Raw genomic sequence first — 55,473 nt, 5'->3', positions numbered from 1 at the left:
ACTCACGGCCAGCGCACGGTCGGCGGCATCGAGGACAGGATGGAGGCGACGTTGCCGCCCGTCTTCAGGCCGAAGATCGTGCCCCGGTCGTAGAGCAGGTTGAACTCCACGTAGCGGCCCCGCCGCACCTGCTGCTCGTGGCGGTCCGCCTCGGTCCAGGGCGTGCCGAGATTGTCGCGCACGATCTTCGGGTAGGCCTCCAGGAAGGCCCGGCCCACGTCCCGGGTGTAGGCGAGGTCCGCCTGCGGCGTCCCGCTCCAGAGATAATCGTAGAAGATCCCGCCGATGCCCCGCGGCTCGTTCCGGTGCTTGAGGTGGAAATACGCGTCGCACCACGCCTTGTACCGGGCGTGATCGATGCCGTGCGCCGCGCAGGCCCGCTCCAGGCAGGCGTGGAAATGGCGGCTGTCCGGATCGTCCTGGTTGCGGCGCCGCTCCAGGACCGGGGTGAGATCGGCGCCGCCGCCGAACCACGCCCGCGTCGTCGCGACGAACCGGGTGTTCATGTGCACCGTCGGCACGTGCGGGTTCCAGGGATGGGCGATCAGCGAGATGCCGGTGGCGAAGAAGCGCGGATCCTCGGCGGCGCCGGGCATCTGGGCGCGGAATTCCGGCGCGAACTCGCCGTGCACGGTGGAGATGTGCACCCCCGCCTTCTCGAAGACGCGGCCCCGCAGCATCGCCATGACGCCGCCACCGCCCGGCAGGCCGGTATGGTCGGTCCGGTTCCACGGCGTCTTCTCGAACGTCCCCGGCCCCGCGGGCGCGTCGGGGTGGAACGGGCCGGTCGCTTCCGCCTCGAGGGTCTCCAAGGCGGCGACGATCCGGTCGCGCAGCGTCTCGAACCACGCCGCGGCCTCGGACTTCATGGCCGTCACGTCGGCCTCGGAGGGAGGCGCAGCCAGGGCTGCGCGCGCGTCGTCCGGCATCGTCATGAGACAGGCTTTTCCACCCTGCCGGGCGCACGTCAATGCGGTCGCGACCCCGCATGACCGCGCAGGGCGCCGGCGCCGGCATCCCGGCCGACGACCGGGGCCCTAGGCGGTCGCCGGGCGCTCGCCGACGGGCTTGAGCAGCCCCGTGGCGGCCGCCACCAGCTCCCCGGACTCGTCGCGGATCTCGGCCTCGCAGAAGATCACCGACCGCCCGGCCCGGGTGACCCGCCCCTCGGCGATCAGGACGCCGCGCCCGGGGGCGAGGAAGCGGGTCTGCATGTCGAGGGTCACCACGGGGCGCCCCGCCCGCAGCCGGGCCGCCGTGCCGAGGGCGACGTCGAGCAGGGTGCAGAGGGCGCCGCCATGGGCGATGCCGAGGTTGTTGGCGTGCTCCGGCCGCAGGGCCAGGCGCAGGCGCGTCCGGCCCGCGCGCACGTCGAGCGCCTCGATCCCGCAGTAATCCACGAACGGGATGGTGGCGCCGAAGACGGTGCCCGGTTCCGATTGCTGGTCCACGTCGATCGCCCCGGCTCCTGCCCCGCCCGGATCCTTACCGTCCGGCCGCGCCCGAGGCCATGACCGGACCGCCGCAGATCACGCGACAGTCCGGTCGAAACGTTCGTTCCGCCTCGACCGGCTCACGGGACATCGCGGCGGGCCGCCGCGTGAAGTTTCGCGCCTCTCATCAGACCGGAGACGGATCTTCGCAGAGGAAGCCGGCCACGAGATCGAGGCAGTAGGCATAATCAGCGCCCGTCCGCGTAGCCCGGTCACATCCAACCTCGGCTCCGGGGTGTCGGTTTGCTCGACCGTCGATTTCAGCTCGACCCACGCCTTGAATAATATGCGTGTTCATGACGGGGGCATTGTGTAGGGAAATGCTCGACGACGACTTGATTTTGCTGCACAGACGTTAGAACCGTCTCACCACGGTCGGATAGAGGGAATCATCGATGGACGACAACGCCACTGAGCAGCAGCAGACCTTCATCGAGCAGGCGTCAGACATCGTGTCGGCGTATGTCTCGAACAATTCCGTGCCGATCAGCGAGTTGCCCGGTCTGCTCGCCGGCGTTCACGCCGCGCTGACGAAGCTGTCCGCCCCCGCGGCGACCGTCACCGAGTCGGCCGACAAGCCGACCCCGGCCCAGATCCGCAAGTCGGTGACGCCGGACGCCCTGATCTCGTTCATCGATGGCAAGCCGTACAAGACGCTGAAGCGGCACCTGTCCCGCAACGGCCTGACGATCGAGCAGTATCGCGAGCGCTTCGGCCTGCCGCGCGACTATCCGTCGACGGCCGCGAGCTACTCGGCCCAGCGCTCGGAACTTGCCCGCAGCCTCGGCCTCGGCCAGCAGCGCCGCAAGTCCGCCGCCCCGGCGCCGGCCCCCGAGCCCGTCGCGGAGGTGGCCGAGAAGCCGAAGCGCGCGAGCCGCTCCCGCAAGGCCAAAGAGACGGCCTGACACCGGCCTGAGCCCGGCGCGCGGCTCGCGCGCCGGTCCGTTACGCGAAGTCGGCGCGATCGTCGGCCACGTCCCCCGCGGCGATCTCCGTCTCCGCCTTGTGCCGTTCCTCCGCCTCGGCTTCCCCGGTCGCCCCAGGTCGCGGCACCGGCCGCTCGGCCTCCGGCGGCGCCTCGCCGGCCTCTCCATCGGGAGATTGCCCCGTCACCCGACCCGCCATGCCGCGCGCTCCCCGATCCGTCTCCGGGAGAGCAAAGACCGGATGGAGATCCGCGTTCCCCACGATGGTCGCGCCCGTTTGATCGGGTCGCCCGGAGGAGAAATCCGGGCTGCGGGCGTTGTCGGAGCGGGCGCGCCCGGCGCGCCTCCGCAACAGGGCCGGAGCGCACGATGATCGACACACAGAGCCGGGCGGAGACGCGCCGCGACCTGCTCGCGGCCTCGCTCCTCGGGAGCCTGCCGCTCCTCCTGGCGCGGGCCGGGCGGGCGAGCCCGCTCGATCCCGAGCAGACGATCATCCGCGCGCCCGAGGACCTGCCCTGGATCCCGTCGAAGGACTACCCCGAGCGCAGCGTCGACCGGTGCGCGCTCACCGGCGACACCAACGGCACCGGCCTCTACTACACGCTGATCCGCTGGTGGCCGGGCTACATGAGCGCCCCCCACACCTACACGTCGGACCGGTACTGCCTGGTCCTGTCGGGGACATGGTGGTGCAACAGCGGCGCGGATTTCGACCCGGCGGCCTGCCTGCCCGTGAAGGCCGGCAGCTTCGTGCGCCGGGTGGCGGGCACGCCGCATTACGACGGTGTCGTGCGCGACGGGCGAGAGCCCGCGGTGATCGCCATCTGCGGGATGGCGCCGGTCAACTACCGGCTCGTCGACCCGGCGCAGCCGGGCTGGCGCCGCGTCTGAGGAGGATCCGGGGGCGACGGGGCGGGGTGCGGCGCGTTGAACGGCCGGACGTGCCGATCGGGAGCAGGATGTGGGCAATCGCTACGGGCTGGAGATCCGCGCCGCGGCGGGCGCCGACGCCGCGGGGCTCGCGGCCCTGCTGGACGAGGCGGGGATCGACGTCGGCGCCGCGGACCTCGCGGCCCGGCTCGAAGCCCTGCTCCGGGACGGCGGCACCGCCCTCGTCGCCGTGGAGTGGGGACCACCGAGCGGCCTCATCACCGTCGCCCCTGTCCGGACGCTCGACGCGCCGCGGCCCTTCGGCCTGATCACGAGCCTCGCGGTCGCCGCCGAGTCCCGCCGCCGGGGCATCGGCCGGGTCCTGCTGAAGGCGGCCGGCCGGGCGGCGCGGCAGGCGGGCTGCGACCGGCTGCTCCTGGCCGCGGGGCCGGACCAGGAGGCGCTGCGCGCCTTCTGCGCCGCCGCCGGCTTCGCCGATGCCGGGACGATGCTCGCGCGGCCGCTTCTGAAGCGGGGAGCCGGGGAGAGCTGAGATCCGCGACATCCTGGCCGCACCCGACCGGGCCCACCGAGCGTTGACTCCGGAGAGTGGAGCCCCCCGATGACGCTGCGATCCGAGACCCCGCCACCTCCCGCGAACCTGCCCTCCGACCCGCCGCCGGATTCCGAGGCGCCGACCGCCGCGCAGCTCAAGGGCGACATCGACAGCGGCCGCACCGCCGACAAGACCCCGCACATGGATGTCGGCGCGGCCCCGCTCGGCACCTGCGAGGAGGCCGGCGGGACGCCGCCGACGCCCCGGGAGGTCCGGATCGCCCGGCAGAACGAGCGGGCGCCCTCGGAACGGGTGGCCAAGGGTTACCCGCACCAGCGGCAGCCCTGGGTCCTGCCGCTCTATGCCGGCTTCATCGTCGCGGCGGCCGTGGGGCTCGGCCTCATGCTCTGGCTGACGCGCTGACCGGGACCGCCGGGGCACAACCGGGCGGGTGCCATCCTGGCGCAGGACGGCACGGTCGCGGCGGAGGCGGTTTAAAGGTCGATTCACGTCGATGCGGTTAGCGTGACCTTACTGCAGTCTTGCGTAACCGATCCTCCATGCCCCCATCCGTCGATGCTCCGCCGGACCTGTCCGGGCTCCTCGAACTGTCACGCATCGAGAATCTCGATCTCAAGCCGGTGATCCTCCGGGTTCAGACGGACCTGTTCGTCCGGGCCGCGGCCCGGGACCGGACCGAGATCGAGATCTTCGAATCCCTGGCCTGCGGGCTGATCCCGACGGTGGACGAGGAGACGGCCCGGGTCGTGGCCCGCAAGCTGGCCCCCTGCCCCGAGACGCCGCCGGCCGTGCTGGAGGCGCTCGCCCTGCGCGGCGGCGGCGCCCGCGACGCGGTGGTGGAGCTGGCCCCGACCCTGAGCCACCGCCTGATCGAGGCGGCCCTGGCCGAGGGGTCGGACATCGCCGCCCGCATCGCCGCCCGGGCCGGGTTGAGCCGCGAGGCGGTGGACGAACTCTCCCGCGAAGGCCGCCCCGAGATCGACCGCGCGCTGGCGGCCAATCTCGGCCACACCCTGCGGGGCGCGGCCCTGTCGCGGCTCGTGGATCGCGGCCGCGGCGCCCCCGACCTCGCCCGGCTTCTCCTGGTCCGGCCCGACGTGTCGGCGGCCGACCTCGTGCCCCTGTACCTCCACGCCGATCCGATGCGCCGCACGGTGATCGGCCGGACCGTCGAGGCGACCGCGGCCCTGCGCCCCTGCCCGCCGCCGCCCCGCGGCCTCGGCGAGACCCTGACCGGCCTGTCCGCGGCCCGCGACGTGCCGGCCTTCATGGCGGCGCTGGCCGACGGCCTCGGCCTGCCCCGCGATTTCCTGACCGTGGTCGCCGACGCGAGCGCCCGCTACGACCTGCTGACCCTCGGCCTGCGGGCCGCCGGCCTGCACGAGGAGGAGGCGGTCTACATCTTCCTGACCCTCAACCAGGGTGTGGCGCGCTCGGCCGAGCGCGTGGCCGACCTCGTCCGGCTGTTCCGGACCGTGAGCCGGCCGGCCTCCCGGGACCTGATCGCCGCGATTCTCGACAGGCCGCTCGCCGAGCGCGGGCGGAGCGAGGCCCACCAGCCGCTGCACGAGAGCCGGCCTGACCGGCCGGCCGTCAGCGCGGCTCGGCCTGCGGATCGCTCTTCGGATCGGCGCCCCGCCAAGCGGGCTGCCGGTCGGTCTCCTGCAGGGTGTCGCTCGAYGGCGGCGTCTCCGCYGCGCGGCGGCTCAGCTCCGCCATCAGGCCGCGGGCCAGCGCGGCGCGCACCGCCCGCTCCCGGGTCTCCGGCGGGACCGCCTCGAGGGCGGCTGGCAGGACCGCCGGGGCGCTGGGAACCGCGCCGGCGAGCCGTCTCGCCTCGGCGGCCGGGTCGGCGCCGGTGCGAAGCATGGCGAAGTAAGAGAGCACGCCGATCACCAGCGCGGCGCGCAGCAGGACGGTCATAGACGGTTCCTCCGCTCGAGATCGCACGAAGCATTCGACGGATTTCGTGAACCGGGCCTCTACCAACCCGAGCTTTCCTGCACGATGGTGAACGAAGCTTGTCCGCAATCGGCCGGTTACCTCGCGGAAAGCATCCCGACCATTCGGAGAAGTCACGCAACACTCGTTTAAGCCGGCTCTGCGACCGTCCGGTAGTCGTTCGAAGTCGAACCGGAGGCGCGACGGATGCGGGAACGCAGCCAGCGCGACGCGTGCCAACCTTGACCATCAAGACTGTTCTGACGTCGCTGATCGACGACCGGCTCGCGGGTCTCGTCCACGAATCCGTGGCCGACAACCCGGCCGTCCGCGCGCGCCACCAGCGCTTCCTGGTGTCGCGGCTGGCGACCGGCGCCGTGATGATGGCCGGGCTGCCGCCCTACCTGCTGTGGCGCGGGGTGCCGTCGGGCTTCGAGGTCCTGGCGATCGCGAGCCTGCTGCTGCCGGTCTTCGCCGCCGTCCTCCTCGCCCGCACCGGATCGCTCTGGGTCGCCCACGCGGTCTCGTCGGCGGGCCTGACCGGCCTCGTCGTCGCCCTGGCGGGGGTCACCGGCGGCGTCACCTCGCCCGCCGCGGTCTGGCTCGTGGCGATCCCCCTGGAGGCGCTGGTCTCCGGCTCGCTCCGCGCGACGATCGCGGCCGCCGCGATGGCGGTCCTCGGCGTGCTGGCCGTGGTGGCCCTCGGCGCCTGGGCCGGCGCCCTGCCGGTCATGGACATCTCGGCCGCGCTCGCCCTGCCGGCCTTCGCGATCACGGCGATCGGACACGTCGCCGCCCAGGCCCTGGAGCACATGCGCAACGAGGGCGTCTGGCGCGAGCGGCTGCGCGACAACGAGGCCCGCGACCGGCTGCTGCTCTCGGCGATCGACGACCTCGTGACCTGGCACGACCGGAACGGCCGCGTGCTGGAGGCCTCGGTCTCGGCCGTGCGGCTCCTGGGCAGCGACCCGGCCCGGCTGCGCGGACACGGCCTGCTGGAGCGCGTCCACGTCGCCGACCGGCCGGCCTTCCTCAAGGCGGTGAGCGACGTCGCCGCGACCGGGCGGCCCGCGACCCTGCCCCTGCGCCTGCACGTCGAGCCGGAGACCGGCCGCGCCGACGGCGCGAGCCTGATCCACGCCGAGATGCGCGCCCACCGGATCGAGCACGGCCCGCACGACGCCGCCATGGCGGTGGTGGCGGTCACCCGCGACATGACCGAGCATCACCGGCACGCCTTGGAGCTGGAGCGCGCCCGCGCCGAGGCCGAGCGCGCCGACGCGATCAAGGGCCGGTTCCTGGCGAACGTCACCCACGAGCTGCGCACGCCGCTCAACGCGATCATCGGCTTCTCGGAGGTTCTGGCCGGCGAAGGCGCCGTCAGCCTCGGCCCGGTTCAGGCGCGGGAATATGCCGGGATCATCGGCGCCTCCGGCCACCACCTGCTCGGCGTCGTCAACACGCTGCTCGACATGAGCCGGATCCAGAGCGGCAACTTCGACTGCGCGCCGGAAGCCTTCGACGTGGCGGCCCTGCTCCGGGCCTGCTGCGACCTGATGCGCCTGAAGGCCGACGCCGCCGGCGTCGTCCTCACCGCCGCCCCGTCGGGGCCGGTGGAGATCACGGCCGATCCCGCCGCCTGCCGGCAGGTCCTGATCAACCTCATCTCGAACGCCGTGAAGTTCACCCCCTCGGGCGGCCGCATCGACCTGTCCCTGCGGCGCGGCGCCGGCAGCCTGGACATCGTCGTGGCCGATACCGGCGTCGGCATCGGCGCGGACGACCTGCCCAAGCTCGGCACCCCGTTCTTCCAGGCCGGGAGCGGCGACTACAAGCGCCAGCACGAAGGCACCGGCCTCGGCCTCTCGGTGGTCCAGGGCCTCGTCGGCCTCCACGGCGGCTCCCTGCTGATCGAGAGCGCCCCGCAGGCCGGGACCGTGGTGACCGTCACCCTGCCCCTGGTCTGCCAGGCCCCGGCGACCGCCCACGGCCCGGCCCCGATCCGCACGGCCGTGCGGGGCGCCCCGGCGCCCCGCCGCGTGGTCCGCCTGCCGCTCGGCCTGTTCGACGCGGAGCCGAGTCTCGCCGCGGTCCCGGCCGACCCGGTCCTGCGCCGCACTGGCTGAGCCGAAGATCCCCCGGAAGGAGACATGATGTCAGGCTACCGCGAGATCACCGTACCGGGCGAACCCGGCCGCGCGCGCCGGTCCGCGCCGCGCCGCGCCGCGGTCCAGGGCGACTGGCGCGCCGTGCTGGTCGGCGCGCTGAAGGCGACGGGCGCTACCTGCCGGACCAGCCCGGGCGCCGTTCTCGGCAGCCTCGTTGCCCTGGGTGCGGCGGGCTTCGTCTGCGTCAACGCCCTCGGCTACCAGACCGGGCGCCACCCGGCGCCGATCCTGCCGAAGCTCGCTCAGAAGGCGCCCGCCCCGCGCGAGGCGGCGCCGGCCGCCAAGGAACCCGCCCGGGAACCTACTCGAGAACCCGCGCGGGAGGCGGTCCGGGATGGGGCCCGCGATGGGGCCCGGGATCCGGTGCGCGTGGTCGAGGCCGACCGCGCGCCCGCGCCCGCCAAGCCGGCGGCCCGGGACGCGATCGGCGAGCTGATCCGGTCCGAGGAGACCACCGCCTCGGTCACCCCGAAGGCGTCGCCGGCCCGGGCGGCCGCCAAGCCGGCCCCGAAGGAGACGAAGGACGCCAAGGCGGCCAAGCCCGAGAAGGACGGCGACCCGGTGCTGCGCGCCCAGAAGGCGCTGTCGAAGCTCGGCTACGCGGTGAAGCCCGACGGCGCGATGGGTCCCGGCACCCGCGCGGCGATCGAGAAGTTCGAGCGCAGCGCCAAGCTGCCGGTGACCGGCGAGGCGACGGGCCGGACCCTGCGCGAACTGGTGGCGCGGGCGGGCCACGGCTAGCGGGACCGGGCGGCACCCGCCCCGCCGTGGCGGTGCGGGTGCCGGTCACCGTGAGCGCGGGGAGATCCGGCTCTCAGTACTGCGTGCCGGTGAACCGGCAGATGGTCTTGCAGCGCGGACCGCCATTGGCCTGCCAGGACTTCGCGTGGCCGATCGATCCGGTCATGTCCTGCGTGGGATTACCGCCGGGCCGATGCACGACGATGTTGCAGGGATCGCTCGGGGTGCGCTGGTAGCGCGGGCAGGACGGGGTGTCGCGGTTGCCCAGTATATCCATGAGCGTCTCCGGACGGGCGTGGGCCGACGGCACAACACCGCACAGGCAGGCGACGATCAGCGTCGCGCGCGAGGTCATTCTCCGCATCGGAGTGCTCCTTAAATCATCGTGATTTGCGAATTCAGGCGCCCTTTGCTCAGTTAATCAGCAAATAATACTGTAGATGTGCGCTGTCGCACACCGATCAATTCTTTTTTAATCCCGAAAAATACCGAATTCTTTGACGGAATATTCTGCGCCGTCAGCCGTGCCCGCACGGCGGAGCGGCATCGCGCGCCGGAGGTTGCCCGGACCGGCGCTTTCGCGCATGGCGAAGGGCAAGGCGGAGGGTGTGCCGCTGAGGATCCGCCGGCCGGTCCGGCGTGCGGCACGGGCCGCGGCGAACCGAGCTTCACAGGGCCACAGACGCATGCGCCTGCGCTCCGATTTCTGGGTTTCGGCCCATCTGCGGCGCCTGGACGTCGCGGGCATCCCGGCCGTTCTGCGCCGGCGCGGTGCCGCGGAGGCCGGCGCGATCTTCGTGAAGGTCGATCGCCTCGACGGCAGCGCCGACCTCTACGGACCTGCGCCGCAGGCCCTGTTCGAGGCCGAGGAGAGCGGCGACCGCCGCTTCGCCGCGATCGTCACCGGCGGCAGCCCCCTCGACGTGGAGGAGCGCCTGACCAAGGAGATCCGGTTCGATTCCGATCTCTGGATCGTCGAGATCGACGACCGCCAGGGGCGGCATTGTTTGGATCTGGCGGAGTGAGACCGTTTCCGGCTGAAGACTTCGCCACCGTCCTCGCGAGCGCGGCGAAGCCATCCAGCGGCGCCACGCCGGCCGGCGTCGCGCTACCCTGGGTCACTTCGCTCCGCTCGCGACGACGGAGCGAAGCGAAGGCAGCGCCCGTCAGCCCTCGATGATCCGCTCGTCGAGCTTGCGGTCGACGGTCTCGACGGTGCGGTCGATCTCGGCGTTCGGCTCGCCGAGCTGGTGCGAGATCAGCTTCACCAGCAGGTCGACCCGCTCGATGTAGGGGGCGCCGTTCGCGACGGCGCGGGCGGCCGAGGACGGCTTCAGCAGGCTCTCGGCGGCCTTGGCGTATTTCTCGAACGGCACCTGGTCGGCGGGATCGGCGCCGAGCTTCCGGGCGATCCCGTCGACGTGGTCGTAGATCGCCCGCGAGCGCGCCAGATCGCCGTGGACGGCGTCGTGGATCGATTGCGGCTCACCCGGGGTGATGCAGCGGTAATTGCCGGTGAGCAGCATCGACCACTTGGCGAGCGGCACGAACAGCGAGTCGAACACCTTGAGCTTCACCGGCACGTCGTGCCCGTCGAGGCGCACCGCGTCGATGTCGGCCTCCAGCTCGCGGAGCAGCCGGTTATGGGCCTCGTCCGCGAAGGTCGCGGCCTTGAAGTTCGTCGGCAGGCCGACGTGGAGGACGTTCGCCTCCTCCTCCGGCGGCCGGAAGGCCTGCGGGTCGGGGGAGCAGAGCGACACCAGCCCCGGCTCGAACCGGTCCCACACGCCGGCATTGGTGTAGGCGTCCTCGAGGTCCATGGCGGCGAGCGCCGGGATCCGCTTGAGGTAGGGCAGCGGCGGCATGTTCATGATCGACAGGCACGGCAGCTTCGCCGCCGCGATCTTGATCATCAGGACGCGGATCGTGTGGTTGTTGTACTGCGGCTCCTGCATGGCGAGGCCGACGAGGTCGTAGCGCGAGACGTCGACGTCTTCCGGCGGCATCGCGTCGACCTTGCCGGGCAGGTCGCGCGAGTGGATCGCCCGGTGCTCCTTCTCGTCGCGCAGCTTGATGCGGACCTCGGTCCCCTCGCGGTTGATCAAGTCCGCGGTCTTCCGGCGGCACACCAGGGTCACGTTGTGACCGGCCATCAGGAGCTTTGTGCCCAGGAGCGAGCCGTAGGAGGCTCCCAGGATCAGGATGTTCTTGGCCACGTCGTTCCTCCCCAGCATTGAAGACTGCTGTGTGTTGTCTGGCTGCTGGGAACGGCGCGTCCACGTCACGGCCCCAATCGCACCGCCGATGGATGGCAGCCGGGCGGGCGGAAGGCAAGCCTTCTGGTATACCTAATCCCAAACCCTTTGTGACGCCCCGTGGGTGACAGGCGGGGCGATCCCTATCGTCCGCGCCCGGGATCTCCACAGGGTCGCACCCTCGGGCCGCGCGGTGGACCGGTCTCGCCGGCATCCGGGCTCGCCCGCGACGCTCCGGAGCGGCGACGGGGTGCATCCGGTGGGGCGCCTCGAGGCCGTGGGCGACGACTGCCCTGCCTAGCCCCAGAGATCCGGCGTGGGCGGGTGCATGAGGCTGCCCTCGTAGCGCAGCGGCGGATCGCGGTCGCGGGCGAGCAGCAGCGGCCCGTCGAGATCGACGAACGCCGCGTCGTTGGCGAGGAGCGCCGCCGGCGCCATGCCCAGCGAGGTGCCGAGCATGCAGCCGACCATGATCGAGAGCCCCCGCGCCCGCGCCTCGCGGGCGAGCAGCACCGCCTCGGTCAGGCCGCCGGTCTTGTCGAGCTTGATGTTGATCGCGTCGTAGCGCCCGGCCAGCGCGTCGAGGCCGGCCCGGTCGTGGAGGCTCTCGTCGGCGCAGACCGGCACCGGATGGGGGATCTCGGCGAGCAGGGCATCGGCGTCGGCCGGCAGCGGCTGCTCGATCAGCGCGACGCCCGCCTTCAGGCAGGCTTCCAGATTGGCTTCCACGTTCTCGGGCCGCCACGCCTCGTTGGCGTCGACGATCAGCCGGGCCTCCGGCGCGCCGGCCCGCACGGCGGCGATGCGCTCCGGGTCGCCGTCCCCGCCGAGCTTGACCTTCAGCAGCGGCCGGTACGCGGCCTTCCGGGCCGCTTCCCCCATGCTCTCCGGCGTGCCGAGGCTCAGGGTGTAGGCGGTGATCGCCGGCCGCGGCTCGGCGAGACCTGCGATTTGCCAAGCCGGACGGCCCTCGAGCTTCGCCGCGAGGTCGAACAGCGCGCAGTCGAGGGCGTTGCGCGCCGCCCCGGCCTTCACGCGGGTCATCAGCTCCTCGCGGCCGATCCCGGCCGCGATCGCCGCCGCCTGCCCCTCGATCAGGGCGCTGACGCTCTCGACGCTCTCGCCGTAGCGCGGATAGGGCACGCACTCGCCGCGCCCGACCGTGTCGCCGTCCGCGATCGTCGCCACCACGACGGCGATCTCGGTGCGGCTGCCGCGCGAGATCGTGAAGGCGCCGGCGATCGGGAAGCGCTCGACGGCGAGGGTCAGGCGGCGGGACATGTCAGACGGTCTCCGGTTGAAGCCTGCGATCGATGCCACCCGTCATCACCAGCACAGCGAAGTGACCCGGGCCAGCGCGCGGCCGCTCGGCATGGCGCGGCTGGATGGCTTCGCTCCGCGCGCGAGGACGGCGCCGGAGCCGGCCGGTGGGAGCGGTATCAGAGCGCCGGGAAATCGGCGACGATCCGGTCGACCAGCCCGTCGACGCCGAAGCGCACCGGGTCGGTGGCGGGCAGGCCGTGCTCGGACCCGAGCGTGTCGAGGAGGGCCCGGGCCTCGCCCTCGGCGAGCGCCTGGGTGTTCACCGCGATGCCGACCGGCCGGATCGCCGGGTTGGTCAGGCTGCCGAGCTGCACGGTGAGGTCGATCACCTGCCGGATCGTCGGCAGGGGATGCTTCACGCCGCGCATATTGGTGCGGGTCGGCTCGTGGCAGACCACGAAGGCGTCGGGCTGGGCGCCGTGCAGCAGGCCGAGGCTCACGCCCGCGAAGGACGGGTGGTAGAGCGAGCCCTGGCCCTCGATCAGGTCCCAGTGGTTCGGGGCGGCCTCGGGCGAGATCGTCTCGACGGCGCCGGAGATGAAGTCGGCGACGACGGCGTCGATGGCCACGCCCCGGCCGGAGATGAACACGCCGGTCTGGCCGGTGGCGCGGAAATCGGCGTCGAGGCCGCGCGCGCGCATGCCGCGCTCCAGGGCCAGCACGGTGTACTTCTTGCCGACCGAGCAGTCGGTGCCGACGGTGAGCAGTCGGCGGCCCGCCCGCTTGGTGCCCTTGCCGGTGGGGAAGCGCTCGTCGGTGTGGCGGACGTCGTGGAGCTGGCGGCCGCGCCGCGCGGCGGCCTCCGCGATGGCCGGGACCGCGCCGAGCTTGACGTGCAGGCCGCTCGCCACGTCGAGCCCGGCCTCGATCGCCGCGACGATCTCCTTCACCCAGTGGTCCGGCAGCACGCCGCCGGCGTTGACGACGCCGATCACCAGGGTCCGGCAGCCCTTCGCCAGGGCCTCGGGCAGGGTCATGTCGGGGATGCCGAGATCGGCGGCGCAGCCGGGCAGGCGCATCTGGCCGACGCACCATTCGGGGCGCCAGTCCTTGATCCCGTAGGCGGTCTTGGCCGCCAGCGTGTCGGGCACGTCGCCCAGGAACATCAGGTAGGGCGTGGCGATCTGCATCGGTCGAGCAACCTTCTCCGGGAGGCCGGCGGACCGTCTATGCGGGATCGCGGGCGCCCGGCGCAATGCACGAGGCCGGCCAGGACGGTGGACGCGGCCGCAGCCCCGACATGCCAGGCTTGCACGCCGTCATCGCGGGCGCAGCCAAGCGACCGAGCGATTCGCTACGGTCAGAGATCGCGCGCCGCCCCGGGTTGCCTCGCCGCGCTCGCAAAGACGAGCCGCCGCCTCACCCCGGCGACCCGTGACACCCCCGCTCAGGCGGCGCGTCGTCGCGCGACCTGGGCCTCGTTCGCCACGGCCTCGACCGGTGCGAGCACGCCGGTCGCCCGGACCATCCCCTCGGCGCCGGCCAGCGCGCCCGCGCGCAGCTCGAGGCCGAGGAAGCGCGCGCGCTCGAACGGGCCCGGCAGGGTCAGGCCCTCCGCGAGGGCGCGGTCGAAGCCGAAGCGGGCGTAGTAGGGGGCGTCGCCGACCAGCAGCACGGCGCCGTGGCCGAGGGATTCCGCCCGGCCGAGGGCCGCCTGCATCATCACCGAGCCGAGCCCCTGGCCCTGGATCGCCGGATCGACGGCGAGCGGGCCGAGCAGCAGCGCCGGGCGGGCGAGCCCGGCCTCGATGTGCCACAGCCGCAGGGTGCCGACGAGCCGACCGGCCCGGGTCGCCGCGAAGGCGAGGCCGCGGGCCGGCAGGCGGCCCTCGCGCAGGCGCTCCGAGGTCTTGGCGCGTCGGTTGCCGGGAAAGCACGCGTCGAGCAGGCGCTCGCGCGCCGGGACGTCGTGGCAATGCTCCGCGCGGATCTCGATCATGGCTGTGCCCTCCCCGGGCCGGAAAGCGGGAGAAGCGACGGTGTGACGGACGGCCGAGCGCCTTCCGTCAGTGCGGCAGCGGGAGATCAATCCCGGCAGCCGAGGACTGCCGGGATCTTCTGCAGCAGGTCAGATGACGATCTGCTGAAGGGGCGGGAAGCCGTTGAAGGCCACCGCCGCGTAGGTGGTGGTGTAGGCGCCCGCGCCCTCGATCAGCACCTTGTCGCCGATCGAGAGCGAGACCGGCAGCGGGTAGAGCTGCCGCTCGTAGAGCACGTCCACCGAGTCGCAGGTCGGGCCGGCGATGACGCAGGGCTCGGTCGCGTCCCCGTCCCGCGCGGTGCGGATCGGGTAGCGGATCGCCTCGTCCATGGTCTCGGCCAGCCCGCCGAACTTGCCGATGTCGAGGTAGACCCATCGGACCTCGTCGGCATCCGCGGACTTGCGCGACACGAGAACAACCTCCGCCTCGATCAGGCCGGCATTGCCGACCATGCCGCGGCCCGGCTCGATGATCGTCTCGGGGATCTGGTTGCCGAAATGCTTGGTCAGACCCCGGAAGATCGCCTCGCCGTAGCTCTCCACGCCCGGCACCGCCTTGAGGTACTTGGTCGGGAAGCCGCCGCCGAGATTGACCATCGACAGGCCGAGGCCGCGCTCCGCGCACTCGCGGAAGATCGCCGCCGCGGAGCCGAGCGCCCCGTCCCAGGCCTCGGTGTTGCCCTGCTGCGAGCCGACATGGAACGAGATGCCGTAGGCCTCCAGCCCCTGGCGGTGGGCGTGCTCCAGCACGTCCGCGGCCATCTCGGGCACGCAGCCGAACTTGCGGGAGAGCGGCCAGTCGGCGCCCGCGCCGTCGCACAGGATGCGGCAGAACACCCGCACCTCGCCGGCCGGCACGTCCACGGCCTCGGCGGCCCGGGCGATCTTCTCGACCTCGGCCTGGCAGTCGACCGCGAACAGGCGGATGCCGAGCTTCAGGGCGCGGCCGATGCACCGCTCCTTCTTGATGGTGTTGCCGAAGGAGATCCGGTCGGCGGTGGCGCCGGCGGCCAGCGCCATCTCCATCTCGGCCACCGAGGCGGTGTCGAAGCACGAGCCCATCTCGGCGAGCAGGCGCAGCACCTCGGGGGCCGGGTTCGCCTTCACGGCGTAGAACACCCGGGTGTCCGGCAGGGACCGCGCGAAGGCGGTGTAGTTGTCGCGCACGACGTCGAGGTCGAGGACCATCACGGGGCCCTCGTCCTGGCCGAGATCGCGGCGCACGCGCAGGAAGTCACGGATGCGGTCGGTCATGGTCGTCTCCCGGCACGGGTTCGCGTGCGCCCTTCGCGGGGCGCGCTGTCGAAGATGACGACCCAACGGGTCGTCGGCGTCAGGGGGCGATGCGTCGCGCGGACCCACGCGCTTTGGAGACGCGTGCGTCGGTGCGGGCGCAGAGCACCCGGAAGCTGCCGTGGATTGGAAGGGAGGACCCCCACCGCACGCCGGGCAAAGAGAAACAAGCCTCTTCGGTGCCGGCCTGTGGAGGGCCGACGAGACCAAAAAAGCCCGTTCGTCGTTGCTTTAAGCTGCGTCCCCCGTGGAGAGCGGGGTTCGCCGGTTTCGCCTCCGGCTGCCGGTTGTTGTCGGGGTCCGGTGTCGCCACCTGGATGCCGGCCGTAGGGATCCACCCTTGCGACCATCGATCCTTTAAGACCCCTGGCGGCTGTCCGGCAGTTGACCGGATGCCCACCAACCGACACGCGGCCACAGGCACGTGCGAAATTGGGCACGGCGCATATACGGAGACGGGACCCGCGCGACAAGGGGAAACCGCCCCGGAACGCCCGCTTTTCCGCCCGCAATCCACACCCCGCGCGCGCCGTTGCAAAAACGCCGCATATCGACGGCGCGCGACGGGCCGTGCGGGCTTCCCAAGCGGGGCGGAAGCGGGCATCTGACCGGAGGGGCAGAGGACTCAGGCGAGCGAGCGATGGCCGGGCCGATCAGATCCACCGCGACGGCGCGGGCGTGAGCGCCCCTCTGTGAGCGCTCCCTTGCGCAGCCCGGTCGGCGACGGGCTCCCCGAGCCGACGATCCGCACCGCCACGCTCGCCGATCTCGACGCCCTGGTCGCCCTGGAGCACGCCGCCTTCGCCACCGACCGGGCCGAGCGTCGGGCCATCCGCCACGCGATCCTGTCGCCCACGATGGACGTGCTGGCGGCGCTGATCGACGCGCCGGACGCCGATCCGACCCCCATCCTCGTCGGCGCCGCGGTGCTGGAGCGGCGGCGCAGCAGCCGGATCGCCCGCCTCGCCTCGATCGCGGTAGCGCCGAACCGCGGCGGCCTCGGCCTCGGCGGCAAACTCCTCGACGCCGCGGAGGCCCGCGCCCGTGCCCAGGGCTGCGACCGGCTCCGTCTGGAGGTGCGCGCCGATAACGGCGCCGGCATCCGCCTCTACGAGCGCCGGGGCTATACCCGCTTCGCCGTGCGGCCCGACTATTATGAAGACGGCATGGAGGCGTGGCGCTACGAGCGCGCGCTGTAGGCGCCGGGTCGCCGCCGTGCGGGCAGCCATGCGGCTGCAACCCTGACGCCGGCCTCCAGGACCGGCCGAACCGGCCGTCCTCGCGACCCTTGCCGTGACCGGGTGCGGAGCGCGGCGACCCAGCTCACAGAACGCCCGCAGGACGATGCCGCCCCGGATCCCCTCGCCGCCCCCACGGACGGCGCCGGCAGGCCGGCCGCGGCTTGCCGGATCCGTCCCCACCGCTCCCCGAACGGCGGCAACCCCGCCGGACAATGGGAGACAGAACCGACGTTGCCGCGTGTAAAACCGGCTTATTACCGCATTATCGCAACACACCCATATATCAGACTGTAATTCTCAAGCAAAATTCGCGACATATCGCGAAATAAATCGGAATAACATATCCGGCGACCCATCGATTGCCTCAGAAAATCTGGCGTTTTAAGGAAAGATCATCGCAGATACCGGGATCTCACCCCATGACTCGCTGGCTGGGACGCTTCTCGATCCGGACGCTGCTGTGCCTCGTGATCGTCATCATGGCCTGCATGGCGCTGGGCAACGCGATCAGGACATCGGTCGACGCGCGGGCGCAGGCGACGGCCGCGGCCAGGGCCGTGACCTTGACGCGGGCGAGCCAGGGGCTGCTCAGGGCGATCCTGCCGCTGCGGCTCGAGCGCGGATCGACCCTCGCCCTCGGCGGTGACGCGCCCGCGGATGCGAAGACCCTGTCGACCGTCGCGCGCAGTCGGCAGGCGCTGGTCGAGAATTACCGCCGCGCACAGGCCAGCCTGAACGAGCTGGCCGAGCCGGCGGTCGGCGCGACGCTCGATCGCCTGACCGCGGCCGCGGACGCGATGGCGGCCCTGCGCCCCCGCATCGACGAGGCGCTCGGGCTGCCGAAGGCGCGGCGCGACCCGGCGCTGCGGGACGCCGCGATGGCCGCCTTCCAGGAGTTGATCGAGGCTCTGACGGCGACGCTGAAGGCGGTCGACGCGGCCATTCCCCGGAGCGACGCGGTCCTGCAGCGCTATCTCGCCCTGAAGCAGGCGGCCTGGGACACGCGCGTCGCCAGCGGCAACGTCGCGGTGCGGGTGCAGGCGTCCCTGGTCGCCGGGGCCGCGTGGTCCCTGCCCGAGACGATCGCGGCGGCGACGGAGCGGGCCGAGTTGCTGTCCGCGTGGCGGCGCACGACCGAGGCCGCGACCGACGTGTCGGAGACCGTGCGGCTCGCCTTCGAGCGGGCGAGGGCCACCAATTTCGAGGGCGAGACCAAGGCCATCGCGCAGGCGGTCTTCGACGCGCTCAGCGCGCACACGGCCCCGGGCCACACATTCGCGGAGCTGCGCGACCGCAACACCGGGAACCAGCGCTTCCTCGTCGCCCTCTGCGACGCGGCCCTCGACGCGATGGTGGCGCGCGCCGAGACCCTCTCCGACGCGGCCCGGAGCGACGTCGCGCGCAGCGTGGCGGCGTTGCTGGCGGTGATCCTGCTGGTATCCCTCGGCCTGTGGACCCTGTTCGGCGGCGTGCTGCGCCCGCTCCGGGCGCTGACGGCGACGATGCAGGCGCTGGCGGGCGGCGACACCGCCGTCGCGGTCCCGGGGCGCAGCTACCGCAACGAGATCGGCGCGATGGCGCGGGCCGTCCAGGTGTTCAAGGACAACCTGATCCGCAGCCGCCGGATCGAAGCCGAGGCCGCCGAGGCGCGGCAGGCGGCGGAGGCGCGGCGCAGGTCCGACCTGCGGGCGATGGCCGAGCGTTTCGAGCAGACGGTCGGCGGCATCATCGGTCAGGTCTCGGGCTCGGCCACCGCCCTGCAGGCCACGGCCCAGACCATGACTTCCGCCGCGACCCGGACCGCCAGCCAATCCAGCGCCGTGGCGGCCGCCACCGAGGAGGCCGCCGCCAACGTCAGCACCGTGGCGGCCGCGGCCGAGGAACTCGGCACCTCGGTGGAGGAGATCGGCCGGCAGGTGAACGGATCGACCGAGCTCGCCCAGCGGGCGGTCTCGGAGGCGGGGCAGACGGGCGCGCTGGTCCGGGACCTGAGCGGCGCGGTCGCGCGGATCGGCGACGTGGTCGGGCTGATCGCGGCGATCGCCGGGCAAACCAATCTGCTGGCGCTCAACGCCACGATCGAGGCGGCCCGCGCCGGCGAGGCCGGCCGGGGCTTCGCGGTCGTGGCCGGCGAGGTGAAGGACCTGGCCGCGCAGACCGCCAAGGCCACCGAGGAGATCGCCGGGCAGATCGCCGGCATCCAGGGGGCGACCGGCCAGGCCGTCGCGGCGATCGAGGCGATCACCGGGCGGATCCAGGAGATCAGCGGCGTGGCGACCGCGATCGCCGCGGCGGTGGAGGAGCAGGGGGCCGCCACCAAGGAGATCGTCCGCAACGTCGGACAGGCGGCCGTCGGCACCGGCGCGGTGACCAGCACCATCAGCGGCGTCGCCGGGGCCGCCGGAGAGACCGGCCGGGCGGCCGGCGACGTGCTCGCGGCGGCCTCCGCGCTGTCGCGCCAGTCCGAACATCTCGCGGCCGAAGTCGCCCGCTTCCTCGACACCGTCCGCGCCGCCTGACCGGACGATGCCGGGCACCCCGCGGGTCGCCGCCCCGATCTCGCCCGTTTAGGGGAGTCTTACGGCTCGCGCGCTACAGCCTACGCAACGGGCGGGGGCAATCCCGCCGCGCATGAGTCGCCGTCCATGGCCGTGATCGTCGCCTTCGTCATCAATGCGGGGCTCAACTTCGTCCTCGGCCTGCTCATCGCCAAGCTGCTGGGGCCGGCCGATTTCGGCCGCTTCGCCCTCGCGACCACCGGCGCCATCGTGCTGAACACGGTGCTGTTCGAGTGGCTGCGCCTGTCGGCGACGCGGTTCTACTCGGGACGCGTGCGGGTCGACGAGCCGTGGATCCGCCACGGGCTCGACCGGGCCTACCTGCGCATCGGCGCGCTGCTCCTGGCCGCCGCCGCCCTGTGCGGGGCCTTCGGGTTCGCCGGCGGCGCCGACGGGCGCGAGGCGGTCCTGTGCGGCACCGGCCTCGCGGCGCTGGGGATCGGCGTGTTCGACTACCACGCGGCCCTCGCCCGGGCGCGGTTCGACGGCAAGCTCTATCTCGGCCTCGTGGCGGTGAAGAACCTCCTGTCCTTCGCCATGATGGCGGCCGCGGCGTGGTGGCTGCCCCAGCCGGCCTGGGTGCTGGCGGCGGCGGGGCTCAGCCAGCTCCTCGCGGTCGTGGCGCTGCGCCACCCCCTGCGGGATCCGCGCACGCCCTTCGAGCGGCCGCGCCTGTCGGCGACCTGGCGGGTCTTCGCGCGCTACGGCCTGCCGCTCATCGCCGCCAACACCGCCTATCAATGCCTCGCCTTCGTCAATCGCGGGGCGATCGCGGGCCATGCCGGCTTCGCCGAGGCCGGCTACTTCGCCCTGGCCGCCGACGTGACCTCGCGCTCGCTGATGACGCTGGGCACCGCCCTCGACCTGCTGCTGTTCCAGCTCGCCGTGCAGGCGGAGGAGCAGAGCGGCCGCGCGGCCGCCGAGGCGCAGGTCGCCGCCAATGCCGGCACCGTGTTCGCCCTGCTGGCGCCCTGCGCCGTCGGCTTCTGGGCGGTGCTGCCGGCCCTCCAGGGGCTGGTGGTGCCGGACGCCTATCGCGGGCCGTTCGAGACCTACAGCACCGTGCTGATGCCGGGCCTGTTCTGCCTCGCGATGATGTTCTACGCCCTCAACCCGGTCTTCCAGATCCGCCGCCGGACCCTCCCGGTGGTCGCCGCCGCCCTGGTCGGCCTCGCGGTGAACGGCGCCGGCCTCCTGGTCCTGCCGGACCGGATGGGCGGACTCGGCGTCGCCCTGGCCCAGACCGCCGGGCTCGCCGCCGCGGGCCTGTGGCTCGGCTGGCGCGCGCTGACCGGCGCGGAGCGGATCGTGCTGCCCTGGGGAGAGATCGGCGTCGCGGCGCTCGCCTGCGCGGCGATGGGCCTCGCGCTCGCGCCCTTCCGGCAGCTGCCGCCCGCCACGGCGCTGGCGGTCCTGGTCCCGGCCGGGATGGCCCTCTACGGGGCCCTGGTCTGGATCTTCGACATCGCCGGGCTGCGCCGTCAGGTCCTGGCGCGCCTGCGCCCGCCGCGGACCGCGGCGGCGCAATAGGGCGCGCCGCGCGCCGGCGCAGTGGAAACCCCGCCGCTGAAACCCCGCGACTCCGCCTCCGCTTGAATCCGCCGCCGGATCCGGCGACACCCGTCCTGGAATGGATACAAACAGGACCGGGACGGGAACGATGGGCGTGTACGAGCCCGGCACCGAGGCGGAGGCCGGGGAGATCGTGCGGGCGGCCGCGGGGCGGGGCGAGCGCCTGCGGCTGGCCGGCGGCGGCACCGCCGCGGGGCTCGGCCGGCCCGCGCAGGACAGCGCGACCCTCTCGGCGAAGGCCCTCACCGGGGTCACGCTCTACGAGCCCGCCGAGATGGTGGTGGCGGCGCGGGCGGGCACGCCGCTCGCCGAGGTCGAGGCGCTGCTCGCCTCCCGCGGCCAGATGCTGCCCTTCGAGCCGATGGACCTGCGCGGCCTCTACGGCAGCGCCGGGGAGCCGACCCTCGGGGCGGTCGCGGCGATCAACAATGCCGGCCCCCGGCGGATCAATGCCGGCGCGGCCCGGGACAGCCTGATCGGCGTCCGCTTCGTCAACGGGCGGGGCGAGGCGATCAAGTCGGGCGGCCGGGTGATGAAGAACGTCACCGGCCTCGACCTGGTGAAGCTGATGGCCGGCGCGCACGGCACCCTCGGGCTCCTCACCGAGGTGACCTTCAAGGTGCTGCCGTCCTGCGAGCGCGTCGCCACGCTGATCTTCCCCGGCTTGGACGACGCGCGCGGGATCGCGGCCCTGTCGGAGGCCCTGGGCTCGCCCTTCGAGCTGACCGGCGCGGCCCATCTGCCGGCGGGGATCGGCGCCCCGCAGGCGCGCACGCTGATGCGCCTCGAAGGTTTCTCGGACTCGATCGACTACCGGACGGGCGAGCTGCGCCGCCTGCTGAAGCGCTACGGGCCGGCCGAGATCGTGGACGGCGAGGCCGGCGCCGCCCTCTGGCGGTCGGTGCGCGACGCGGCGCCGCTCGCCGAGCCGCGGGAGGCCGCCCTCTGGCGGATCGCCACCGCGCCGACCCGCGGGCATGCCGGCGCCGACACGGTTCGCCGGGCGGTGAAGGCCCAGGGCGGCCACGCCACGCTGGTGCGCGCCCCCGACGCCGTGCGCGCCGCCGTGCCGGTGTTCGAGCCGCTGGCCGAGCCGCTGATGCGGCTCACCGCCGGCATCAAGGCGGCGCACGACCCCGCCGGGGTGCTCAACCCCGGCCGGATGTACGCCGGACTGTAAGCTTCAGATTCCGCCCCTCCCCGCCCCCGGGGAGGCGAGGCGCCGAGGACGCGACCCGTGCAGACCAACTTCGCCCCCGCCCAGCTCGCCGATCCCGCCATGGCGGCGTCGGAGAAGATCCTGCGAACCTGCGTGCATTGCGGCTTCTGCACGGCGACCTGTCCGACCTACCTGCTGCTCGGGGACGAGCTGGATTCCCCGCGCGGACGGATCTACCTGATCAAGGACATGCTGGAGGGCGGCAAGCCGGCCTCGCAGGAGGTGGTCAAGCACGTCGACCGCTGCCTCTCCTGCCTGTCGTGCATGACCACCTGCCCGTCGGGCGTGCACTACATGCACCTCGTCGACCATGCCCGGGCGCATATCGAGGAGACCTACACCCGCCCCGCCGGCGACCGGTTCCTGCGGGCGCTGCTCGCCCAGGTCCTGCCCTACCCGAACCGCTTCCGCCTCGCGCTCACCGCCGCCAAGCTCGGCGCCCCGTTCCGGGGGCTGGTGGCCCGGCTGCCGCGGGTCGGCAACCGGCTGGCCGCCATGCTGGACCTCGCGCCGGCCGGGACGCCGCCCCGCGAACCGACGAACCGGCCCGGCCGGTTCCCGCCGGCGAGCGGGCGGGCGGCCGAGACGCCGCCCAGGCGCGTCGCCCTGCTGCGCGGCTGCGCCCAGAGCGTGCTGCGGCCGGACTTCAACGCCGCCGCGATCCGGCTGCTCAACCGGCACGGGATCGAGGTGGTGCACGCCGCGGAGGGCTGCTGCGGGGCGCTGACCCATCACATGGGCAAGGAGGCTTCGGCCCACGCCCACGCCAAGCAGGCGATCGACGCCTGGGACGCCGAGATCGCCAAGGGTCTCGACGCGATCCTGGTCACGGCGTCGGGCTGCGGCACGACCATCAAGGATTACGGCTTCATGTTCCGCGACGACCCGGCCTACGCCGAGAAGGCGCGGCGGGTCTCCGCCCTGGCCAAGGACGTGACCGAGTACGTGGCGCTCCTCGACCTCGCGCCGGTGGCCGAGAGCGATCTCGTGGTCGCCTACCACTCCGCCTGCTCGATGCAGCACGGCCAGGGCATCCGGCTGGAGCCGAAGACGCTGCTCAAGCGCGCGGGCTTCACCGTGAAGGACGTGCCCGAGGGCCATATCTGCTGCGGCTCGGCGGGAACCTACAACATCCTGCAGCCGGAGCTGGCGCTCAAGCTGCGCGCCCGGAAGGTCGCCAACATCGAGCGCGTGCGCCCCGACGTGATCGCCACCGGCAACATCGGCTGCGCCACCCAGATCGGCAAGGGCACCGGCATCCCGATCGTCCACACGGTCGAGCTGCTCGACTGGGCGACCGGCGGTCCGAAACCCGCGGCGCTGGCCGGGGTGGCGCCGCGGCTCGAAGCGGCGGAGTAGGCACACGCCTGTCGCGATGCGGCGGGCCGTCGTCGCGAGCGCAGCGACGCGACCAAGGGATGCGGGCCATCCGCGACCGTCAGCGCCGCCCCGGACTGCTTCGCTGCGCTCGCAGCGACGGACCGGCCGCGCGCCGTGACAGGCCCGTGACATCTATTCACGTTGACCCTTGCCAAATCCGCGCAGCGGTCTGTAATGATGTCGACCCCTCTCCGGTCCCGCCGGTCGCCGCAACGGCCCGCGGACGTGACCGAATTCCTCGCGAAAGCGGTCGCGGTGTCGCGGCGGGCCCTGTCGGTCCGCTTGGCGGCGACTTGTGTCGCCCGCGATCGGGCAGGTGTCGCACGACGCGGCGGAGCTTCTCCACCGCACCCAGGAATTCACGGCCGGTCCCCCGCCGGCCGAGATTGTTTCGCGAGGTCGGGACCACGATGGACGGACGCACGGCCCAGCATAGAGCTGCGCGTGCCCCGGAGGCGCAAGAGGCGCGTCGCACCGGTCCGTCCGTCCGCCCGGCCTGTTTCAACCCCAGGCGCCCAGGGCGCCGAACGGCGGTTGACGGCAATTTCCCCTCGAACCCATCCGCCTCGGCGACGAGGCCGGCACCGCACCCGACAGGTTTGACGTCGGGCGAGGCGCCGCCGGGACCACGGGCACGGAGAACGACGTCGGCCGCCATGCCGAGAGTCCGACATGGCCAACAAAATGCTGATCGACGCGATGCACCCGGAGGAGACCCGGGTCGTCACGGTCCACGGGTCTAGGGTCGAGGAGTTCGACTTCGAAGCCGCCAACCGGCGCCAGCTGCGCGGCAACATCTATCTCGCCAAGGTCACCCGGGTGGAGCCGTCGCTCCAGGCGGCCTTCGTCGAGTATGGCGGCAACCGCCACGGCTTCCTGGCCTTCAACGAGATCCATCCCGACTACTACCAGATCCCGCTGGCCGACCGGCAGGCGCTCCTTGAGGAGGAGGCCCGCGACGCCGAGGAGCACCGCGAGCGCGAGGAGCGCCGCCGCCGGTCGTCGTCGCGCCGGTCCCGCGGCCGCCGCGCCGAGGCCCGCGCCCGCGTCGCCGACGAGACCGTGAGCGCCGAGGACGCGCCCGCGGGAGGCCCGCGCCCGCGGCGCCGACGAGACCGTGAGCGCCGAGGACGCGCACGCGGCGCCCGAGAGCGAGGACCGGAACGAGGATCAGGCCGAGATCCGGAACGCGGCGGGCCTCGACCCGGCCGTCCAGCCCGACACGCTCGCCGAGAACCCCGAGGCCGTGCAGGAGGCCCTCGCCTCCGAGGCCGCCGCCGGTGACATCCCGGCCGACGGCGAGCCGGCGCGGGCCGCCGAGCCCGCGGACGAACCGGTCGTCGCCGACGACGCCGCGTCCGAGTCGGTCGTGTCCGAGCCGGAGGCCCGCATCGCCGTGGCGGAGGCGCTGACCGTGTCCGACGCACCGGGCGAGACCGTCGCGCAGGAGATCGTCGCGCAGGAGACCGTCGCGCAGGAGACCGTGGCGGATGAGAGCGGGGCGGAGGAGACCGCCGCGCCGGACGCCGACGAGGCGGATGAGGCCTCCGAGGAGGACGAGGAGTCCGACGACGACGAGGATGAGGACGATTCGGAGGACGACGAGGACGAGTCCGACGAGGATGGGTCCGACGAGGACGAGGACGAGGAATCCGACGATCCCGACGCCGAGCCCAAGATCGCCCAGGTCGGCGGCAACGGCGACGCGCTCGCCGAGATCCCCGAGCGCCCGCGCCACTATCGCCGCCAGTACAAGATCCAGGAGGTGATCAAGCGCCGCCAGATCATCCTGGTGCAGGTGGTGAAGGAGGAGCGCGGCACGAAGGGCGCGGCGCTCACAACCTACCTGTCGCTCGCCGGCCGCTACTCGGTGCTGATGCCCAATACCGGCCGCGGCGGCGGCATCTCCCGCAAGATCACCTCGGCGGCCGACCGGAAGCGCCTCAAGGAGGTCGTGCAGGACCTGGAGGTGCCCGAGGGGATGGGCGTCATCCTGCGCACCGCGGGCGCCTCGCGCTCCAAGCCCGAGATCGCCCGCGACTTCGAGTACCTGATGCGCCTGTGGGAGTCGGTCCGCGAGCTGACGCTGACCTCGATGGCGCCGGCGCTCGTCTACGAGGAGGGCTCGCTGATCAAGCGCGCCATCCGCGACCTCTACAACAAGGATCTGGACGAGGTTCTGGTCGCCGGCGAGGACGCCTACCGCGAGGCCAAGGACTTCATGCGGATGCTGATGCCCGGCCAGTCCAAGGTCGTGAAGCCCTACCGCGACTCGACGCCGATCTTCGCCCGCTTCGGCGTCGAGCAGCAGCTCGACGCGATGTTCTCCACGCACGTCTCGCTGAAGTCCGGCGGCTATCTCGTGATCAACCCGACCGAGGCGCTGGTCTCGATCGACGTGAACTCCGGCCGCGCCACCCGCGAGCACGACATCGAGGACACCGCCCTCAAGACGAACCTGGAGGCCGCCGAGGAGGTCGCCCGCCAGCTCCGGCTGCGCGACCTCGCGGGCCTGATCGTCATCGACTTCATCGACATGGAGGAGAAGCGGAACAACCGCGCCGTCGAGAAGAAGCTCAACGAGTGCCTGAAGAACGACCGGGCCCGCATCCAGGTCGGCCGGATCTCGCCCTTCGGCCTCATGGAGATGAGCCGCCAGCGGATCCGCACCGGCGTGCTCGAATCCTCCTCGATCCCCTGCGCCCATTGCGGCGGCTCGGGCTTCGTGCGCGCCACCGCGTCGGTGGCCCTGCACATCCTGCGCTCGATCGAGGAGGTGCTGCTCAAGTCGGCCTCCCACAACCTCGTCCTGCGCACGCGCACCGAGATCGCGCTCTACATCCTCAACCAGAAGCGCGGGCACCTGCGCGAGCTCGAGGTGCGCTTCGGCGTGACCATCACGATCGCGGCCGACGAGCGGCTGGCGGCCACCACCCCGTTCCAGCTCGACCGCGGCGAGCCGGCCCAGCGGGCGGAGGGCCCGGTCACGGGCGTGCGCGCCCAGGCGATCTCGCCCGCCATGGAGTTCGACGACGAGGACGAGGAGGCCGACGAGGCCGAGGCCGAGGCCGAGACGGAATCCGAGGGCGAGGCCGACGAGGACCGCGCCGAGGCCCGCGAGGACGGGTCGCGCGAGGAGGGTGAGGGCCGCCGTCGCCGTCGCCGCCGCCGCCGCCGCGGCGGTCGCCAGGAGGGCCGCGGCGAGGACGGCCGCGCCGAGGACGATCGCGGCGACGACGATCGGCAGGACGACAATCAGGACGACAGTCAGGACGGCGCCCGTTCGGGCGCGGAGAGCCGCGACGAGGATCTGGACGGCGAGCAGCCGGCCGGAACCGAGGCCCCCGCCGTCGCCGCGGAGGCCGGCGAGGCCGACGAGACCGTGGCGGGTTCGGACGAGGCGTCCCGGTCCGAGGACGAGGGCGGCCGTCGCCGTCGCCGCGGACGCCGGGGTGGGCGCGGGCGCAGCGAGGGCCGCTCCCGCGAGGGGGCCGAGAAGGACGACGNAGACCGCGGTGGACCTGCCGGTGGCTCCGGCGGAGCAAGCGGCGCCGGTGGCCGATCGCGGGAGCGTCGGCGCGCAGGCCGAGGCCGCGCCGTCCGAGCCGGCCCCCGAGCCCGTGGCGATCGTGCTGACGCCGCCGGCCGATCCGGACCGGCCCAAGCGCGCCGGCTGGTGGTCCCGCACCAAGGCGGCTCTGACCGGCGAATGAAGCATTGCGCCCCCAGATAGAGCGCTATCTGGGGGCGCAACTTCTCGCAGAAGACCTGTTGCGCCGCGCGGATGCGCTGCAACGCTTGCCGAGTGACTAGTCTATCCTTCACCATTGGTTGAAGGTTCTGTGTGACCATGCGCGCCGATTAGAATGTCGGAGAGGCCCGCATGTTCAGTTTGCGCCGGCAGCGTCACACCCCTGACGCGCTTGCAATCCCGGTCACGGCGACCGCACCGGTCGAGACGCCGGTTGTCGCGCCGGTCGGGACGACCCCGAAGCCCGCCGCGGAGCCGGCCTTCGATCGGGAATGGCTGTCGCTCCTGGCGCGGCTGTCGGCCTCCGCGTCCGACGCCGGCACGTCGATCGGCTGGATGACCCACGACGCCTCCGGCACCGCCGAGCAGGCCCGTCTCATCGCGGCCGCCAGCGAGGAACTCGCCGCGACCACGGGTGAGATCGCCGCCCGCTCCTCGTCGGCGGCCGAGATGGCCGAGACCGCCCGGGCCGGCATCGCCACCTGCGTGGGCGACCTGCACCGCGCCACCGACGGCATGCGCGGGATCGAGGAGGGTACCGAGGAGATCGGCAGCCGGCTCGACAGCTTCTCGACCGCCGCGCTGCGGATCGAGGAGATGGCCGGCACGATCGCGGCGATCTCGGCCCAGACCAACCTGCTGGCGCTCAACGCCACCATCGAGGCGGCGCGGGCCGGCGAGGCCGGGCGCGGCTTCGCGGTGGTCGCCGCCGAGGTGAAGACGCTGTCGGCGCAGACCGCGAAGGCGACGGACGAGATCCGGGCGCGGGTCAGCGGCCTGCGCGAGGAGATGGCGGCGATGCAGGCCGCCGTGTCGCGCAGCCGCAACGCCGTCGAGGCCGGCGCCGCCGCGATGGTGCGGGCCAACGCCCGCGTCGAGGCCGAGAGCGGCGCCGTGGCGAGCGTCGCGGCGCAGATGCGCGAGGCCTCGGAGATCCTCGGCCAGCAGATGCAGGCCACGGGCGACATCGCCCAGAACGTCGGCCGCATCGCGGAAGGGACCGACAAGGCCCGCCGGGAGATCGGCGACGCCCTCGCGCAGCTCGGACGGATCGAGGATCTCGGCCGCACCCTGCTCGATCGCCAGACCGGTGCCACCGCGGATCAGCGGGTGATCCGCCTGTCGGCGGATTGCGCCGCGTGGCGTCGCGCCATCGCGGCGACCCTGGTCGGCATGCGCTCGACGGACACCCCGCCCGAGGGGATCCCCGCCGACGCGACGCGACCGGCCGCCATCGAGACGCCGCTGGCGCAGGCCCGCGAGCAGGCGGCCGCCCTGGTCCGCCACGTGCGCAGCCAGGCCTGGGACTCGGCGACCACGGCGTTCGTCGCCTTCGAGGCGGCGGTGAAGGACGCCCGGGCGGCGATCGAGGCCTGAGCTTCGGCCGGCTCCGGGTCCGCCGCGACCCGGGGCCGGTCTCGAGGACGGATCGGGCGTCCTCAGCCCGGCGGCGGATCGGATCTCGGCGGTGTCGGGGCCTCGTCGGCCTTCCGGCGATCCCGCTCCTTGCGCAATTCCCGCTCGGCCAGCAGCCAGAACTCGATCTCGAAGCCCTCGGGCCGGTGGTTGCGCTCCCAGAGCTCGTAGGCCCGCTCGCGGATCTGCTCGAACGTGATGGTGTCGGGCGACCGGGCCGGAGGCTGCGCCGCCGCGTCCTCGGCTTCGGGCCCCGACGCGGATCCGGACGCGGCCCCGGGCGGCTGCGCCGCCGTCATCGGGTGATCCGGAGGCGGATGGAAATCGGGGGGCACTTCCATGACGCCGGTCTCAGGAGGCCGGCTTGTCGAGATAGGCGGCCACGCTGGTGATCCGGCTCCCGACCATGGTCACCGCCTTGCGCAGACGCTCCTCGCTGACGCCGAAGCGCTGCGCCCACTCCTCGCGGGTGGCGCGGTCGAAGATGTCGATATGCGTCTTGCCTCTGGTTTCGGTCGACATGCTGTGGCCGCTCCGGTTCGCCGTCAGGCGCGGCCGTGCCGCGCTCCCTGGAGGGACAACCGGACTCGGCGGCTTCGGTTGCGGCCGGGCGCGCGGGACGCGCGGCCGGCGCGCGGCGTCTCAGGGCACGGTCGGCGCGGGGTTCGGGACCGGCGCCGGATCCGCTTCGGCCGCGTCCGGGCGGACCCGTGCCGCCACGAAGGCGGTCAGCAGCGGCACGAGCAGAGCCGTCACCACCACGCTCGCCGCCACCAGCACGGTGGCGGGACCGGCGGCCTCCTTGTAGGCCGGATTGGCCGCGGCGATGATCGCCGGCACGGCGGCGGCGTTGCCGGCCGTCGAGGCGGCGGCGACCCCCGCCACGCCGTTCCCCCCGGTGAGCCGGTCGGCCACGAACAGGGCCACCCCCGTGACCGCCACCACCGCCACGCCGAGACCGATTCCGAGGAGGCCCGCCTGCCAGATCTTGGCGAGGTCGAGCCCGAATCCGAGGGCGAAGGCGAAGAACGGGATCATCACCGGGGCCGCCCCCGACAGGAAGGCGCGCATGTCGCGGTCGAGGTTGCCGAGGATCATCCCGATCAGCAGCGGCAGGATGCTGCCCACCAGGGTCGGCCACGGGAAGGCCGACAGGCCCGCCAGCCCGAGGGTCACCATGGTCAGGAACGGCCCCGATTCGAGGCTCATGATCGCGTAGGCGCCCGCATCCTTCGGGCGGCCGAACTGGCCCATCAGGGCGAGGTAGAGCCCGCCATTGGTGTCGTTCATGGCGGCGACGATCGCCAGCGTCGACAGCCCCGCGAAGGCGCCCCCGACCACCGGCGCCTCGCCGAGGAGATGGCCGAACACCACGCCCATGATCGCCGCGACGCCGACCTTGACGGCGAGCAGGACGCCGCCCTTGCGGGCGATCGCCGGGGTGGCGCGGAAATCGATGCCCGCGCCCATGCAGACGAAGAACACTGCCAGGATCGGCAGCGCGCCGTTGAACAGCGCGCCGGTGAACGAGCCGAAGAACGTCGCGGTGTTCGGGAACAGCGTGTGGAGGATCGCGCCGAGGAACAGCGGCACCACCATCAGGCCGCCGGGCACGCGCTCCAGGGAGCGCTTGATGGGAATCTGCATGGGTCGCCCCTCCGGTGCCGCCCTGTCCCGAGCCTTGGCACAAGCTTAACCCCCCGGCGGGCTGCTACAACCTTTCGACAAGTCCGCGCAACTCGCGTCCTGGACGGTGCAAATGTTGACAAGTGACCGGGTCCGTCGCTGACTTGGCCCGGCCCGGCTCGATCCATGGAGGCGTCCCCGGATGTCGTCAGCGATGCCCCCTTCCCTGTCCAGCCCCGCGTCCGGCTCCCTGCCGGGTCCGGAGGAGGCGCCGGAGCGGCCGGCGGCCCGCGGCACGGAGCCGGCACGGCCCGCCTCCCTGGCCGACGGGCTCTATCAGGCGATCCTGACGGGCATCGCGAACGGCACCTACGGCCCCGACACGCGGCTACCAAGCGAGCACGACCTCGCGGGGCGCTTCCGGGTCTCGCGCCCGGTCGTGCGGGCCGCCCTCGACCGGCTGCGCCGGGAGGGCGCCATCGTCTCGCGGCAGGGGGCGGGCAGCTTCGTGCGGGCGCGGCCGGCGCGCCCGGCCCTGGGCTTCGCCCCCGTGGAGAGCATCGCCGATATCCAGCGCTGCTACGAGTTCCGCCTCACCCTGGAGCCGGAGGCCGCCTTCCACGCCGCGCTGCGCCGCGACGCGGAGGCGCTCGGCCGGATCGCGGCGGCCCTCGACCGGCTGACGGTCGCGACCCGGCAGGAGCAGCACCGGGCCGATGCGGACTTCGCCTTCCACCACGCGATCGCGGCCGCGTCGAACAATCATTACTACGGGGCCTGCCTGGAGGCGCTGCAATCCCACATCGCCGTGGGCATGACGATCCACGGCCTCGCTCTGCAGGGCCCGCGCTCCGGACTGCGCGGCGTGCTGGAGGAGCATCGCGGGATCTTCGCGGCGATCGAGGGCGGCGACGGCGCGGGCGCCCGCAGCCGCATGGCCGCCCACATCGCCAGGTCCCGCGACCGGCTGTTCGAGGGGCGGCTCCTCGATCTCTCCCTCGGCCGGCCTGCGGATTCCGGCGCCGCGGCGCCGCGCGCTTGACCGCTGCGCCGGCCGGTCTGTATGCCTCGCGACAACCTGACAACAAGCACGCGGACCGCGCGCGGCCGGGCGGCGCGGCCGGTGAGGGTCCCGCCATGGTTCGCCCGACATGACCCGCCTGCGCCTCATCGCCGACGATCTCACCGGCACCCTCGACACGGCCGCGGGCTTCACCGGACTGTGCGGGTCGATCCCGGTCGCTTGGCCGGAGATCCTGACCGGGAAGGCGGCCGGCTGCCTGGCGGTCGATTCCGGCACGCGGGAGGTCTCCGCGGAGGCCGCGGGGCGGATCGTCGGCACCCTCGCCCCACTGCTGGACGGGGCCGGCATCGCCTTCAAGAAGGTCGACAGCCTGCTGCGCGGCCCCTGGGCGGCGGAACTGGCGGCGGTGCTGCGGACCGGCACCTGGGCGCGCTGCGTCGTGGCGCCGGCCTTCCCGTACCAGGGGCGCCGGACGGAGGGCGGGCGGCAGCTCGCCCGGCGCGGCGATGGCTTCGAGCCGGTCTCGGGCGACCTCGCCGAGGCCCTGCGGGCGGTCGGGGTGCCGGAGACCGCGGCGCAGCTCGCGGCCTGCGGCGGCCACCACCTCGTCCTGTCGGCGGACGATCCCGACCATGCCGGCGCGGTGGCGGCGCGCCTCGACCGGGACGGCGCCGTCCTGGCGAGCCTCGCGCTGCCCGCCGGCACCGCCCGCGAGGACGCCGCGGCGCACATCGCCGGGACCTTCGCGGGCGTGATCGACCGCATCCCGCGGCCCGGCACGCTGCTGGTGGCCGGCGGCGAGACCTTGAAGGCGCTCTGCCTCGCGCTGGGCGTCGCGCGCCTCGACGTCACCGGGCAGATCACCCCGGGCCTGCCCCGCTCGACCCTGCGGGGCGGCCGCTGGGACGGGCTGCCGGTCGTCTCGAAATCCGGCGCCTTCGGAACCGAGGGCGTCTGGCGCGACCTCCTTCACCAGAACGGCTTCCCGCACGACAGGAGCGCCCCGTGACCCAACATCTCGCCATCACCATGGGCGATCCGGCCGGTATCGGTCCGGAGATCATCGTCAAGGCCGCGGCCCGGCTGAAGGACCGGATCGCCGCGGGCGACCTGAAGCTCGTGGTCATCGGCAGCGCCCCGGCCCTGCGCCGGGCCGAGCGGGCGCTCGGCCTCCTGCCGGAGGCCATCCCGGAGGTCTCCGAGAGCGGCGACTGGCCGGCCCTTTGCTGCCTGCAGGCCGACGCCGAGGGCGCGCCGATCGAGCCCGGCCGGCTCTCCGCCGATGGCGGTCGCTTCGCCTACAAGGCGATCGAGGCCGGGGTCCGCCTCGCCCTCGGCGGCCGGATCGGCGGCATCGTCACCGCGCCGCTCAACAAGGAGGCGCTCAACAAGGCCGGCTACCACTATGCCGGCCACACCGAGATGCTGGCCGAACTCACCGGCGTGCGCGGCTCGGTGATGATGCTCGCCCACGGCAACATGCGGGTCTCCCACGTCACCACCCACGTGGCGCTGGAGGACGTACCCAAGCGCCTCACCCCCGAGCGGCTGCGCCTCGTCATCGATCTCACCGACAAGGCCCTGAAGGGCCTCGGGCTGGCCAGGCCGAAGATCGCGGTCGCCGCGCTCAACCCCCATGCCGGCGAGGGCGGCCTGTTCGGACGCCAGGACATCGACGTCAGCACCCCCGTGATCGAGGCGGCCAAGGCCGACGGGCTCGACGTGCACGGCCCGGTGCCGGGCGACACGGTGTTCGTGAAGCTGCGCGCGGGCCAGTACGACGCGGTGGTGGCCATGTACCACGACCAGGGTCACATCCCGGTGAAGCTCCTGGGCTTCGAGATCGACCCGGCCACGGGCAAGTGGATGGACCTGTCGGGGGTGAACATCACCCTGGGGCTGCCGATCATCCGCACCTCGGTCGATCACGGGACCGCCTTCGACATCGCGGGAACCGGCGTCGCCAACGAGCGCAGCCTGATCGAGGCCATCGAGTTCGCCGAGAAGCTCGCGGCCAACCGCGCGGTGTGAGACCGGGCGGATGACGGGGGCGGCGATCCGCGCCCCCTCCCGAGGTGCTGCGGCGTTCGCGGCGATCCCCGGTGCCCGCCCCCGCGGAACGCCGGGCGGTCACCGCGGGACCGGGCCTTGGCGGGCCTGTTTCACGTGAAACAAATCAGGAACATCGGTCTAGCGGATGTCGGCCTCCTGCCCCACCGCCTCGCAGGCGAACGGTGACGGCGGCGCCTCGACGCCGCGCCAGCGCCCGTAGGTCCAGGGGCGGTACCACGCCGTTCCCGCGGGCAGGCGCTCCGGCACGAGGTCGATGCCGTGGGTGCCGAACGGTCCGCAGCGGCAGATCCGGGCCAATCCCATCCAGCCGCCGGGCCAGAGCCCGTGCCGGGCGATGGCCGTATCGGTGTACTCGGAGCAGCTCGGCCAGTGGCGGCACTGGCGGCCGATCAGGCTCGACAGGGTGAGCTGATACAGGCGGATCGCCCCGTGGGCGGCGCGCCGGACCATGCCGTCAGGCGGCCCGCCGCTTGGCGGCGATCTGGTCGAGGGCGTCCACCACCGCGTCGAAGGTCAGGAGCGTGGAGGCGTGGCGCGCCTTGAAGTCCCGCACCGGCTCCAGCACCGCGAGGTCCGCCCAGGCGCCGTCGGGCGCCGGGCCGCTCTCCTTGAGCATGGACCGCATGGCCGCGCGGACGCCGCGCAGCTCGTCCGCGCTGGCGCCGACCACGTGCCGGCCCATCAGCGACGAGGAGGCCTGCCCGAGGGCGCAGGCCCGGACCTCCTGGGCGAAATCCGCGACCCGGCCGTCCGCGCCCAGGACGAGGTCGACCGTCACGGTCGAGCCGCACAGGCGGGAATGGGCCGTGGCGGTCGCGTCCGGTTTCTCGAGCCGGCCGAGCCGGGGGATGTCGGCCGCGAGTTCCAAGATACGGCGGTTGTAGATGTCGTCGAGCATCGGGTCCTCGGCCGGAGGCGCAATGTCCATCGGGACTCTGCCGCGTGCATCGCGCATTGCGCGTTGCCCCGCGAACGATGATATAGGCGCGATACGGCCGCTTCGCGAGGAGGCGGGCCGTCGACCAGGGTCGCGCCCACGGCCACGGTGGTTCCCACGGCCTATCGTCCATCCCGGGGCGCCGGCTTGAAACCTTTTCGAGCCCGGGATCTTCCCTCGAACGCCCGACGCGATTCCGACGATGTACGCCAAGCCCGACAGCACCCCGATGAAGTCCCGCATCGCGCGGGCCGGAGATGCCATGGATGCCGCGCTCAAATCCTTGTCCTACCAGGGCGACGGCCAGGGTTTCGACCGGAACGGGATCGAGGGGCAAGGGCTGAACGGCATGCGCAATGACAATCGGCCGGTGGATGACGGCCGCCCCGTCGAGGTGGCGCCCGAGCCGGCCTCCGCGACCCGCGTCCCGGACGGGATCGAGACCGGCCGCCCGAGCCGCGCCGAGGCCGAGGCCGCCGTGCGCACGCTGCTGCGCTGGGCCGGCGACGACCCGACCCGCGAGGGCCTGCTCGACACCCCCGCCCGGGTCACCAAGGCCTACGAGCAGCTGTTCGGCGGCTACGCGGTCAATGCCGAGAAGCTGCTGGAGCGCGTCTTCGAGGAGGTCGAGGGCTACTCCGACATCGTGCTCGTGCGCGACATCCCGTTCCACTCCCACTGCGAGCACCACATGGTGCCGTTCATGGGGCTCGCCCACATCGCCTACTACCCGACCCGGGGCGTGGTCGGCCTGTCGAAGCTCGCCCGCGTGGTCGACACCTTCGCCCGCCGCCTGCAGACGCAGGAGACCATGACCGCCCAGATCGCCGACGTGATCGAGAGCATCCTCAAGCCCCGCGGCGTCGCCGTGATGGTGGAGGCCGAGCATCTCTGCATGGCGATGCGCGGCGTCCAGAAGGCCGGGGTCTCGACCATCACCAGCCAGTTCCGCGGCGTGTTCAAGGACAACGCCAACGAGCAGGTGCGCTTCCTGACCCTGGTGCGCGGCGGCGCCAAGTAGCCCCGGGCGACGTCTCGACCATGACCGCGCGCGACACCGCCTTCGCTCCCCCCGGCACCCGCGCCGAGATCGAGGAGGGCACGGCCCTCACGCCGCGCTTCGACCGCGACGGCCTCGTCGCCTGCATCGCGGTGGACGCGCGGGACGGGCAGGTGCTGATGCTCGCCCACATGAACGCCGAATCGCTGGCGCGCACCCTCGAGACCGGCGAGGCCTGGTACTGGTCGCGCTCGCGCCAGGAACTCTGGCACAAGGGGGCGACCAGCGGCCAGATCCAGCGCGTCGTCGAGATGCGGGTCGATTGCGACCAGGACGCCCTGCTGATCCGCGTCGAGGTCGGCGGCGACGGCGGCTGCTGCCACACCGGCCGGCGGGACTGCTTCTACCGCAGCGTCGTCCGGGAGGCGGACGGCCGAGTCGTCCTGAAAGCCGCTGGGCGATGAGCCGCCCTCTTGCCACACGGTGGCAAGACGAGCCCGCCGACCCGCATTTCCCGCCCGGAACCGTCGAGCCGGTCCGGCCGCCGCCGAGCCCCGGCCCGCAGGTCGGGCTCGCCCTCGGGGGCGGCTCGGCCCGGGGCTGGGCGCATATCGGGGTGATCCGCGCCCTGGAGGAGGCCGGCATCCACCCGTCCGTGGTGGCGGGCTGCTCCATCGGCGCGGTGGTCGGCGCCTGCTACGCGGCCGGGCGCCTCGACCGGCTCGAGGCCTTCGCCCGGGCGCTGACCCGGCGCCGCGTCGTCGGGCTCATCGATCCCCGCCTGCCGGGCTCCGGCCTGATCGCCGGCAACCGCCTCCGCCAGCGCCTCGCCGCCGATCTCGGCGAGCGCCGGATCGAGACGCTGCCGATCCGCTTCGGCTGCGTCGCCACCGAGTACGGGACCGGCCACGAGGTCAGCCTCACCGAGGGTCCGGCGGTGGAGGCCGTGCGCGCCTCCTACGCGATCCCCGGCCTGTTCCCGCCGGTGGCGCATGACGGCCGGGTGCTGATGGACGGGACCCTGGTCAACCCGGTGCCGGTGGCGCTCGCGCGCGCGCTCGGGGCCGACCTCGTCATCTGCGTGAACCTCAACGGCGACACCGGCGGACCGGTGGTGCGCGAGGCGCCGCATCCGCCCCCGCGCCGGGGCTTCCTGCAGGGGGTGCGCGGGCGCCTGCCGGGCTTCGACCGGCCGGAGCCCGAGATCGCCGTGCCGGGCATCGCCCGGGTGGTGCTCGACGCGTTCAACACCACGCAGGACCGGATCTCGCGAGCGCGGCTGGAGCGCGACCCGCCCGACGTGGCCATCGGCCCGGATCTGGCGGCCTTCGGGCTGTTCGACTTCCACCGGGCCGCGGAGGGCATCGCCCTCGGGCACCGCGCCGCCCGCGCCGCCCTGCCCCGGATCCGGGCCGTGCTGGAGGGCGCGGCCGCGCGGGCCTGAGGGGTTCCGGGCGCGCTCCATCCGGAGGAGGCCGTCATCCGGCTGTCGTGGCCGCCTGCGATGGGCGCCGTGCATGCTGGAGGACCTCCAATGTATACGAGTCGCCGTCAGATCCTGCTGTCCGGAGGCGCGGGCCTCGTCGGGCTGGCCTCCGGCCTCGGGCGGCCGGGCCTGAGCCGCGCCGCCGACCGGCCGCTCCTGACCCACGGCCTCCAGTCGGGCGACGTCGGCACCGACTCGGCGGTGGTCTGGGCCCGGTCCGACCGGCCAGCCCGGGCGATCGTCGAGTGGGCGACGACCGAGAGCTTCGCCGATATCCGCGGCGGCGTCTTCGCCGACGCCCTGCCGGAGACCGACGGCACCGTGAAGGTGGCGCTGACCGGGCTGCCGGCCGGACAAGACGTGTTCTACCGGGTCCGCCTGGAGGACGTCGCCGCGCCGATCATCGTCGGGCCGGCCCAGGTCGGGCGGTTCCGGACCGCGCCGGCGGACCGGCGCTCGGTCTCCTTCTGCTGGTCGGGCGACACGGCCGGCCAGGGCTGGGGCATCGACGAGGCCCGCGGCGGCATGACGATCTATTCCGCCATCCTGAAGAACCGGCCGGACTTCTTCATCCATTCCGGCGACACGATCTACGCCGACGGGCCGATCCAGTCCGAGGTGAAGCTCCCCGACGGCAGCCTGTGGCGCAACCGGGTCACCGAGGAGGTCGCCAAGCCCGCCGAGACGCTCGCGGAGTTCCGGGGCCGGCACAAGTACAACCTCACCGACCGGAACGTGCTGGCGATGAACGCCGCCGTGCCGATCCTGGCCCAGTGGGACGACCACGAGGTCACCAACAACTGGTGGCCGGGCGAGCCCCTCACCCGGGCCGAGCACCTGAAGAAGAAGTACGCCGACCCGAACGTCCTGGCGCTGCAGCTGCGGGCCGCGAAGGCCTTCCACGAGTACATGCCGATGCGCTTCGAGCCGTCGGAGCCCGGCCGGGTCTACCGCAAGATCGGTTACGGTCCGCTGGTCGACGTGTTCATGCTCGACATGCGCTCCTACCGGGGGCCGAACGGCGAGAACCGGCAGACGGAATACGGGCCCGAATCCTACTTCCTCGGGCCGCAGCAGATCGCGTGGCTGAAGCGGGCGCTGCTCGAGTCCCGCGCCACCTGGAAGGTGATCGCCGCCGACATGCCGCTCGGCCTCGTGGTGACCTACGACGTGGACCGCAACTTCGGCTCGGAGGCGGTGGCGCAGGGCGACGGGCCGCCGCTCGGGCGCGAGCTGGAGATCGCCGACCTCCTGCGCTTCATCAAGAGCGCGGAGATCCGCAACACGGTCTGGCTCACGGCCGACGTGCACTACACGGCCGCCCATTACTACGACCCCGACAAGGCGCAGTTCCAGGATTTCGAGCCGTTCTGGGAGTTCGTCTCCGGGCCGCTGCACGCGGGCACTTTCGGGCCGAACGCGCTGGACAATACGTTCGGGCCGCAGCTGCGCTACGTGAAGGCGCCCGACAAGGGGCAGGTGAACCTGTCGCCGGCCGCCGGCTACCAGTTCTTCGGCCACGTCGCGGTGGACGGCGTCACCGAGCAGATGACCGTGACCCTCAAGGACGCGGCCGATACCGACCTCTGGCACGTCACCCTCGATCCCGCGAAGGCGTGAGACGGGCCGCGGGTGACACGGGCTTGAGGTGCCGGGCCGCTCGTCCGTCGACGCGAAGGGGCGCGGGCCCCCTCTCCCGCACGGGAGAGGGAGCCCATCGCGCTCCGGCACCGGCCGCCTGCCCTGAACCGGCGAGGCCCGGAGGCGGAGGGCGAGAGAAGCGCGAGGCTTCGCGCGCCTACGCCATCGTGATGTAGTCGCGCAGGGCCTGGTGCTCGGCCTCGACGGTGGCGATCTTGCGCGCCACCACGTCGCCGATCGAGACCAAGCCGACCAGCCGCCCGTCCTCGCAGACCGGCACGTGGCGGAAGCGCCCGTCGGTCATCAGGGTCATGACCTCCTCGATCGTCGCGCTCCGGCCGCAGGTCGTGACCGCGGTGGTCATGTGCGCCGAGACCGGCGCGTCGAAGGCCGAGCCCCCGTGCCGGGCGAGCGCCCGCATGATGTCCCGCTCGGAGATGATGCCCGCCACTGTCCCGTCGGCGTGGGCGACCACGAGGGCGCCGATGCGCTTGTCGGCGAGGATCTGGATCACCTCATCGAGGGTCTTGTCGGGCCCCACGGTGACGACGGAGCTGCCCTTCTCGGCGAGGATGCGTGCGACGGTCATGGCTCTCTCCCTATGTGACGCGTCCGGTGCGCCGTCAGCCCGCGGCGCCCTGATGGCGTTCTCGGCCGGGTTGGCCCGGCTCGTTCACATTGTGGCGAGTGTGTGACCGATCCGGCCGGATGGCAAGGTGCCGGGCGCCGGGGCTCCGTGACGGGCGCCGGAGCTCAGTGCCGGCGCGGCTCCCGGGGATCCACCAGGGGGAACAGGAAGAAGCCCGCGATGAAGCCGCCGAGATGGGCGTCCCAGGCGATGGCGGCGTTCTCGCCGACGAGCGGCACGCTGACGAGGCCGAAGAGCAGGTTGGTCAGGAGCCAGATCACCAGGAACGACACCGCCGTGCGGTTGCGCAGCAGCTCCGGGATCGTCTCGGCGGGCCGGGGCGGCGGCACCTGCCAGGCCGGCGCGCCGTAGCCCGAGACCGGCGGCTGGAACACGAACCGGGCGGCGGCGGCCATCAGGGCCGAGATCCCCGCCGAGGCGCCGACCAGCGGCCCGGCGCTCAGCGGGTCGATCAGGATGTGGAGAAGTCCGCCGGCCGCCGTGCCGGCCAGCGCGAGCGCGCACCAGCGCAGGGCGCCGCAGCGGCGCGCCACCGGGGCTCCGAAGGCCGCGAGCCAGACGCTGTTGAAGATCACGTGCATCCACGAGCCGTGCAGCAGCCCGTAGGTGACGAGCGTCCAGGGCTGGAGCGCGTGCTCGCCCACGATGTAGCGGGCGAAGGCCTCGCGGGCCGCCTCCAGGCCGGGATCGCCCGTATCGGCGGCGGCGCGGATCACCTCGGAGGCCCGGCCGGGGTCGAACCAGAGGGTCCAGCGCGCCGGGACCAGCGCGAGGTCGAGGACGAGGCGGATGTCCCAGGTGTCCGGCAGCAGGAACTCGCGCACCGCCTGGATCGCCAGGAGCAGCCCGATCGACGCGGTGACGATGCCCGGCATGTTGAACACGGGCACGCGGCTCTGCCGCGGAAAGTCGGGGGAGGCATCCATCGCGGCACCATGTCGGGGCGCGGCGCGATCGGGCAAGCCCCGGCGACGTATTGAAGCTCGCAAAGACCGGACGGATCGCGGTCCGTTACACCGCACCGCCCCGTCTTCATCCCGGATCCGTCCCGGATAGCCTCGGCGCGCCCGGCGGGGTGCGACGATTGTGTCGCCGGCCACGACGCGCTACCCCCCGCCCGGTGCGTCGCCGGCGGGACCGGCGATGCGCGGGTGCGGGAGCCGGCACGGCCCGTGCGCCCGGACGCGGTGAACGCCCGGATCGGCCGGTCGCATCCCCGCGGATGTGCCAGAATGATCCGGGGATGAACCACAGGCGTTGAGAATCGGGACACCGATGAAGCATCCCACCAGCCGCATGCTCCATGCCTACTGGGAGCGCCTGCGCGGAGAACGGGCCGCGCCGGAACGCGCCGAGATCGAGCCGGGCGAGATCCGGCACCTTCTCGCCGACAGCCTGATCCTGGAGCTCGACATGCCGAGCCGCTCCGCGAGCATCCGGCTCGCGGGGACACGGGTCTGCGCCCTGTACGGCCGCGAGCTGAAGGGCGAGCCCTTCGCCCGGCTGTGGGGCTCCCGGGCGACCGATCCCTGGCGGATCGTCGAGATCGTGGCCAGCGACACCCTCGGCGTCGTGGCGGGCCTGCGCGGTACCAACGCGGCCGGCGAGGCGGCGGATCTCGAACTCCTGCTCCTGCCCCTGCGCCACCGCGGCCGGACGCAGGTCCGCGCCCTCGGCACCCTCAGCCTCGACGGCGCGCCGCACTGGCTCGGCCTGCGCCCGCTGGTGGAGGCCGAGACAACCTCCCTGCGGATCCTGCCCAGCCGCCGGACGGAGCCGGTGCCGCCCGCCCGCACCGCCCTGCGCACGAGCGCGGGCTACCCCGGTCCGGTGCGCCACGGACACCTGCTCGTCCACGCCGGCGGGCGCGCCTGAGAACCGTATTGGTCCGAAGTTCTGTCCGGGCCGCGCCGGCCAGTTGGATCGAATCACCGCGCGTGCCCGAGGAAGTCTTCGGCGCGCAAGTCGATCGCGCACGGGGATGCGGCGCTCGACAGTGGATGTTTCTACAGGGCCGATAGACCGCGGAGCAGGAAAAAAGGGTTTCGTAACAGTCCGAGCCTAGTCTGCACCGGCCATTATCCCGGTGCAGGACCAATCTCGGAATGATCGCGGTCGAGGCCACCGCTGGAACTGATCTGCGCGGCATGGCCGCCGTGCCGGCGCGCGGTGCCGCCGACCAGCGCCGCCACCAGCGCGTGCGGGTCGCCGTGCTCGGCCGCTACATGCTGGCCGACCGCCGGGAATATCCCTGCCAGACCGTGGACATGTCGCCCGGCGGCGTGCGCCTGACCTGCGCGGTTCAGGGCGAGGTCGGCGAGCGCGTGGTGCTCTACCTGGAGCATATCGGCCGGATCGAGGGCGTCATCGCCCGCACCTGCTCGGACGGGTTCGCGGTGCAGCTCAACGCCACGTCGCGCAAGCGCGACAAGCTCGCCTCCCAGCTCACCTGGCTGGCGAACCGCGAGATGCTGGGCCTGCCGGAGGGACGCTCGCACGAGCGCCTCGTGCCGACCAACACGGCGGTGGTCCTGCGCGTCGAGGGGGTCCGCGAGATCAGGGCGCGCCTCATCGACATCTCGATGTCGGGCGTGGCGATCTCCTGCCCGGTGCCGCTGCCGCTCGGCGCCGCCGTCACGGTGGGCAGCACGCCGGGCCGGCTGGTGCGCTACTTCGAGGGCGGGTTCGGCGTGCAGTTCCTGCTGCCGCTCTCCCCCGACCGATTCCATGCCGGGATGACGCTGTAGCGTCCCGCCGGCCGGACGAGCTTCGCCGGATCAGATCTTCTTGGCGAGCTGCGCGGCGACCTCGTCGGCCGGCCGGGTCAGGTCGAGGGCGCCGAGGAACCGGTTCTGCGCGTCCATGACGTAGACGAGCGCGGTGTGCTCCATCGTGTAGTCGCCGCCCTTGGCCGGCACCTTGCGGGCGTAGGCCCGGTACGCCTTCTCGGTGGCGGTGACCTGCTCGGGCGCGCCGGTGAGGCCGGTGATGCGCGGGTCGAAGCTCGACAGGTAGGCCTTCAGGCTCGCCGGGTCGTCGCGCTCGGGATCCACCGTGACGAAGGCGACGCGCATCGCCTTGCCCTTCGGTCCCAGGGCGGCCAGCACGTCGGAGATCTGCTGCAGGGTGGTCGGGCACACGTCCGGGCAGTGGGTGAAGCCGAAGAACACGAGGTGCGTCGCGCCGGCGAAGTCGCGCTCGGTGACGGTGCGCCCGTCCTGGTTCACCAGCGTGAACGGGCCGCCGACGCTCGGCACGCCCACCGGCGCCTTGTCGGGCAGGAACGCGAACACCGCCGCCCCGGTGAGGCCGATGAGGCCGAGGCAGAAGGCGAGGAGCGGGACGAGGGCGCGGCGCATGGGACGGGTTCCGACCTCCGGGGAGGCCGGCACAGCACACAACGGCGCGCGGAGGCAAGCGGGCGCGAGGTCGCCGGCCGCCCGGCGCCGGGCCGGCGCGGCCGTTACGGCTTCTGCGCCGGCTCTCCCGCGGGGCTCGCCGGGGCCGCGCCCTTCGGCGGCTCCTTGCCGAGATAGACGTATTCCGGCGCCGCCCGGAGCTGGTCCTTGGTCGTGTCGATCCGCGCCTGGAGGGTCTTGCCGTCGGTGCGGTCGAGCTTGAGTACGGACGGGTCGACCGCGACGTATTTCGAGCCGATCCCCAGGAAGCCGCCGACGCCGATGATCCAGGCCTTCACGGCGCCCTTCTGGTCGAGGACGAAATCGGCGATCTGCCCGATCGTCTCGTTGGCGCCGTTGACGACGCTGGAGCCGATCAGCTTGCTGGCGACCATGTCGTCGGGAGTCTGGGCCACGAAGGTCGGGCGCAGGTTGTCGGCCATGGTGGCGGGCGCCGCGGGGACCGGGGTCGCGGCGGTGCCGCCGTCCGGCTTGGTGCCGTCCGTCTGCGCCGAGGCGGTGGCGAGGCCGGCCAGCAGGAGGGCCGAGGCGAGGAGCGGGGTGCGCATCGGGGCAGGTCTTTCAGACGGGGGCCGCACAGGGGGTGGCGCCGCCTCAAGGTTCTGGCGGGGCTTAAGTTCCGCGGGCACTCGCCGCCGGCCGGGGCCGGCACCGCGGTTTGCCGGCTGCGCGTCGGCCCCGCTTGCCTTTGACGACGGGGCCGACGCCCCGCTTGCCTTTGACGACGGGGCCTCCGCTCCGCACAAGGCCGGCGCCATGCTCCGCCTCGCCCTCTACCAGCCCGACATCCCCCAGAACACCGGCACGATGCTGCGCATGGCCGCCTGCCTCGGGCTGGCGGTGGAGATCGTGGAGCCCGCGGGCTTCGACGTCTCGGACCGCCACCTGCGCCGCTCGGGCCTCGACTATCTCGACCACGTGGCGATCACCCGGCACCGCTCCTTCGCGGCCTTCGGCGCGTGGCGGGCCGAGGCCGGGATCCGGCTCGTCCTCGCCACCACGGCGGGCGCCGTGCCCTACACGGACTTCGCCTTCCGCCGGGACGACTGCCTGATGGTCGGGCGCGAATCCGCGGGCGTGCCGGAGGCGGTGCACGCGGCGGCCGACGCCCGGATCGTGGTTCCGATCCGGCCGGGCCTGCGCTCCCTCAACGTCGCGGTGGCGGCCGCGATGATCGCCGGCGAGGCCCTGCGGCAGGTGGGCTGACCGCGCCCGGCCCGGGCCGGGATCGCGACCGCGCGCCGCCCCGAGGCCGCGGAGCGCGGAGGCGGTCGGCAACGGATCCCGTTTCGCCGGCTTGGTAGAACGAGGTCCTGCCCCCCGACCGGAGAGACGCGCCGCCGCATGGACGACACCGCCTTCACGCCCTCCCGGCGCCACGCCGATCTCGGGCCCGCCTTCTTCGATCCCGTGACGCCGGCCCGGTTCCCGCGTACGATCCTGCGCTACCGCAACCGGGCCTGGGCGGAACGGGTCGGCCTGGGCGGGCTCTCCGACGCGGCGTGGATCGCCCATTTCGGCCGGTTCGAGCCCCTGCCGGGCAGCTTCGAGACGCCGCTGGCCCTGCGCTACCACGGGCATCAGTTCCGCTCGTACAATCCGGACCTCGGCGACGGCCGCGGCTTCCTGTTCGCGCAGCTGCACGACCGCCTGGACGGGCGCCTCCTCGACCTCGGCACCAAGGGCAGCGGCACCACGCCCTGGTCGCGCGGCGCCGACGGGCGGCTCACCCTCAAGGGCGGCGTGCGCGAGGTGCTGGCGACCGCGCTCCTGGAAGCGCAGGGCGTCTACACCTCGAAGAGCTTCAGCCTGATCGAGACCGGCGAGGATCTCGTGCGCGGCGACGAGCCCTCACCGGCGCGCTCCTCCGTGCTGGTGCGCCTGTCCCACGGCCATATCCGCATCGGCAGCTTCCAGCGCTTCCTGGCGCTCGGCGAGCCGGACAACATCGCCCGGCTCCTCGACCACACGATCGCGACCCACCGGCCGGAACTCTGGCGCGACAGCCTGGAGGATCGGGGCGTCGCCTTCCTGGAGGACGTGGTCGTCCGGGTCGCCCGGATGGGCGCGCAATGGGCGGCGGCCGGCTTCGTCCACGGGGTGCTCAACAGCGACAACATCAACGTCACCGGCGAGAGCTTCGATTACGGGCCCTGGCGCTTCCTGCCGCATTTCGACCCGGACTTCACGGCCGCCTATTTCGACGAGACCGGGCTCTACAGCTTCGGACGCCAGCCGGAGGCCCTGTTCTGGAACCTCAGCCGGCTGGCCGAGTGCCTGCTGACGCTGGCGCCCCAGGCGCGCCTCGAATCCGCCCTCTCGGGCTTCGGGCCGGCCCTGCAGGAGGCGTTCGCCGAGGCCCTGTTCCGCCGGCTCGGCCTCGCCGCGGCGCCGCGGCCGGAGACCGACCGGCTGGTCTCGGCGGTCTGGCGCTTCCTCGCGGAGACGCGGGCGCCCTTCGAGCGGTTCTTCTTCGACTGGTACGGCGGCCTCGCGAGCGCCGCCCGGGCGGAGGCCGGGCCGGCCGCCGCGCAGTACCGGTCCAACGCCTTCGCGCCGGTGCGGACCGCGCTGGAGCCGCTCGCGCCCGCGCCGGGCGCGCGGCTCGACCATCCCTACTTCGCGGAGGCGCCCTGCACGCTCCTGATCGACGAGGTGGAGGCGTTGTGGGCGCCGATCGCCGAGGCGGACGACTGGTCCCTGTTCGCGGCCAAGCTCGCCGGGGTCGCCCGGATGGCCGAGGCCTGCGGCACGGCGCCCGCCTCGGCCTGAGCGGCCTCCTCCTCGGCGAGCCGCCGGCGCTCCTCGGCGTAGCCCCCCGCGATGGCGAGATCGACCAGGCGCCGGGTCAGCCGGAAGGCCAGCCAGAACAGGGCGAGGCAGAGAAGCGTCGCGGCGGCGGCCTTGAGCGGGTCCACGGGGTTCCTCCGGCGGTGTCTCCTCGGTCGGAGCGGCCCTCTTAGAGCCGGGACCGGGCGCGGGGCAATTGGACTTCGTGCCGAGAGCGGCCGCGCGACCCGGACCCGCGCGGCGCGAAGCCGTCGGACGGCGCCAGGACCGGGTGCGTGGCGCGCCTTCCGGATTGCCGGTCGGGCTGATCCGGGCCGACACCGGACCGGAACATGCTATGGCGGCCGACGGCCGGATCCCGATATCCAGCGATGAAAGCCCCTCGATCAGGCGGATTCCCTTGCGCGAGACCTTCCACATCGAAGTCCTCGGACCGGAGCCGGACGAGATCCAGACGCGGATCTCCGTGCGGGTCGGCAGCCTGGAGAGCGCGCAGGAGCGGGCCCTGCGCCTCTTCGCCCGCGCCCGGGTGCCGCAGCGCGCGGGCGAGCCGGCCCAGGCCGTCCGGGTGATCGACGGCGCCGGCCGCGAGGTGTTCTATCGCACGCGCTTCGACGAGGGGGATTGAGGCGACCGGACTCCGCCCATGCGCACTGCCCTGATCCTGCCGGTGCTGCTCGTCGCGGCCTGCGCGCTGTTCCTGCGCAGCTACACCCTGCCGCCGGCCCCCGACCGACGGGGCGGCACCACGCTCCTGCTGACCTGGCCGGACCGACCGGCCTTCGGCAGCCCCCGGGCCGACTGCCTCGCCGGGCCGCCCCACGAGCCGGTCCTGCCCTGCCTGATCGCCTCCGTCGCCCGGGCGCGCGACGACGGAGTCACGCTGCTGCAGCTGCCCTTCTGCGCGACCTGCTACGACCTGTCCGGCCGGATCGCCGTCATGGGCCGCGACGCGGCGGCAACGCGGGCGCGGCTGGAGCAGATCGCCCGCTTCGGATGGTGAGGCGGGCCCGGGCGACGCGCTCCCGGGCCCGCTCCAGGGTCCGGGCCACCGGGAACAGCGGATCGCGCCCGGCCTCCACCAGGAGGTGGGCGATCGGCCGGCGCTCGGTCCAGAAGGTGCTGCCGAGGGCGAAGCCGGGCGGCGCGCAGGAATCGATCCGCTCGATCGGCCAGTCGCCCGCGGCCACCGCCTCGGTCAGCCGGTGGACGAGCTGGACGCCCGGCGCGGTCTCCGGCCGGGTCTCGTCATTGGCGATCTTCAGAACCCAGGCCTCCCCGCCGGTGACCGGCAGGATCAGGGAGGCCAGGAGCCGGTCGCCCCGGCGCAGGCGCGCGATGCGCACCCCGTCCGCCGCGCCGAGATCCGCGAGGGCGGCGCGCAGGAACGCGACCTCGCTTCGCCGCGCGCGCGAAGACGGCTCCGGAGTGGCGTCCGGGCGCGGTTCCGCGCATGGATCGGATCCGGAACGCCCCCAACCGCGTCCGGGTTGGCGTGAGACGCTTCTGCCGAAGGTGACCGCATGGCGCGCAAGCGTCTCCGCCCGACGATCGAGAGCCTGATCGAGTCCGTAGGCCGGCTCGGCCAGCGGCAGCGGCATCGTCGTGCCGGTCCGGCGGGCGCCGAGCACCAGCACGAGGCAGGCGGCGCTCTGTCCGCCCGCGAAGGCGAGCGCCGCCCCGGCGGCGCCGAGGCGCGGGATCAGCAGGAGCGACAGCGCGGCGACGGTCGCGAGGGTCGCGAAGGCGGCGGCCGCCTCCAGCCCGCTGGAGCGGGCGAAGTAGATCACCTGCCCGAAATAGTAGGCGCGGAACATCATGAGGATGCTCGCCAGGATCAGCACCGGGGCGAGTTCGCGCGCCTCGGCCCGGTAGTCGGGGCCGAGCAGCACGGCCACGACCAGATCGTCGAAGCACAGGAAGAACACCGCCCCGAAGGCCGCGATCAGCGTCATGGCCCGGGCGGCGTCGCGCAGCACCCCGGAGGCCGCCGCCATACCGCCCACCCGCGCCTCGCGCTTGGCGATCGAGATCAGCGACAGGGCGATCGCCTCACCGAACACGATGAAGCTCTGCTTGAGGAAGTCGGCCAGAGCCCCGTAGGCGCCGAGCCCCGCGGGTCCCACCGTCTTGGCGATGATCAGCCGGTCGAGGCTCTGGGCGAGCGCCGCCGTCCCGAAGGAGAGCACCAGCGGCCAGCCGTAGGCGAACAGCCGCAGGGCCTCCGCCCGGCTGCCGCGACCGGGCATCATCGGGGCGATCGTGGCGGCGGCCGGGAGCGAGGCCAGCGCGTTCGCGGCCGCCACCGCGAAGGCGAGGTGCAGGGGATCCTGCGAGAGGTGCAGGGCCAGGCTGCCGAGGGCCAGGATCAGCACGGCGCGGCTCATCACCGAGGCCGCCACCGCTCCGGCCCGCAGGCGGGTGCGGGCGATCTCGGTGGAGCCCTCGAACAGCGTGGTGCCGAAGGCGAGGGCCAGGATCGCCGCCGCCATCCGCGCCGGCATCAGCCCGAGGGCGGCGGCCAGCGCGCTGCCGAGCCCGGCGAGCAGCAGCGTGCCGCCCAGGATCCGCACCACGGTGCCGACCTGCGCGGGCTCGCGCGCCTCGTCGTAGAGGGCGAAGAACGCGAATTTCGGCCACTGGCAGGTCGCCCCGTAGAGCACCAGCGCCCAGGACAGGACGTACAGGTAGGTGCCGTAGCTCTCCACCGGCGCGAGCCGCGTGAACACCGCCACGGAGGCCATGTTCAGGGCGGCCGCGAAGCCCCGGGAGCCGACATAGATCAGGCTGTGCCGGGCAATCATGTCCTAGAACCGGTCAGACGCACCACGACCTCGCACCACGCTGGGACAGACCGGCCCCGTGGCGGGAGGTAACGCAGGGACGGCGCGCATGACAGCCCGGGCAGTGCAGGCGGCGTGCCGCCGACCCTCAGCCCTGGCCTCGCGGGCGGATCAGCGACGTGCCGGTCATCTCGGCCGGCTGGTCCAGTCCCATCAGGTCGAGGAGCGTCGGCGCCACGTCCGCCAGGCGGCCGTCGGCCAGGGACACGCCGTCCACGCCGACCAGCATGGCCGGCACCGGGTTCAGCGTGTGGGCGGTGTGGGGCTCGCCGGTCTCGGGATCGCGCATCATCTCGCAATTGCCGTGGTCGGCGGTCACCAGCAGCGCCCCGCCCTGGGCCGTCACCGCCTCGACCACGCGGCCGAGGCAGGCGTCGACGGTCTCCACCGCCTTCACGGCGGCCGTGAGGCTGCCGGTATGGCCGACCATGTCGGGGTTGGCGAAGTTCAGGATGATGAGGTCGTAGCGCCCGGAGCCGATCGCCTCCACGGCGCGGTCCGTGAGTTCCGGCGCCGACATCTCCGGCTGCAGGTCGTAGGTCGCGACCTTCGGAGAGGGGACGAGGACCGCGTCCTGACCCTCGAAGGGCTCCTCGCGGCCGCCGTTCATGAAGTAGGTGACGTGCGGGTACTTCTCGGTCTCGGCCATGCGCAGCTGCGCGCGCCCGGCCCTTGCCACGGTCTCGCCGAGACCGTTGGGCAGGTCGAGGGCCCCGAACAGGGTCTCGGCGAAGGCGTCGATCTCGACGCTGTACTGCACGATCCCCAGGGCGGCGGCGAAGCGGACCGTGCGCGCGCGCTCGAAGCCCGCGAAGGCCGGGTCGAGCAGCGCCTCCAGGATCTGGCGGGTGCGGTCGGCGCGGAAGTTGAAGCTCAGGATGCCGTCGCCGTCCCGCATGCCGGCATAGTCGCCGATGATCGCGGGCCGCATGAACTCGTCGGACACGTCCTGCGCGTAGGACGCGGCGACCGCCTGCCCGGCCCGCTCGAACCGGGTCCCGCGCGCCTCCGTGAGGGCGTCGTAGGCCTTCTGGACGCGCTCCCAGCGCCGGTCGCGGTCCATCCCGAAATAGCGGCCGCACAGGGTGGCGATGCGGGCGCCCTTCGGGAGGGCCGCCGCCACGTCGGCGATGCAGGTGGCGGCGGAGCGCGGCGGCATGTCGCGCCCGTCGGTGAAGCCGTGGAGCCGGACCGGGATCCCGGCCGCCGTCAGCACGCGCGCCAGCGCCACCGCGTGGTCCTGGTGCGCGTGGACGCCGCCGGGCGACAGCAGGCCGACGAGGTGGCAGGTTCCCCCCGACGCGCGCAGCGCCTCGATGAACCGGATCAGGGCCGGGTTCCGCGCGAGGGAGCCGTCGGCGACCGCGGCATCGATCCGCGGCAGGTCCTGCAGGACCACGCGGCCCGCCCCGATATTGAGGTGGCCGACCTCGGAATTGCCCATCTGCCCCGTCGGCAGGCCGACGTCGGCGCCGAAGGTCTTCAGCTCCGCCCGGGGACGCTCCCGCATCAGCGCGTCGAAGACCGGGGTCTTGGCATGGTGGACGGCGTTGTCGGCCACCTCGTCCCGCAGACCCCAGCCGTCGAGGATCACGAGCATCACGGGACGCGGGGTACTGTCGGGCACGGTCACAACTCTCCTGGGCTGCCGCGCGCCGCGCGCGGCCGGTCTCCGGGCCCTGCGCGGCCGGATCGTTGCGCGTGTCGATAGTCGCCTTGGCCGCGCGAGACCACCGCCCCGAGGGGCCAAGGGGCGACGGATGCGAGAGAGCGTCGGCCTTCTGACATGCCTCGGCCGCGCCCGACCGTGCCGGGACGCGACCGACGAGGCCTCACCCGGTCAGTTGACGCGCGCCGCGTCGGATCCCGGCGGGACGCCGAGCAAGGGCTTCCGGCGGAGGGCCGCCCGGAGCAGGGTCCGCCGGTAGCCCGGATAGGACAGGAAGCCCACCGCCCAGGACAGGTGCATGGTGACGGCCGCCGGACCGCTCATGACCAGGACGGGCTCCCGCGCCCTGAGCGCGAGGGCGAGGCCGCTCAGGGCGCAGCCTCCGGCATAGAGCAGCAGGGGGATCAGCAGGGCGGGCATCAGAACCGCCAGGGGCAGGGCCGCGACGGCGTAGAGCAGGACCAGGGCCGGCAGGATCTGGCGCGGGCGCGGCAGGCTGGCGTGCTTCTCCAGGGTGCGCGCGCAGCCGCGTCCGTAGAGGAGGTACTGCCGCGCGAGGCTGACGAGGCAGGCGCGCGGGAAATACGTGATCGCGAGCTCGGCCGCGAGGTAGATCCGCCCGCCCGCCGCGCAGAGCCGCCGGTCGAGTTCGGCGTCCTCGTTGTGGGTGAAGGTCTCGTCGTAGCCGCCCACCCGCAGGAACTCGCGCCGGTCGAAGGCCGCGTGGTGGCCGTGGGCGACGTAGCCCGAGATGCCGCCCTGCCGGTGGGCCGAGCCGCCGTTGCCGAGGCGGCTGTTCTGCGCGGCCGCGATGGCCCGCTGCAGCGGCGTGACCCCGACGGTCCTGAGCGGCACGACCACCGAGACGGCCTCGCGCAGGCGCATCGTGCGGACGAGGTTCTGCACGAAGCCCTCGGGATAGACGGCGTGGCAATCGGCGCGGACCAGGTAGGCGGAGGCGGGGTGCGCCAGCCGCGCGGCGAGATTGATGGCCGCCGCCTGGATGCGGCGCTCGTTGTGGACGAGCCGGATGCGCGGATCCCGGGCGCTCAGGGCGGCGACGATCGCGCAGGTGTCGTCGCGGCTGCCGCCGTCCAGAACCAGCAGCTCACAGGCGATCGCGTCCCGGTCGGGCAGCACCGACGCGATGGCGTCGGCGATGTGCGCGGCCTCGTTCAGGGCCGGCATGGCGATCGTCACGAGCGGAGCGCCGGCGGCGCTCACGGGGTCCTGCATGGCGGTTCTCCCGAAACCCGGGCCCGGTCGCCGGCCGATCAGAGCCGGTCGTCCCGGACGGAGGCGGGCGCCGCGCGGCGCGCCTCCGGGGTCTCATTTGTCGTGATTGGCTACGATTACCGTCGTTGATCACAACCACCACTTCAGTCGGCCGCACAGATACGACGAAAGGTGTAATTCTGACCGCCTCACCGCGATGATAGCCCGTTCCGGCGGGACGGCCGGCCGGCTCAACTTCCGATTCGCACCGGATCCCGCGAGCTCGATGCCGGGCTCAGAGCGTCATGCGGGACCGCCTCGAATGATGAAATCTTTGGATGCGCTTGCCCTCGGCTCGTCGGAATGCGGGCCGGCCGAACAGCGGACCGATCCGTCGACCCTGCGGGTCACCGAGATCGCGCCCGACGACCGGATCATCGCCTTCGACGCCGCTGGCCTCTGGCAGTATCGTGGGCTCCTGCGCGTCCTGATCCTGCGGGACCTGAAAGTCCTCTATCGGCAGACCGCCCTGGGCGCCTGCTGGGCGATCGCGCAGCCGCTCTTCACCGTCCTGATCTTCACGGTGATCTTCGGCCACTTCGCCAAGATCCCCACCGACGGCGCGCCCTACGCACTCTTCGCCGGCAGCGCGGTCGTCCTGTGGACGTACTTCTCCGAGGCGGTGCGGCGCAGCGCCAACGGCCTCGTGGCGGAGGCCGAACTCATCCGCAAGATCTACTTCCCGCGGCTGGTCATCCCGCTCGCGACGGTGGTGTCGCCGATGGTCGATTTCGCCATCGCCCTCGCGGTGATGCTGGCCCTGATGCTCTGGTACGGAGCGGTGCCGGACTGGCACCTCGTGCTGGCCGTCCCGACCCTGATCGTCACGGCGATGCTCGCCCTCGGCGTGAGCCTCTGGCTCGGGCCGATCAACGTCCGCTTCCGGGACGTCAAGCACACGCTGCCGTTCCTGATCCAGATCTGGATGTACGCCTCGCCGATCGTCTACGCGTCGAGCATCGTGCCCGCCCCGGTGCGCTGGCTCTACGCGCTCAACCCGATGGTCGGCCTGATCGAGGCGTTCCGGTTCGCCATCCTGGGCGGGACGCCGCCCGACTGTTTCGCGGTCGCGGTCTCGGTCACGGCCGCGCTCGCCCTGCTCGTCAGCGGACTGATCTTCTTCCAGCGCATGGAGCGCTCCTTCGCGGATGTAATCTGATGTCGATGGCAATCAGCGTACAAGATATCGGCAAGCAGTACTGGCGCGCCCCGCGCGCCGCGCACCAGAACTCGCTGCGCGACGCGCTCAGCGAGGGCGTCCGCGGCCTGCTGACCCGGCGCTCCGAGGCGCGCCCGTCGCAGGAGAGCTTCTGGGCGCTGAAGGAGGTGAGCTTCGGTATCCGGCACGGCGAGAATGTCGGCATCATCGGCCTCAACGGCGCCGGCAAGAGCACGCTCCTCAAGCTCCTGTCGCGGATCGCCGCGCCGACCACCGGCCGGATCCGCCTCGAGGGCCGGGTCGGGGCGTTGCTCGAGGTCGGCACCGGGTTTCACCGGGAGCTGACCGGCCGCGAGAACATCTTCCTCTACGGCTCGATCCTCGGGATGGACCGCCGGGAGATCGCCGCGAAGTTCGACGCGATCGTCGCGTTCTCGGAGATCGGCGACTTCATCGACATGCCGGTGAAGCGCTATTCCAGCGGCATGTATGTCCGGCTGGCCTTCTCGGTCGCCGCGCATCTCGAGCCCGACATCCTGCTCCTCGACGAGGTGCTGGCGGTGGGCGACTACACCTTCCAGCGCAAGTGCATGGACTTCGCCCGGCGCCTCCAGGGCAAGGGTTCGACGATCCTGCTGGTCTCGCACAACATGTTCAGCATCAAGACCATGTGCGAGCGGGTGATCTACATCAAGGGCGGCCGGGTCGCCTATGACGGTCCCACCGACGCGGGCCTGACCCACTACGAGCGGGACAGCTATCTCGCCGACGCCGCGTGGTTCCGCCCGGACAGCGGCGACCTGCCGGTCAAGATCAGCGACGTGACGATCACCGACGAATCCGGCGCGCCGCGGACACTGTTCCGCCACGGCGAGCGGATGCGGATCCGGGCCCGCTACAGCGCCGCGGAGCCGGTCGCAGACCCGCACGTCCTGTTCTCGATCACGCGGTCCGACGAACTGCTCTGCTGCAATTTCAGCACGCAGGCGGACGGCGCCGGTCTGGCCGCCCTCTCGGGCGAGGGCGAGGTGGAGCTGCTGACGCCGCCGCTGACCCTGACCGCCGACACCTACACGGTCTCGATGGTGGTCCGGCAGCGCGGCTTCGAGCGCCTGCTCGCGGCCAAGATCGGCGGCCGCTTCCACATCGAGCATCCCGTCTTCGCGCCGGACGTCTTCGGGGTGTTCCACGAGGCGGGGAGCTGGAGCCTGAGACATCAGGACGGGTCCCGGGCGACGGCAGACCTCGTCTCCGCCTGAGCGCCCGGGCGCGAAGGCCGATCCATCCCCGAAGACAAGCCGCGGAGCCGCCCATGTCGAGTGTCGACGTCGTCATCCCGTGCTACAATTACGCCCATTACTTGGAATCCTGCGTCGCGAGCGTGCTCGCGCAGGCGGGCGTCGACGTCCGGATCCTGATCGTCGACGACGCGTCGCAGGACGACACGCCGGTCGTCGGGCGGGCCCTGGCCGCCCGGGACGCCCGGATCACCTACCACCGCAACGCGCAGAACAAGGGTCTGGTCGGCACCGCCAATGTCGGCGTCATGGACTGGGCCGAATCCAAGTACACGCTGCTGCTGTCGGCCGACGACGCGCTGACCGAGGGCGCCCTGGCCCGGGCGGCCGGCGTGATGGACCGGCACCCGGAGGTCGCGATGGCCTACGGGCTGGCCCGGGTCGTGCCGGGCGACTTCACCATCGGGCGCGAGCCCTCCGCGCGGTCGTTCGACTACGTCGTGCTGTCCGGATCGGAGTTCCTGGAGCGCTCCTGCCTGCACTGGTGCGGGGTGGCCTCCCCGACCGCCCTGATCCGCACCGCCGTGCAGCACCAGGTCGGCGGCCTCGATCCGCGGTTTCCCAGCACCTGCGACATGGAGATCTGGATGCGGATCGCCACGCAATCTTCCGTGGCGGCGCTCAACACCGTGCAGGCCTATTACCGGCGCCACGACGCCAACATGTCCACCGCCTACATGAGCCGGCCCCTCAGCGACCTCCGGGAGCAGCTCAGCACCGCCAGGACGGTCCTGACCGAGCGGCGCTTCGACCCGGAGGAGGCCGCGAGGCTGATCGGCGCCATGCAGGGCCGCCTGATCGTGCAGACGGGCTGGATGGCCGGGCTCGCCTTCGAGCGCGGCGACATCGCCGGGATGAAGGACTGCATCGCCTTCGCCTCCGAGATCAACGCCTCGGCCTGGCGGTCGATGCCGTGGATCAAGTTCCACGTGAAGCGGCTGCTGGGGCGGGGCTTCGCCCAGGCCGTGCGCCGCATGCGGACCGCGAATACCGCTGCGCCGCAGGCGAGCACGGGCGATTTCGACCCGTTCAAGGTCGGCGAGCTGTTCGGCTGGTGGCCGGAGGACAAGTTTGCCCGGACGATGACCGCCTGAAGGCCGGAACGGCCGGTCCCGGGGAGCCGGGACCGGTGATCGGCCCGCGGGATCCCGTCGGCCGGAGCGGGTACGGTTCCGAGCGAAGCGGGCGCGGCCGGGATGGCCGCGCCCGCTTCGTCGTGCTCGTGGGGCCGCGCGCCGGCCGGGCCGTCACGCGGTCGTGCGCAGCCTCAGGGCCGAGGCGAGGATGGCGCGGCGGAAGTCGCGCCGGGTGACCAGGTGCACGGCGGTCAGGAGCGGGAAGACCGAGAACGCCCCCCGCACGGCCCGCAGGGCCTGCTTCCGCTGCCCCGCCGCCGCGGCCGCGATCGTGACGGTGACGAAGTACCAGTAGGGGTGCTGGAGCGTACCCTTGTAGGCCCGCAGGAAGTGGAGCGGCGAGGTCCAGATCCGCCATTCCGGGATGCTGTGCCGCAGGAAGATGAAGCGGTCGTACCACAGGCGCCTGTACTGGAGCTGGTCGTAGGAGCCGTGCACCCGGCCCCGGAACAGGAGGACCGGCACCAGCGTGCAGGCGAGCGTGCGCCGACGCGCGATCCGCAGCTGCCAGTCGAGGTCCTGACCGCCGATCAGGGCCTCGTCGAACAGGCCGATCAGGTCGCGCACGCGCCGGCGCACCACGAGGGTGCCCAGCTGGGGGAAGTAGCCGCTCAGCATCGCGCGCAGCAGGCCGTCGCCGCGGCCGGGATCCTGCGCCGGCCAGGGCGCGCCGGGCTGCTCGAGGCTGGCATCGGTGGTGCAGGCCTGGCCGAGGGCCCCGTCCAGGCTCGCGTCGGCGT

52 protein-coding genes and 2 pseudogenes (2 of these 54 only partly in view) are annotated in these 55,473 nt (G+C 72.9%); 31 read left to right on the top strand and 23 right to left on the bottom strand.

Features of this window, described 5'->3' with window-relative positions:
* The 3 genes from MOTC310_RS29120 to MOTC310_RS29110 form a co-directional block, all read right to left on the bottom strand.
* Positions 1–6: the 5' end (the start) of an ATP-dependent DNA helicase gene (locus MOTC310_RS29120; protein WP_012321591.1), read on the bottom strand. 1,113 nt of this gene lie to the left of the window's left edge; only the first 6 of its 1,119 coding nucleotides appear in the window; it begins with the start codon at positions 4–6; its stop codon lies off the left edge, out of view.
* Positions 3–935 (bottom strand): oxygen-dependent coproporphyrinogen oxidase, encoded by a 933-nt coding sequence (gene hemF, locus MOTC310_RS29115; protein WP_331304281.1) that lies wholly within the window; start codon positions 933–935, stop codon positions 3–5. The genes MOTC310_RS29120 and hemF overlap by 4 nt, the downstream gene beginning before the upstream one ends.
* Before the next feature lie 102 nt (positions 936–1,037).
* On the bottom strand, positions 1,038–1,451 hold the full coding sequence (locus tag MOTC310_RS29110; RefSeq protein WP_331304280.1) for a PaaI family thioesterase: 414 nt from the start codon (positions 1,449–1,451) through the stop codon (positions 1,038–1,040).
* Between the two features lie 437 nt (positions 1,452–1,888).
* Between MOTC310_RS29110 and MOTC310_RS29105 the strand changes: the two genes are divergently transcribed.
* Positions 1,889–2,398 (top strand): Ros/MucR family transcriptional regulator, encoded by a 510-nt coding sequence (locus MOTC310_RS29105; RefSeq protein WP_331293778.1) that lies wholly within the window; start codon positions 1,889–1,891, stop codon positions 2,396–2,398.
* Positions 2,399–2,438: 40 nt separating this feature from the next.
* On the opposite strand, the gene MOTC310_RS29100 is transcribed toward MOTC310_RS29105, so the two are convergent.
* Complete coding sequence (locus MOTC310_RS29100) at positions 2,439–2,618, bottom strand: hypothetical protein (RefSeq protein WP_331304279.1); 180 nt, start codon at positions 2,616–2,618, stop codon at positions 2,439–2,441.
* A 170-nt stretch (positions 2,619–2,788) separates the two neighbouring features.
* Here MOTC310_RS29100 and MOTC310_RS29095 point away from each other — a divergent pair, with 170 nt between their 5' ends.
* From MOTC310_RS29095 to MOTC310_RS29070, 6 genes and pseudogenes are all read left to right on the top strand, one after another.
* Positions 2,789–3,313: a cupin domain-containing protein gene (locus tag MOTC310_RS29095; RefSeq protein WP_331304278.1), complete on the top strand. Its 525-nt coding sequence runs from the start codon at positions 2,789–2,791 to the stop codon at positions 3,311–3,313.
* Positions 3,314–3,383: 70 nt separating this feature from the next.
* Entirely contained in the window at positions 3,384–3,845 is a 462-nt protein-coding gene (locus tag MOTC310_RS29090) for a GNAT family N-acetyltransferase (protein ID WP_331304277.1), read from the top strand.
* Between the two features lie 69 nt (positions 3,846–3,914).
* The gene (locus tag MOTC310_RS29085) at positions 3,915–4,271 is read left to right on the top strand and encodes a hypothetical protein (protein ID WP_331304276.1); all 357 of its coding nucleotides are present in this window, start codon (positions 3,915–3,917) and stop codon (positions 4,269–4,271) included.
* Between the two features lie 137 nt (positions 4,272–4,408).
* Positions 4,409–5,437 (top strand): annotated as a pseudogene (locus tag MOTC310_RS29080) (DUF2336 domain-containing protein); the annotation flags it as partial.
* Between the two features lie 606 nt (positions 5,438–6,043).
* Entirely contained in the window at positions 6,044–7,936 is a 1,893-nt protein-coding gene (locus tag MOTC310_RS29075) for a sensor histidine kinase (RefSeq protein WP_419539972.1), read from the top strand.
* 27 nt (positions 7,937–7,963) lie between these two features.
* On the top strand, positions 7,964–8,719 hold the full coding sequence (locus MOTC310_RS29070) for a peptidoglycan-binding domain-containing protein (RefSeq protein WP_419539975.1): 756 nt from the start codon (positions 7,964–7,966) through the stop codon (positions 8,717–8,719).
* A gap of 73 nt (positions 8,720–8,792) precedes the next feature.
* Here MOTC310_RS29070 and MOTC310_RS29065 read toward each other — a convergent pair whose 3' ends face one another.
* A complete protein-coding gene (locus MOTC310_RS29065; RefSeq protein WP_331289202.1) occupies positions 8,793–9,083 on the bottom strand; it encodes a hypothetical protein in 291 nt (96 codons plus the stop codon).
* A gap of 322 nt (positions 9,084–9,405) precedes the next feature.
* Here MOTC310_RS29065 and MOTC310_RS29060 point away from each other — a divergent pair, with 322 nt between their 5' ends.
* Positions 9,406–9,744 (top strand): DUF1491 family protein, encoded by a 339-nt coding sequence (locus tag MOTC310_RS29060; protein WP_331289203.1) that lies wholly within the window; start codon positions 9,406–9,408, stop codon positions 9,742–9,744.
* 141 nt (positions 9,745–9,885) lie between these two features.
* On the opposite strand, the gene MOTC310_RS29055 is transcribed toward MOTC310_RS29060, so the two are convergent.
* The 5 genes from MOTC310_RS29055 to MOTC310_RS29035 form a co-directional block, all read right to left on the bottom strand.
* Entirely contained in the window at positions 9,886–10,935 is a 1,050-nt protein-coding gene (locus MOTC310_RS29055) for a ketopantoate reductase family protein (RefSeq protein ID WP_026604621.1), read from the bottom strand.
* A gap of 336 nt (positions 10,936–11,271) precedes the next feature.
* Positions 11,272–12,255, bottom strand: coding sequence for an N-acetyl-D-Glu racemase DgcA (gene dgcA, locus MOTC310_RS29050; protein WP_331289205.1), 984 nt, complete (start codon positions 12,253–12,255; stop codon positions 11,272–11,274).
* Between the two features lie 158 nt (positions 12,256–12,413).
* A complete protein-coding gene (gene dgcN / locus MOTC310_RS29045; protein WP_331304272.1) occupies positions 12,414–13,427 on the bottom strand; it encodes an N-acetyltransferase DgcN in 1,014 nt (337 codons plus the stop codon).
* Between the two features lie 257 nt (positions 13,428–13,684).
* Entirely contained in the window at positions 13,685–14,236 is a 552-nt protein-coding gene (locus MOTC310_RS29040; RefSeq protein ID WP_331304271.1) for a GNAT family N-acetyltransferase, read from the bottom strand.
* A 129-nt stretch (positions 14,237–14,365) separates the two neighbouring features.
* Complete coding sequence (locus MOTC310_RS29035) at positions 14,366–15,532, bottom strand: type III PLP-dependent enzyme (RefSeq protein ID WP_331304270.1); 1,167 nt, start codon at positions 15,530–15,532, stop codon at positions 14,366–14,368.
* 743 nt (positions 15,533–16,275) lie between these two features.
* Here MOTC310_RS29035 and MOTC310_RS29030 point away from each other — a divergent pair.
* The 7 genes and pseudogenes from MOTC310_RS29030 (at position 16,276) to MOTC310_RS29000 (ending at position 28,669) form a co-directional block, all read left to right on the top strand.
* Complete coding sequence (locus MOTC310_RS29030) at positions 16,276–16,770, top strand: GNAT family N-acetyltransferase (protein WP_331304269.1); 495 nt, start codon at positions 16,276–16,278, stop codon at positions 16,768–16,770.
* A 461-nt stretch (positions 16,771–17,231) separates the two neighbouring features.
* Positions 17,232–19,331, top strand: a complete 2,100-nt coding sequence (locus MOTC310_RS29025) for a methyl-accepting chemotaxis protein (RefSeq protein ID WP_331304268.1) — start codon at positions 17,232–17,234, stop codon at positions 19,329–19,331.
* Between the two features lie 126 nt (positions 19,332–19,457).
* Entirely contained in the window at positions 19,458–20,900 is a 1,443-nt protein-coding gene (locus MOTC310_RS29020; protein WP_331304267.1) for a lipopolysaccharide biosynthesis protein, read from the top strand.
* 130 nt (positions 20,901–21,030) lie between these two features.
* Positions 21,031–22,122 (top strand): FAD-binding protein, encoded by a 1,092-nt coding sequence (locus tag MOTC310_RS29015; RefSeq protein WP_331304266.1) that lies wholly within the window; start codon positions 21,031–21,033, stop codon positions 22,120–22,122.
* A gap of 57 nt (positions 22,123–22,179) precedes the next feature.
* Positions 22,180–23,520 carry a glycolate oxidase subunit GlcF gene (glcF, locus tag MOTC310_RS29010; protein WP_331304265.1) on the top strand — a complete coding sequence of 447 codons (1,341 nt, stop codon included), beginning with the start codon at positions 22,180–22,182 and terminating at the stop codon, positions 23,518–23,520.
* A gap of 693 nt (positions 23,521–24,213) precedes the next feature.
* Positions 24,214–27,254, top strand: a pseudogene (locus MOTC310_RS29005) (Rne/Rng family ribonuclease).
* A gap of 170 nt (positions 27,255–27,424) precedes the next feature.
* Complete coding sequence (locus tag MOTC310_RS29000; protein ID WP_331304264.1) at positions 27,425–28,669, top strand: methyl-accepting chemotaxis protein; 1,245 nt, start codon at positions 27,425–27,427, stop codon at positions 28,667–28,669.
* A gap of 62 nt (positions 28,670–28,731) precedes the next feature.
* On the opposite strand, the gene MOTC310_RS28995 is transcribed toward MOTC310_RS29000, so the two are convergent.
* The 3 genes from MOTC310_RS28995 to MOTC310_RS28985 form a co-directional block, all read right to left on the bottom strand.
* Positions 28,732–29,007: a DUF2934 domain-containing protein gene (locus tag MOTC310_RS28995; RefSeq protein ID WP_331304263.1), complete on the bottom strand. Its 276-nt coding sequence runs from the start codon at positions 29,005–29,007 to the stop codon at positions 28,732–28,734.
* A 52-nt stretch (positions 29,008–29,059) separates the two neighbouring features.
* Positions 29,060–29,230 carry a DUF3606 domain-containing protein gene (locus MOTC310_RS28990; RefSeq protein WP_331291742.1) on the bottom strand — a complete coding sequence of 57 codons (171 nt, stop codon included), beginning with the start codon at positions 29,228–29,230 and terminating at the stop codon, positions 29,060–29,062.
* Between the two features lie 120 nt (positions 29,231–29,350).
* Positions 29,351–30,355: a 2-keto-3-deoxygluconate permease gene (locus MOTC310_RS28985; RefSeq protein ID WP_331291743.1), complete on the bottom strand. Its 1,005-nt coding sequence runs from the start codon at positions 30,353–30,355 to the stop codon at positions 29,351–29,353.
* A gap of 193 nt (positions 30,356–30,548) precedes the next feature.
* On the opposite strand from MOTC310_RS28985, the gene MOTC310_RS28980 reads away from it, so the two are divergent.
* The 3 genes from MOTC310_RS28980 to pdxA all read left to right on the top strand — a co-directional run bounded on the left by MOTC310_RS28980 (position 30,549) and on the right by pdxA (position 33,389).
* Positions 30,549–31,376 (top strand): FadR/GntR family transcriptional regulator, encoded by an 828-nt coding sequence (locus MOTC310_RS28980; protein ID WP_331304262.1) that lies wholly within the window; start codon positions 30,549–30,551, stop codon positions 31,374–31,376.
* Between the two features lie 109 nt (positions 31,377–31,485).
* Positions 31,486–32,367, top strand: a complete 882-nt coding sequence (locus MOTC310_RS28975; protein ID WP_331304261.1) for a nucleotide-binding domain containing protein — start codon at positions 31,486–31,488, stop codon at positions 32,365–32,367.
* On the top strand, positions 32,364–33,389 hold the full coding sequence (gene pdxA / locus MOTC310_RS28970) for a 4-hydroxythreonine-4-phosphate dehydrogenase PdxA (RefSeq protein WP_331304260.1): 1,026 nt from the start codon (positions 32,364–32,366) through the stop codon (positions 33,387–33,389). Before MOTC310_RS28975 ends, pdxA begins: the two co-directional genes overlap by 4 nt.
* A 159-nt stretch (positions 33,390–33,548) precedes the next feature.
* Here the strand turns inward: pdxA and yidD are convergent, their stop codons facing one another.
* Together yidD and MOTC310_RS28960 are read right to left on the bottom strand one after the other, a co-directional pair.
* The gene (gene yidD / locus MOTC310_RS28965; protein ID WP_331304259.1) at positions 33,549–33,881 is read right to left on the bottom strand and encodes a membrane protein insertion efficiency factor YidD; all 333 of its coding nucleotides are present in this window, start codon (positions 33,879–33,881) and stop codon (positions 33,549–33,551) included.
* Between the two features lie 4 nt (positions 33,882–33,885).
* Positions 33,886–34,329 (bottom strand): iron-sulfur cluster assembly scaffold protein, encoded by a 444-nt coding sequence (locus MOTC310_RS28960; protein WP_331304291.1) that lies wholly within the window; start codon positions 34,327–34,329, stop codon positions 33,886–33,888.
* 241 nt (positions 34,330–34,570) lie between these two features.
* Here MOTC310_RS28960 and folE point away from each other — a divergent pair, with 241 nt between their 5' ends.
* The 4 genes from folE (at position 34,571) to MOTC310_RS28940 (ending at position 38,474) form a co-directional block, all read left to right on the top strand.
* Positions 34,571–35,389, top strand: a complete 819-nt coding sequence (gene folE, locus MOTC310_RS28955) for a GTP cyclohydrolase I FolE (RefSeq protein ID WP_331291746.1) — start codon at positions 34,571–34,573, stop codon at positions 35,387–35,389.
* Positions 35,390–35,409: 20 nt separating this feature from the next.
* Positions 35,410–35,832 carry a phosphoribosyl-AMP cyclohydrolase gene (gene hisI / locus MOTC310_RS28950; RefSeq protein ID WP_091675759.1) on the top strand — a complete coding sequence of 141 codons (423 nt, stop codon included), beginning with the start codon at positions 35,410–35,412 and terminating at the stop codon, positions 35,830–35,832.
* Entirely contained in the window at positions 35,829–36,812 is a 984-nt protein-coding gene (locus MOTC310_RS28945; RefSeq protein ID WP_331304258.1) for a patatin-like phospholipase family protein, read from the top strand. Before hisI ends, MOTC310_RS28945 begins: the two co-directional genes overlap by 4 nt.
* Before the next feature lie 90 nt (positions 36,813–36,902).
* Positions 36,903–38,474: an alkaline phosphatase D family protein gene (locus MOTC310_RS28940; RefSeq protein WP_331304257.1), complete on the top strand. Its 1,572-nt coding sequence runs from the start codon at positions 36,903–36,905 to the stop codon at positions 38,472–38,474.
* 178 nt (positions 38,475–38,652) lie between these two features.
* Here the strand turns inward: MOTC310_RS28940 and MOTC310_RS28935 are convergent, their stop codons facing one another.
* Positions 38,653–39,084: a CBS domain-containing protein gene (locus MOTC310_RS28935; RefSeq protein WP_331291750.1), complete on the bottom strand. Its 432-nt coding sequence runs from the start codon at positions 39,082–39,084 to the stop codon at positions 38,653–38,655.
* Positions 39,085–39,248: 164 nt separating this feature from the next.
* Positions 39,249–40,070, bottom strand: coding sequence for a rhomboid family intramembrane serine protease (locus MOTC310_RS28930; protein ID WP_331291751.1), 822 nt, complete (start codon positions 40,068–40,070; stop codon positions 39,249–39,251).
* Between the two features lie 349 nt (positions 40,071–40,419).
* On the opposite strand from MOTC310_RS28930, the gene MOTC310_RS28925 reads away from it, so the two are divergent.
* Both MOTC310_RS28925 and MOTC310_RS28920 read left to right on the top strand, forming a co-directional pair.
* The gene (locus tag MOTC310_RS28925; protein ID WP_331291752.1) at positions 40,420–41,019 is read left to right on the top strand and encodes a PAS domain-containing protein; all 600 of its coding nucleotides are present in this window, start codon (positions 40,420–40,422) and stop codon (positions 41,017–41,019) included.
* Positions 41,020–41,249: 230 nt separating this feature from the next.
* Positions 41,250–41,891, top strand: a complete 642-nt coding sequence (locus tag MOTC310_RS28920) for a PilZ domain-containing protein (RefSeq protein WP_331291754.1) — start codon at positions 41,250–41,252, stop codon at positions 41,889–41,891.
* 30 nt (positions 41,892–41,921) lie between these two features.
* Here MOTC310_RS28920 and MOTC310_RS28915 read toward each other — a convergent pair whose 3' ends face one another.
* Positions 41,922–42,503, bottom strand: coding sequence for an SCO family protein (locus MOTC310_RS28915; protein WP_331304256.1), 582 nt, complete (start codon positions 42,501–42,503; stop codon positions 41,922–41,924).
* 104 nt (positions 42,504–42,607) lie between these two features.
* Entirely contained in the window at positions 42,608–43,111 is a 504-nt protein-coding gene (locus MOTC310_RS28910; protein ID WP_331304255.1) for a PRC-barrel domain-containing protein, read from the bottom strand.
* Positions 43,112–43,319: 208 nt separating this feature from the next.
* Here MOTC310_RS28910 and MOTC310_RS28905 point away from each other — a divergent pair, with 208 nt between their 5' ends.
* From MOTC310_RS28905 to MOTC310_RS28890, 4 genes are all read left to right on the top strand, one after another.
* On the top strand, positions 43,320–43,769 hold the full coding sequence (locus MOTC310_RS28905) for a tRNA (cytidine(34)-2'-O)-methyltransferase (protein ID WP_331304254.1): 450 nt from the start codon (positions 43,320–43,322) through the stop codon (positions 43,767–43,769).
* A 138-nt stretch (positions 43,770–43,907) separates the two neighbouring features.
* On the top strand, positions 43,908–45,335 hold the full coding sequence (locus tag MOTC310_RS28900) for a protein adenylyltransferase SelO (RefSeq protein ID WP_331304253.1): 1,428 nt from the start codon (positions 43,908–43,910) through the stop codon (positions 45,333–45,335).
* 418 nt (positions 45,336–45,753) lie between these two features.
* Positions 45,754–45,981 carry a hypothetical protein gene (locus MOTC310_RS28895; protein ID WP_331291878.1) on the top strand — a complete coding sequence of 76 codons (228 nt, stop codon included), beginning with the start codon at positions 45,754–45,756 and terminating at the stop codon, positions 45,979–45,981.
* Positions 45,982–45,999: 18 nt separating this feature from the next.
* On the top strand, positions 46,000–46,356 hold the full coding sequence (locus tag MOTC310_RS28890; RefSeq protein WP_331291759.1) for a hypothetical protein: 357 nt from the start codon (positions 46,000–46,002) through the stop codon (positions 46,354–46,356).
* On the opposite strand, the gene MOTC310_RS28885 is transcribed toward MOTC310_RS28890, so the two are convergent.
* From MOTC310_RS28885 to MOTC310_RS28875, 3 genes are all read right to left on the bottom strand, one after another.
* Positions 46,292–48,157 carry a GNAT family N-acetyltransferase gene (locus MOTC310_RS28885; RefSeq protein ID WP_331304252.1) on the bottom strand — a complete coding sequence of 622 codons (1,866 nt, stop codon included), beginning with the start codon at positions 48,155–48,157 and terminating at the stop codon, positions 46,292–46,294. The genes MOTC310_RS28890 and MOTC310_RS28885 overlap by 65 nt on opposite strands.
* A gap of 127 nt (positions 48,158–48,284) precedes the next feature.
* Positions 48,285–49,796 (bottom strand): 2,3-bisphosphoglycerate-independent phosphoglycerate mutase, encoded by a 1,512-nt coding sequence (gene gpmI, locus MOTC310_RS28880; protein WP_331304290.1) that lies wholly within the window; start codon positions 49,794–49,796, stop codon positions 48,285–48,287.
* Positions 49,797–50,036: 240 nt separating this feature from the next.
* Complete coding sequence (locus MOTC310_RS28875; RefSeq protein WP_331304251.1) at positions 50,037–51,101, bottom strand: glycosyltransferase family 2 protein; 1,065 nt, start codon at positions 51,099–51,101, stop codon at positions 50,037–50,039.
* 304 nt (positions 51,102–51,405) lie between these two features.
* On the opposite strand from MOTC310_RS28875, the gene MOTC310_RS28870 reads away from it, so the two are divergent.
* From MOTC310_RS28870 to MOTC310_RS28860, 3 genes are read left to right on the top strand one after another with little or no spacing between them, the layout of a single operon-like run.
* Positions 51,406–52,299, top strand: coding sequence for an ABC transporter permease (locus MOTC310_RS28870; protein ID WP_331304289.1), 894 nt, complete (start codon positions 51,406–51,408; stop codon positions 52,297–52,299).
* Positions 52,299–53,558, top strand: coding sequence for an ABC transporter ATP-binding protein (locus MOTC310_RS28865; RefSeq protein ID WP_331304250.1), 1,260 nt, complete (start codon positions 52,299–52,301; stop codon positions 53,556–53,558). Before MOTC310_RS28870 ends, MOTC310_RS28865 begins: the two co-directional genes overlap by 1 nt.
* Positions 53,559–53,611: 53 nt before the next feature.
* The gene (locus MOTC310_RS28860; RefSeq protein ID WP_331291763.1) at positions 53,612–54,691 is read left to right on the top strand and encodes a glycosyltransferase family 2 protein; all 1,080 of its coding nucleotides are present in this window, start codon (positions 53,612–53,614) and stop codon (positions 54,689–54,691) included.
* A 153-nt stretch (positions 54,692–54,844) separates the two neighbouring features.
* Here the strand turns inward: MOTC310_RS28860 and MOTC310_RS28855 are convergent, their stop codons facing one another.
* Positions 54,845–55,473, bottom strand: partial view of a glycosyltransferase family 2 protein gene (locus MOTC310_RS28855; protein ID WP_331304249.1) — the 3' portion only. Its footprint extends 325 nt past the window's final position; only the last 629 of its 954 coding nucleotides appear in the window; the start codon falls outside the window, past its right edge; it ends in the stop codon at positions 54,845–54,847.

It is taken from the genome of Methylobacterium oryzae, assembly GCF_036441375.1.
GTDB lineage: Bacteria > Pseudomonadota > Alphaproteobacteria > Rhizobiales > Beijerinckiaceae > Methylobacterium > Methylobacterium oryzae_A.
This window is presented reverse-complemented; position numbering and strand designations above follow the sequence as displayed.

What these genes read in the sequence shown, in the direction of transcription:
- hemF (WP_331304281.1), bottom strand. Translation starts at nt 935, where the DNA reads ATGACGATGCCGGACGACGCGCGCGCAGCCCTGGCTGCGCCTCCCTCC.
- MOTC310_RS29105 (WP_331293778.1), top strand. Translation starts at nt 1,889, where the DNA reads ATGGACGACAACGCCACTGAGCAGCAGCAGACCTTCATCGAGCAGGCG.
- MOTC310_RS29100 (WP_331304279.1), bottom strand. Translation starts at nt 2,618, where the DNA reads ATGGCGGGTCGGGTGACGGGGCAATCTCCCGATGGAGAGGCCGGCGAG.
- MOTC310_RS29095 (WP_331304278.1), top strand. Translation starts at nt 2,789, where the DNA reads ATGATCGACACACAGAGCCGGGCGGAGACGCGCCGCGACCTGCTCGCG.
- MOTC310_RS29085 (WP_331304276.1), top strand. Translation starts at nt 3,915, where the DNA reads ATGACGCTGCGATCCGAGACCCCGCCACCTCCCGCGAACCTGCCCTCC.
- MOTC310_RS29070 (WP_419539975.1), top strand. Translation starts at nt 7,964, where the DNA reads ATGTCAGGCTACCGCGAGATCACCGTACCGGGCGAACCCGGCCGCGCG.
- MOTC310_RS29065 (WP_331289202.1), bottom strand. Translation starts at nt 9,083, where the DNA reads ATGCGGAGAATGACCTCGCGCGCGACGCTGATCGTCGCCTGCCTGTGC.
- MOTC310_RS29060 (WP_331289203.1), top strand. Translation starts at nt 9,406, where the DNA reads ATGCGCCTGCGCTCCGATTTCTGGGTTTCGGCCCATCTGCGGCGCCTG.
- dgcA (WP_331289205.1), bottom strand. Translation starts at nt 12,255, where the DNA reads ATGTCCCGCCGCCTGACCCTCGCCGTCGAGCGCTTCCCGATCGCCGGC.
- dgcN (WP_331304272.1), bottom strand. Translation starts at nt 13,427, where the DNA reads ATGCAGATCGCCACGCCCTACCTGATGTTCCTGGGCGACGTGCCCGAC.
- MOTC310_RS29040 (WP_331304271.1), bottom strand. Translation starts at nt 14,236, where the DNA reads ATGATCGAGATCCGCGCGGAGCATTGCCACGACGTCCCGGCGCGCGAG.
- MOTC310_RS29035 (WP_331304270.1), bottom strand. Translation starts at nt 15,532, where the DNA reads ATGACCGACCGCATCCGTGACTTCCTGCGCGTGCGCCGCGATCTCGGC.
- MOTC310_RS29025 (WP_331304268.1), top strand. Translation starts at nt 17,232, where the DNA reads ATGACTCGCTGGCTGGGACGCTTCTCGATCCGGACGCTGCTGTGCCTC.
- MOTC310_RS29020 (WP_331304267.1), top strand. Translation starts at nt 19,458, where the DNA reads ATGGCCGTGATCGTCGCCTTCGTCATCAATGCGGGGCTCAACTTCGTC.
- MOTC310_RS29015 (WP_331304266.1), top strand. Translation starts at nt 21,031, where the DNA reads ATGGGCGTGTACGAGCCCGGCACCGAGGCGGAGGCCGGGGAGATCGTG.
- MOTC310_RS29000 (WP_331304264.1), top strand. Translation starts at nt 27,425, where the DNA reads ATGTTCAGTTTGCGCCGGCAGCGTCACACCCCTGACGCGCTTGCAATC.
- MOTC310_RS28995 (WP_331304263.1), bottom strand. Translation starts at nt 29,007, where the DNA reads ATGACGGCGGCGCAGCCGCCCGGGGCCGCGTCCGGATCCGCGTCGGGG.
- MOTC310_RS28990 (WP_331291742.1), bottom strand. Translation starts at nt 29,230, where the DNA reads ATGTCGACCGAAACCAGAGGCAAGACGCATATCGACATCTTCGACCGC.
- MOTC310_RS28985 (WP_331291743.1), bottom strand. Translation starts at nt 30,355, where the DNA reads ATGCAGATTCCCATCAAGCGCTCCCTGGAGCGCGTGCCCGGCGGCCTG.
- MOTC310_RS28980 (WP_331304262.1), top strand. Translation starts at nt 30,549, where the DNA reads ATGCCCCCTTCCCTGTCCAGCCCCGCGTCCGGCTCCCTGCCGGGTCCG.
- MOTC310_RS28975 (WP_331304261.1), top strand. Translation starts at nt 31,486, where the DNA reads ATGACCCGCCTGCGCCTCATCGCCGACGATCTCACCGGCACCCTCGAC.
- yidD (WP_331304259.1), bottom strand. Translation starts at nt 33,881, where the DNA reads ATGGTCCGGCGCGCCGCCCACGGGGCGATCCGCCTGTATCAGCTCACC.
- MOTC310_RS28960 (WP_331304291.1), bottom strand. Translation starts at nt 34,329, where the DNA reads ATGCTCGACGACATCTACAACCGCCGTATCTTGGAACTCGCGGCCGAC.
- folE (WP_331291746.1), top strand. Translation starts at nt 34,571, where the DNA reads ATGTACGCCAAGCCCGACAGCACCCCGATGAAGTCCCGCATCGCGCGG.
- hisI (WP_091675759.1), top strand. Translation starts at nt 35,410, where the DNA reads ATGACCGCGCGCGACACCGCCTTCGCTCCCCCCGGCACCCGCGCCGAG.
- MOTC310_RS28945 (WP_331304258.1), top strand. Translation starts at nt 35,829, where the DNA reads ATGAGCCGCCCTCTTGCCACACGGTGGCAAGACGAGCCCGCCGACCCG.
- MOTC310_RS28940 (WP_331304257.1), top strand. Translation starts at nt 36,903, where the DNA reads ATGTATACGAGTCGCCGTCAGATCCTGCTGTCCGGAGGCGCGGGCCTC.
- MOTC310_RS28935 (WP_331291750.1), bottom strand. Translation starts at nt 39,084, where the DNA reads ATGACCGTCGCACGCATCCTCGCCGAGAAGGGCAGCTCCGTCGTCACC.
- MOTC310_RS28930 (WP_331291751.1), bottom strand. Translation starts at nt 40,070, where the DNA reads ATGGATGCCTCCCCCGACTTTCCGCGGCAGAGCCGCGTGCCCGTGTTC.
- MOTC310_RS28925 (WP_331291752.1), top strand. Translation starts at nt 40,420, where the DNA reads ATGAAGCATCCCACCAGCCGCATGCTCCATGCCTACTGGGAGCGCCTG.
- MOTC310_RS28920 (WP_331291754.1), top strand. Translation starts at nt 41,250, where the DNA reads ATGATCGCGGTCGAGGCCACCGCTGGAACTGATCTGCGCGGCATGGCC.
- MOTC310_RS28915 (WP_331304256.1), bottom strand. Translation starts at nt 42,503, where the DNA reads ATGCGCCGCGCCCTCGTCCCGCTCCTCGCCTTCTGCCTCGGCCTCATC.
- MOTC310_RS28910 (WP_331304255.1), bottom strand. Translation starts at nt 43,111, where the DNA reads ATGCGCACCCCGCTCCTCGCCTCGGCCCTCCTGCTGGCCGGCCTCGCC.
- MOTC310_RS28905 (WP_331304254.1), top strand. Translation starts at nt 43,320, where the DNA reads ATGCTCCGCCTCGCCCTCTACCAGCCCGACATCCCCCAGAACACCGGC.
- MOTC310_RS28900 (WP_331304253.1), top strand. Translation starts at nt 43,908, where the DNA reads ATGGACGACACCGCCTTCACGCCCTCCCGGCGCCACGCCGATCTCGGG.
- MOTC310_RS28890 (WP_331291759.1), top strand. Translation starts at nt 46,000, where the DNA reads ATGCGCACTGCCCTGATCCTGCCGGTGCTGCTCGTCGCGGCCTGCGCG.
- MOTC310_RS28885 (WP_331304252.1), bottom strand. Translation starts at nt 48,157, where the DNA reads ATGATTGCCCGGCACAGCCTGATCTATGTCGGCTCCCGGGGCTTCGCG.
- gpmI (WP_331304290.1), bottom strand. Translation starts at nt 49,796, where the DNA reads ATGCTCGTGATCCTCGACGGCTGGGGTCTGCGGGACGAGGTGGCCGAC.
- MOTC310_RS28875 (WP_331304251.1), bottom strand. Translation starts at nt 51,101, where the DNA reads ATGCAGGACCCCGTGAGCGCCGCCGGCGCTCCGCTCGTGACGATCGCC.
- MOTC310_RS28870 (WP_331304289.1), top strand. Translation starts at nt 51,406, where the DNA reads ATGAAATCTTTGGATGCGCTTGCCCTCGGCTCGTCGGAATGCGGGCCG.
- MOTC310_RS28865 (WP_331304250.1), top strand. Translation starts at nt 52,299, where the DNA reads ATGTCGATGGCAATCAGCGTACAAGATATCGGCAAGCAGTACTGGCGC.
- MOTC310_RS28860 (WP_331291763.1), top strand. Translation starts at nt 53,612, where the DNA reads ATGTCGAGTGTCGACGTCGTCATCCCGTGCTACAATTACGCCCATTAC.